The 50,288-nt window shown below is 70.6% G+C and carries 73 protein-coding genes (2 of these 73 cut by a window edge); 13 read left to right on the forward strand and 60 right to left on the reverse strand.

Annotated elements, in window-relative coordinates; all coding sequences use genetic code 11:
- Positions 1 to 21, reverse strand: the 5' end (the start) of a protein-coding gene (locus tag ACFV20_RS19040) for a DapH/DapD/GlmU-related protein (protein ID WP_385658032.1). The gene continues 777 nt to the left of window position 1, outside the view; 21 of the gene's 798 nt are visible here — the first part of the coding sequence; its start codon is at positions 19 to 21; its stop codon lies beyond the left edge, outside the window.
- Between the two features lie 112 nt (positions 22 to 133).
- Here ACFV20_RS19040 and ACFV20_RS19045 point away from each other — a divergent pair, with 112 nt between their 5' ends.
- The gene (locus ACFV20_RS19045; protein ID WP_385658293.1) at positions 134 to 661 is read left to right on the forward strand and encodes a gamma carbonic anhydrase family protein; all 528 of its coding nucleotides are present in this window, start codon (positions 134 to 136) and stop codon (positions 659 to 661) included.
- A gap of 110 nt (positions 662 to 771) precedes the next feature.
- Here ACFV20_RS19045 and ACFV20_RS19050 read toward each other — a convergent pair whose 3' ends face one another.
- From ACFV20_RS19050 to ACFV20_RS19065, 4 genes are all read right to left on the reverse strand, one after another.
- Positions 772 to 1,395 (reverse strand): DedA family protein, encoded by a 624-nt coding sequence (locus ACFV20_RS19050; protein ID WP_385658034.1) that lies wholly within the window; start codon positions 1,393 to 1,395, stop codon positions 772 to 774.
- 71 nt (positions 1,396 to 1,466) lie between these two features.
- Positions 1,467 to 3,851, reverse strand: a complete 2,385-nt coding sequence (locus ACFV20_RS19055; RefSeq protein ID WP_385658036.1) for a phosphoketolase — start codon at positions 3,849 to 3,851, stop codon at positions 1,467 to 1,469.
- A gap of 383 nt (positions 3,852 to 4,234) precedes the next feature.
- Positions 4,235 to 6,139, reverse strand: a complete 1,905-nt coding sequence (locus ACFV20_RS19060) for a ricin-type beta-trefoil lectin domain protein (RefSeq protein WP_385658038.1) — start codon at positions 6,137 to 6,139, stop codon at positions 4,235 to 4,237.
- A gap of 472 nt (positions 6,140 to 6,611) precedes the next feature.
- Complete coding sequence (locus ACFV20_RS19065) at positions 6,612 to 7,049, reverse strand: DUF4442 domain-containing protein (RefSeq protein ID WP_385658295.1); 438 nt, start codon at positions 7,047 to 7,049, stop codon at positions 6,612 to 6,614.
- Positions 7,050 to 7,250: 201 nt separating this feature from the next.
- Here ACFV20_RS19065 and ACFV20_RS19070 point away from each other — a divergent pair, with 201 nt between their 5' ends.
- Entirely contained in the window at positions 7,251 to 8,264 is a 1,014-nt protein-coding gene (locus ACFV20_RS19070) for a hypothetical protein (RefSeq protein ID WP_385658040.1), read from the forward strand.
- A gap of 176 nt (positions 8,265 to 8,440) precedes the next feature.
- Here the strand turns inward: ACFV20_RS19070 and ACFV20_RS19075 are convergent, their stop codons facing one another.
- The 3 genes from ACFV20_RS19075 to ACFV20_RS19085 form a co-directional block, all read right to left on the reverse strand.
- Positions 8,441 to 9,286, reverse strand: coding sequence for a spermidine synthase (locus tag ACFV20_RS19075; RefSeq protein ID WP_385658042.1), 846 nt, complete (start codon positions 9,284 to 9,286; stop codon positions 8,441 to 8,443).
- 87 nt (positions 9,287 to 9,373) lie between these two features.
- Complete coding sequence (tuf, locus tag ACFV20_RS19080; protein WP_385658044.1) at positions 9,374 to 10,543, reverse strand: elongation factor Tu; 1,170 nt, start codon at positions 10,541 to 10,543, stop codon at positions 9,374 to 9,376.
- Between the two features lie 100 nt (positions 10,544 to 10,643).
- The gene (locus tag ACFV20_RS19085; protein ID WP_385658046.1) at positions 10,644 to 10,865 is read right to left on the reverse strand and encodes a hypothetical protein; all 222 of its coding nucleotides are present in this window, start codon (positions 10,863 to 10,865) and stop codon (positions 10,644 to 10,646) included.
- Between the two features lie 20 nt (positions 10,866 to 10,885).
- Here ACFV20_RS19085 and ACFV20_RS19090 point away from each other — a divergent pair, with 20 nt between their 5' ends.
- Positions 10,886 to 11,677: a TVP38/TMEM64 family protein gene (locus ACFV20_RS19090; protein WP_385658048.1), complete on the forward strand. Its 792-nt coding sequence runs from the start codon at positions 10,886 to 10,888 to the stop codon at positions 11,675 to 11,677.
- An 18-nt stretch (positions 11,678 to 11,695) separates the two neighbouring features.
- Here ACFV20_RS19090 and ACFV20_RS19095 read toward each other — a convergent pair whose 3' ends face one another.
- Positions 11,696 to 12,865: a thiolase family protein gene (locus ACFV20_RS19095; RefSeq protein WP_385658050.1), complete on the reverse strand. Its 1,170-nt coding sequence runs from the start codon at positions 12,863 to 12,865 to the stop codon at positions 11,696 to 11,698.
- 94 nt (positions 12,866 to 12,959) lie between these two features.
- Here ACFV20_RS19095 and ACFV20_RS19100 point away from each other — a divergent pair, with 94 nt between their 5' ends.
- From ACFV20_RS19100 to ACFV20_RS19110, 3 genes are all read left to right on the forward strand, one after another.
- A complete protein-coding gene (locus ACFV20_RS19100) occupies positions 12,960 to 13,430 on the forward strand; it encodes a winged helix-turn-helix transcriptional regulator (RefSeq protein ID WP_385658052.1) in 471 nt (156 codons plus the stop codon).
- 158 nt (positions 13,431 to 13,588) lie between these two features.
- Positions 13,589 to 14,464: an undecaprenyl-diphosphate phosphatase gene (locus tag ACFV20_RS19105; RefSeq protein ID WP_385658053.1), complete on the forward strand. Its 876-nt coding sequence runs from the start codon at positions 13,589 to 13,591 to the stop codon at positions 14,462 to 14,464.
- A gap of 451 nt (positions 14,465 to 14,915) precedes the next feature.
- Positions 14,916 to 15,266 (forward strand): helix-turn-helix domain-containing protein, encoded by a 351-nt coding sequence (locus ACFV20_RS19110; RefSeq protein ID WP_385658054.1) that lies wholly within the window; start codon positions 14,916 to 14,918, stop codon positions 15,264 to 15,266.
- Between the two features lie 35 nt (positions 15,267 to 15,301).
- Here ACFV20_RS19110 and ACFV20_RS19115 read toward each other — a convergent pair whose 3' ends face one another.
- From ACFV20_RS19115 to ACFV20_RS19135, 5 genes are all read right to left on the reverse strand, one after another.
- Positions 15,302 to 15,427 carry a hypothetical protein gene (locus ACFV20_RS19115; RefSeq protein WP_385658056.1) on the reverse strand — a complete coding sequence of 42 codons (126 nt, stop codon included), beginning with the start codon at positions 15,425 to 15,427 and terminating at the stop codon, positions 15,302 to 15,304.
- A gap of 22 nt (positions 15,428 to 15,449) precedes the next feature.
- Positions 15,450 to 15,941, reverse strand: coding sequence for a glycine-rich domain-containing protein (locus ACFV20_RS19120; protein ID WP_385658296.1), 492 nt, complete (start codon positions 15,939 to 15,941; stop codon positions 15,450 to 15,452).
- Between the two features lie 115 nt (positions 15,942 to 16,056).
- A complete protein-coding gene (locus ACFV20_RS19125; RefSeq protein ID WP_385658058.1) occupies positions 16,057 to 16,218 on the reverse strand; it encodes a hypothetical protein in 162 nt (53 codons plus the stop codon).
- On the reverse strand, positions 16,215 to 16,586 hold the full coding sequence (locus ACFV20_RS19130) for a hypothetical protein (RefSeq protein ID WP_385658060.1): 372 nt from the start codon (positions 16,584 to 16,586) through the stop codon (positions 16,215 to 16,217). The genes ACFV20_RS19125 and ACFV20_RS19130 overlap by 4 nt, the downstream gene beginning before the upstream one ends.
- 56 nt (positions 16,587 to 16,642) lie before the next feature.
- Positions 16,643 to 17,893: a helix-turn-helix transcriptional regulator gene (locus ACFV20_RS19135; protein ID WP_385658062.1), complete on the reverse strand. Its 1,251-nt coding sequence runs from the start codon at positions 17,891 to 17,893 to the stop codon at positions 16,643 to 16,645.
- A 102-nt stretch (positions 17,894 to 17,995) separates the two neighbouring features.
- On the opposite strand from ACFV20_RS19135, the gene ACFV20_RS19140 reads away from it, so the two are divergent.
- Positions 17,996 to 18,187: a hypothetical protein gene (locus ACFV20_RS19140; protein WP_385658064.1), complete on the forward strand. Its 192-nt coding sequence runs from the start codon at positions 17,996 to 17,998 to the stop codon at positions 18,185 to 18,187.
- Positions 18,188 to 18,190: 3 nt separating this feature from the next.
- Here ACFV20_RS19140 and ACFV20_RS19145 read toward each other — a convergent pair whose 3' ends face one another.
- From ACFV20_RS19145 to ACFV20_RS19290, 30 genes are all read right to left on the reverse strand, one after another.
- Positions 18,191 to 18,361: a hypothetical protein gene (locus tag ACFV20_RS19145; protein WP_385658066.1), complete on the reverse strand. Its 171-nt coding sequence runs from the start codon at positions 18,359 to 18,361 to the stop codon at positions 18,191 to 18,193.
- A gap of 58 nt (positions 18,362 to 18,419) precedes the next feature.
- Positions 18,420 to 18,626, reverse strand: coding sequence for a hypothetical protein (locus ACFV20_RS19150; protein ID WP_385658068.1), 207 nt, complete (start codon positions 18,624 to 18,626; stop codon positions 18,420 to 18,422).
- Complete coding sequence (locus ACFV20_RS19155; protein WP_385658069.1) at positions 18,623 to 18,943, reverse strand: hypothetical protein; 321 nt, start codon at positions 18,941 to 18,943, stop codon at positions 18,623 to 18,625. The genes ACFV20_RS19150 and ACFV20_RS19155 overlap by 4 nt, the downstream gene beginning before the upstream one ends.
- Positions 18,940 to 19,221: a hypothetical protein gene (locus tag ACFV20_RS19160; RefSeq protein WP_385658070.1), complete on the reverse strand. Its 282-nt coding sequence runs from the start codon at positions 19,219 to 19,221 to the stop codon at positions 18,940 to 18,942. The genes ACFV20_RS19155 and ACFV20_RS19160 overlap by 4 nt, the downstream gene beginning before the upstream one ends.
- A gap of 24 nt (positions 19,222 to 19,245) precedes the next feature.
- Positions 19,246 to 20,190, reverse strand: a complete 945-nt coding sequence (locus ACFV20_RS19165) for an N-acetylmuramoyl-L-alanine amidase (protein ID WP_385658071.1) — start codon at positions 20,188 to 20,190, stop codon at positions 19,246 to 19,248.
- 1 nt (position 20,191) lies between these two features.
- On the reverse strand, positions 20,192 to 20,449 hold the full coding sequence (locus ACFV20_RS19170; RefSeq protein WP_385658073.1) for a hypothetical protein: 258 nt from the start codon (positions 20,447 to 20,449) through the stop codon (positions 20,192 to 20,194).
- 10 nt (positions 20,450 to 20,459) lie between these two features.
- Complete coding sequence (locus ACFV20_RS19175) at positions 20,460 to 20,978, reverse strand: hypothetical protein (protein WP_385658075.1); 519 nt, start codon at positions 20,976 to 20,978, stop codon at positions 20,460 to 20,462.
- A gap of 11 nt (positions 20,979 to 20,989) precedes the next feature.
- Positions 20,990 to 23,845 carry a hypothetical protein gene (locus ACFV20_RS19180; RefSeq protein WP_385658077.1) on the reverse strand — a complete coding sequence of 952 codons (2,856 nt, stop codon included), beginning with the start codon at positions 23,843 to 23,845 and terminating at the stop codon, positions 20,990 to 20,992.
- A 3-nt stretch (positions 23,846 to 23,848) separates the two neighbouring features.
- Positions 23,849 to 24,358: a hypothetical protein gene (locus tag ACFV20_RS19185; RefSeq protein ID WP_385658078.1), complete on the reverse strand. Its 510-nt coding sequence runs from the start codon at positions 24,356 to 24,358 to the stop codon at positions 23,849 to 23,851.
- A gap of 17 nt (positions 24,359 to 24,375) precedes the next feature.
- Positions 24,376 to 27,555 carry a hypothetical protein gene (locus ACFV20_RS19190; protein WP_385658080.1) on the reverse strand — a complete coding sequence of 1,060 codons (3,180 nt, stop codon included), beginning with the start codon at positions 27,553 to 27,555 and terminating at the stop codon, positions 24,376 to 24,378.
- 126 nt (positions 27,556 to 27,681) lie between these two features.
- Positions 27,682 to 28,080, reverse strand: coding sequence for a hypothetical protein (locus ACFV20_RS19195; protein ID WP_385658081.1), 399 nt, complete (start codon positions 28,078 to 28,080; stop codon positions 27,682 to 27,684).
- Positions 28,081 to 28,092: 12 nt separating this feature from the next.
- Entirely contained in the window at positions 28,093 to 28,500 is a 408-nt protein-coding gene (locus ACFV20_RS19200) for a hypothetical protein (protein WP_385658082.1), read from the reverse strand.
- Between the two features lie 24 nt (positions 28,501 to 28,524).
- The gene (locus tag ACFV20_RS19205) at positions 28,525 to 28,902 is read right to left on the reverse strand and encodes a hypothetical protein (protein WP_385658084.1); all 378 of its coding nucleotides are present in this window, start codon (positions 28,900 to 28,902) and stop codon (positions 28,525 to 28,527) included.
- Between the two features lie 3 nt (positions 28,903 to 28,905).
- Positions 28,906 to 29,343, reverse strand: a complete 438-nt coding sequence (locus ACFV20_RS19210) for a hypothetical protein (RefSeq protein WP_385658085.1) — start codon at positions 29,341 to 29,343, stop codon at positions 28,906 to 28,908.
- Positions 29,343 to 30,095 (reverse strand): hypothetical protein, encoded by a 753-nt coding sequence (locus tag ACFV20_RS19215; RefSeq protein WP_385658087.1) that lies wholly within the window; start codon positions 30,093 to 30,095, stop codon positions 29,343 to 29,345. The genes ACFV20_RS19210 and ACFV20_RS19215 overlap by 1 nt, the downstream gene beginning before the upstream one ends.
- Positions 30,095 to 30,553 (reverse strand): hypothetical protein, encoded by a 459-nt coding sequence (locus ACFV20_RS19220; protein WP_385658088.1) that lies wholly within the window; start codon positions 30,551 to 30,553, stop codon positions 30,095 to 30,097. The genes ACFV20_RS19215 and ACFV20_RS19220 overlap by 1 nt, the downstream gene beginning before the upstream one ends.
- A 1-nt stretch (position 30,554) precedes the next feature.
- Positions 30,555 to 30,956 carry a hypothetical protein gene (locus ACFV20_RS19225; protein ID WP_385658090.1) on the reverse strand — a complete coding sequence of 134 codons (402 nt, stop codon included), beginning with the start codon at positions 30,954 to 30,956 and terminating at the stop codon, positions 30,555 to 30,557.
- 3 nt (positions 30,957 to 30,959) lie between these two features.
- Positions 30,960 to 32,021 carry a hypothetical protein gene (locus ACFV20_RS19230; RefSeq protein ID WP_385658092.1) on the reverse strand — a complete coding sequence of 354 codons (1,062 nt, stop codon included), beginning with the start codon at positions 32,019 to 32,021 and terminating at the stop codon, positions 30,960 to 30,962.
- 38 nt (positions 32,022 to 32,059) lie between these two features.
- Positions 32,060 to 32,335, reverse strand: coding sequence for a hypothetical protein (locus ACFV20_RS19235; protein WP_385658093.1), 276 nt, complete (start codon positions 32,333 to 32,335; stop codon positions 32,060 to 32,062).
- 143 nt (positions 32,336 to 32,478) lie between these two features.
- On the reverse strand, positions 32,479 to 32,994 hold the full coding sequence (locus ACFV20_RS19240) for a hypothetical protein (protein WP_385658094.1): 516 nt from the start codon (positions 32,992 to 32,994) through the stop codon (positions 32,479 to 32,481).
- Between the two features lie 27 nt (positions 32,995 to 33,021).
- Positions 33,022 to 34,377: a phage major capsid protein gene (locus ACFV20_RS19245; protein WP_385658096.1), complete on the reverse strand. Its 1,356-nt coding sequence runs from the start codon at positions 34,375 to 34,377 to the stop codon at positions 33,022 to 33,024.
- A gap of 9 nt (positions 34,378 to 34,386) precedes the next feature.
- Positions 34,387 to 35,463 carry a head maturation protease, ClpP-related gene (locus tag ACFV20_RS19250; protein ID WP_385658098.1) on the reverse strand — a complete coding sequence of 359 codons (1,077 nt, stop codon included), beginning with the start codon at positions 35,461 to 35,463 and terminating at the stop codon, positions 34,387 to 34,389.
- On the reverse strand, positions 35,460 to 36,929 hold the full coding sequence (locus ACFV20_RS19255; protein WP_385658099.1) for a phage portal protein: 1,470 nt from the start codon (positions 36,927 to 36,929) through the stop codon (positions 35,460 to 35,462). Before ACFV20_RS19255 ends, ACFV20_RS19250 begins: the two co-directional genes overlap by 4 nt.
- A gap of 14 nt (positions 36,930 to 36,943) precedes the next feature.
- Complete coding sequence (locus ACFV20_RS19260) at positions 36,944 to 37,072, reverse strand: hypothetical protein (RefSeq protein WP_385658101.1); 129 nt, start codon at positions 37,070 to 37,072, stop codon at positions 36,944 to 36,946.
- 129 nt (positions 37,073 to 37,201) lie between these two features.
- A complete protein-coding gene (locus tag ACFV20_RS19265) occupies positions 37,202 to 38,605 on the reverse strand; it encodes a phage terminase large subunit (protein WP_385658102.1) in 1,404 nt (467 codons plus the stop codon).
- Positions 38,602 to 39,132, reverse strand: coding sequence for a hypothetical protein (locus ACFV20_RS19270; RefSeq protein WP_385658103.1), 531 nt, complete (start codon positions 39,130 to 39,132; stop codon positions 38,602 to 38,604). Before ACFV20_RS19270 ends, ACFV20_RS19265 begins: the two co-directional genes overlap by 4 nt.
- 187 nt (positions 39,133 to 39,319) lie before the next feature.
- On the reverse strand, positions 39,320 to 39,547 hold the full coding sequence (locus ACFV20_RS19275; protein WP_385658104.1) for a hypothetical protein: 228 nt from the start codon (positions 39,545 to 39,547) through the stop codon (positions 39,320 to 39,322).
- Positions 39,548 to 39,594: 47 nt separating this feature from the next.
- Positions 39,595 to 39,723: a hypothetical protein gene (locus tag ACFV20_RS19280; RefSeq protein WP_385658105.1), complete on the reverse strand. Its 129-nt coding sequence runs from the start codon at positions 39,721 to 39,723 to the stop codon at positions 39,595 to 39,597.
- On the reverse strand, positions 39,713 to 39,991 hold the full coding sequence (locus ACFV20_RS19285; RefSeq protein WP_385658106.1) for a hypothetical protein: 279 nt from the start codon (positions 39,989 to 39,991) through the stop codon (positions 39,713 to 39,715). The genes ACFV20_RS19280 and ACFV20_RS19285 overlap by 11 nt, the downstream gene beginning before the upstream one ends.
- An 8-nt stretch (positions 39,992 to 39,999) precedes the next feature.
- Positions 40,000 to 40,389, reverse strand: a complete 390-nt coding sequence (locus ACFV20_RS19290; RefSeq protein WP_385658107.1) for a WYL domain-containing protein — start codon at positions 40,387 to 40,389, stop codon at positions 40,000 to 40,002.
- Positions 40,390 to 40,494: 105 nt separating this feature from the next.
- Here ACFV20_RS19290 and ACFV20_RS19295 point away from each other — a divergent pair, with 105 nt between their 5' ends.
- Positions 40,495 to 40,704: a hypothetical protein gene (locus ACFV20_RS19295; RefSeq protein ID WP_385658109.1), complete on the forward strand. Its 210-nt coding sequence runs from the start codon at positions 40,495 to 40,497 to the stop codon at positions 40,702 to 40,704.
- Complete coding sequence (locus ACFV20_RS19300) at positions 40,701 to 41,051, forward strand: hypothetical protein (RefSeq protein ID WP_385658111.1); 351 nt, start codon at positions 40,701 to 40,703, stop codon at positions 41,049 to 41,051. The genes ACFV20_RS19295 and ACFV20_RS19300 overlap by 4 nt, the downstream gene beginning before the upstream one ends.
- 169 nt (positions 41,052 to 41,220) lie before the next feature.
- On the opposite strand, the gene ACFV20_RS19305 is transcribed toward ACFV20_RS19300, so the two are convergent.
- On the reverse strand, positions 41,221 to 41,514 hold the full coding sequence (locus tag ACFV20_RS19305) for a hypothetical protein (RefSeq protein WP_385658112.1): 294 nt from the start codon (positions 41,512 to 41,514) through the stop codon (positions 41,221 to 41,223).
- A 222-nt stretch (positions 41,515 to 41,736) separates the two neighbouring features.
- On the opposite strand from ACFV20_RS19305, the gene ACFV20_RS19310 reads away from it, so the two are divergent.
- Positions 41,737 to 41,916: a hypothetical protein gene (locus ACFV20_RS19310; RefSeq protein WP_385658113.1), complete on the forward strand. Its 180-nt coding sequence runs from the start codon at positions 41,737 to 41,739 to the stop codon at positions 41,914 to 41,916.
- A gap of 240 nt (positions 41,917 to 42,156) precedes the next feature.
- Here the strand turns inward: ACFV20_RS19310 and ACFV20_RS19315 are convergent, their stop codons facing one another.
- From ACFV20_RS19315 to ACFV20_RS19340, 6 genes are all read right to left on the reverse strand, one after another.
- Positions 42,157 to 43,914, reverse strand: a complete 1,758-nt coding sequence (locus ACFV20_RS19315; protein ID WP_385658115.1) for an FtsK/SpoIIIE domain-containing protein — start codon at positions 43,912 to 43,914, stop codon at positions 42,157 to 42,159.
- A 59-nt stretch (positions 43,915 to 43,973) separates the two neighbouring features.
- Positions 43,974 to 44,912, reverse strand: a complete 939-nt coding sequence (locus ACFV20_RS19320; protein WP_385658116.1) for a hypothetical protein — start codon at positions 44,910 to 44,912, stop codon at positions 43,974 to 43,976.
- A 14-nt stretch (positions 44,913 to 44,926) separates the two neighbouring features.
- A complete protein-coding gene (locus ACFV20_RS19325) occupies positions 44,927 to 45,166 on the reverse strand; it encodes a hypothetical protein (RefSeq protein WP_385658117.1) in 240 nt (79 codons plus the stop codon).
- A gap of 19 nt (positions 45,167 to 45,185) precedes the next feature.
- Complete coding sequence (locus ACFV20_RS19330; RefSeq protein WP_385658119.1) at positions 45,186 to 45,434, reverse strand: hypothetical protein; 249 nt, start codon at positions 45,432 to 45,434, stop codon at positions 45,186 to 45,188.
- Positions 45,435 to 45,516: 82 nt separating this feature from the next.
- A complete protein-coding gene (locus ACFV20_RS19335) occupies positions 45,517 to 45,690 on the reverse strand; it encodes a hypothetical protein (protein ID WP_385658121.1) in 174 nt (57 codons plus the stop codon).
- Between the two features lie 76 nt (positions 45,691 to 45,766).
- Positions 45,767 to 45,910: a hypothetical protein gene (locus ACFV20_RS19340; RefSeq protein WP_385658122.1), complete on the reverse strand. Its 144-nt coding sequence runs from the start codon at positions 45,908 to 45,910 to the stop codon at positions 45,767 to 45,769.
- A gap of 325 nt (positions 45,911 to 46,235) precedes the next feature.
- Between ACFV20_RS19340 and ACFV20_RS19345 the strand changes: the two genes are divergently transcribed.
- The 3 genes from ACFV20_RS19345 (at position 46,236) to ACFV20_RS19355 (ending at position 47,322) form a co-directional block, all read left to right on the forward strand.
- Positions 46,236 to 46,535, forward strand: a complete 300-nt coding sequence (locus ACFV20_RS19345) for a helix-turn-helix domain-containing protein (protein WP_385658124.1) — start codon at positions 46,236 to 46,238, stop codon at positions 46,533 to 46,535.
- Complete coding sequence (locus ACFV20_RS19350; RefSeq protein WP_385658125.1) at positions 46,528 to 47,022, forward strand: DUF6221 family protein; 495 nt, start codon at positions 46,528 to 46,530, stop codon at positions 47,020 to 47,022. Before ACFV20_RS19345 ends, ACFV20_RS19350 begins: the two co-directional genes overlap by 8 nt.
- A gap of 171 nt (positions 47,023 to 47,193) precedes the next feature.
- Positions 47,194 to 47,322, forward strand: coding sequence for a hypothetical protein (locus ACFV20_RS19355; protein WP_385658127.1), 129 nt, complete (start codon positions 47,194 to 47,196; stop codon positions 47,320 to 47,322).
- Positions 47,323 to 47,325: 3 nt separating this feature from the next.
- Here the strand turns inward: ACFV20_RS19355 and ACFV20_RS19360 are convergent, their stop codons facing one another.
- From ACFV20_RS19360 to ACFV20_RS19400, 9 genes are all read right to left on the reverse strand, one after another.
- A complete protein-coding gene (locus ACFV20_RS19360) occupies positions 47,326 to 47,511 on the reverse strand; it encodes a hypothetical protein (RefSeq protein ID WP_385658129.1) in 186 nt (61 codons plus the stop codon).
- Positions 47,512 to 47,514: 3 nt separating this feature from the next.
- Positions 47,515 to 47,682, reverse strand: coding sequence for a hypothetical protein (locus ACFV20_RS19365; RefSeq protein ID WP_385658130.1), 168 nt, complete (start codon positions 47,680 to 47,682; stop codon positions 47,515 to 47,517).
- 501 nt (positions 47,683 to 48,183) lie between these two features.
- Complete coding sequence (locus ACFV20_RS19370; RefSeq protein WP_385658131.1) at positions 48,184 to 48,504, reverse strand: hypothetical protein; 321 nt, start codon at positions 48,502 to 48,504, stop codon at positions 48,184 to 48,186.
- A gap of 3 nt (positions 48,505 to 48,507) precedes the next feature.
- On the reverse strand, positions 48,508 to 48,795 hold the full coding sequence (locus ACFV20_RS19375) for a hypothetical protein (RefSeq protein ID WP_385658133.1): 288 nt from the start codon (positions 48,793 to 48,795) through the stop codon (positions 48,508 to 48,510).
- Complete coding sequence (locus ACFV20_RS19380) at positions 48,792 to 48,914, reverse strand: hypothetical protein (protein WP_385658135.1); 123 nt, start codon at positions 48,912 to 48,914, stop codon at positions 48,792 to 48,794. Before ACFV20_RS19380 ends, ACFV20_RS19375 begins: the two co-directional genes overlap by 4 nt.
- Entirely contained in the window at positions 48,911 to 49,222 is a 312-nt protein-coding gene (locus ACFV20_RS19385; protein ID WP_385658136.1) for a hypothetical protein, read from the reverse strand. The genes ACFV20_RS19380 and ACFV20_RS19385 overlap by 4 nt, the downstream gene beginning before the upstream one ends.
- Complete coding sequence (locus ACFV20_RS19390; RefSeq protein ID WP_385658138.1) at positions 49,219 to 49,440, reverse strand: hypothetical protein; 222 nt, start codon at positions 49,438 to 49,440, stop codon at positions 49,219 to 49,221. The genes ACFV20_RS19385 and ACFV20_RS19390 overlap by 4 nt, the downstream gene beginning before the upstream one ends.
- Positions 49,441 to 49,552: 112 nt before the next feature.
- Complete coding sequence (locus ACFV20_RS19395) at positions 49,553 to 49,765, reverse strand: hypothetical protein (RefSeq protein ID WP_385658139.1); 213 nt, start codon at positions 49,763 to 49,765, stop codon at positions 49,553 to 49,555.
- Positions 49,766 to 49,994: 229 nt separating this feature from the next.
- A protein-coding gene (locus ACFV20_RS19400; RefSeq protein ID WP_385658141.1) for a hypothetical protein crosses the window boundary here: on the reverse strand, positions 49,995 to 50,288 show its 3' end. The gene runs 507 nt beyond the window's last position; 294 of the gene's 801 nt are visible here — the last part of the coding sequence; its start codon lies beyond the right edge, outside the window — the gene reads right to left on this strand; the stop codon is at positions 49,995 to 49,997.

Below are 50,288 nucleotides of genomic sequence, written 5' to 3' on the forward strand. Positions count from 1 at the left end.
CGTGTTCTTGCGCTTCGGCACGAGCTCACGGTACTCAGCGGTAGCCCCGGCCGTGGCCCCGGAGGCCTGTGATCTTCACCCCACCGTGTGGCGTACGGTGTGCGCGTTGTCTACGACGTTCCTGGAGGCGGACATGGCGCAGCGGGCGATGATCACGGGGATCGGCGGCAGGGAGCCGGAGATCGACGCGTCGGCGTTCGTGGCGCCGACGGCGTCGGTGATCGGGGGCGTGACGCTGGGCCCGGGCGCGAGCGTCTGGTACGGGGCCGTGGTGCGCGGCGACGTCGAGGCGATCTCCGTCGGGGCGAGCAGCAACGTCCAGGACAACTGCACGCTCCATGCCGACCCCGGGTTCCCCGTGAGTGTCGGTGAGCGGGTGAGCATCGGGCACAACGCGGTGGTGCACGGGGCGACGGTCGAGGACGACTGTCTGATCGGTATGGGGGCGACGGTCCTGAACGGGGCTGTGATCGGGGCCGGTTCGCTGGTCGCCGCGCAGGCGCTGGTGCCGCAGGGCATGGTCGTGCCGCCCGGGTCACTGGTGGCGGGGGTTCCCGCGAAGGTCCGGCGGGAGCTGTCGGAGGAGGAGCGGCAGGGCGTCACCCTCAACGGCACGATGTACGCCGAGTTGGCGAAGGCGCATCGCGAGGTGCATGCGTAGGCGGTTCGGCGGGTGCGGGTGGATGGTGGCTGGTCGCGCAGGTCCCCGCGCCCCTTCGGGGTGAGGGGATGGTGGCTGGTCGCGCAGTCCCCGCGCCCCTTCGGGGCGAGCTACTCCGCCGCCGCCGCAGGTACTGCCTTCTTCGCCTTGCGCTTGATCACCAGCATGGACGTGAGGCCCACCAGGACCGCCGCCACCAGGCCCAGCCACGAGAAGCGCTTCAGCCAGGACTCCGCGACGATGCCGACGTAGTAGATGACCGCGGTCGTGCCGCCCGCCCAGACGATGCCGCCGAGGACGTTGGCGATGAGGAACTTCCAGTAGGGCATGCGCAGCACACCGGCGAGCGGGCCCGCGAAGATGCGGAGCAGGGCGACGAAGCGGCCGAAGAAGACGGCCCACATGCCCCACTTCTCGAAGGAGCGCTCGGCGGTGGCGATGTGGCCCTCGCTGAAGTGCTTGGGGAACTTGCCGCCCAGCCAGGCCAGCAGGGGCCGTCCGCCCTTGCGGCCGATGGCGTAGCCGATCGAGTCGCCGATGATCGCACCGGCCGTGGCGCTGGCGCCGAGGACGACGGGGTCGATCTCGCCGTGCTGGGAGGCGAGCAGCGCCGAGGAGACGAGGATGATCTCTCCCGGCAGCGGGATGCCCAGGCTTTCCAGGCCGATGACCAGCCCGACCAGCCCGTAGACGGCGACCGCGGGTACGGTTTCGAGCCACTCCTGGACGTGCAACGCCGGTTCCTTTCGCTGAGCTTCCCTGCGACCCCGGGAAGCCTACCGGCTTCTAGGACGCCCCCCGGGGCTCAGGCGTTCCAGCTCCATTCGGCGACCTCGGGCAGATCGGTGCCGTGCTCGCGGATCCAGGCGTGGTGGCGGGTGCGGGCGTCGGCCATCCGCTGGCGTACGGCGGTGGCGCGCACGGCGAGGCCGGGGACGCGGTCGATGACGTCCATGACCAGGCGGTAGCGGTCGAGGTCGTTGCGGACGACCATGTCGAAGGGCGTGGTGGTGGTGCCGGCCTCCTTGTAGCCGCGCACGTGCAGATTGCCGTGGCCGGTGCGGCGGTAGGCCAGGCGGTGGATCAGCCAGGGGTAGCCGTGGTAGGCGAAGATCACCGGCTTGTCGGTGGTGAAGAGGCCGTCGTACTCGAAGTCGCTCATGCCGTGCGGGTGTTCCCCCTGAGGCAGCAGCCGGGCCAGGTCGACGACGTTGACGACCCGGACGGACAGCTCGGGCAGGTACCGGCGGAGCAGATGGGCGGCGGCCAGGGTCTCCTGGGTGGGGACGTCGCCGGCGCAGGCCAGCACGACGTCGGGCTCGGTGCCCTCCTCGGTGCCCGCCCACTCCCAGATGCCGGCGCCGCGCGCGCAGTGCACCCGGGCCTCGTCCATCGACAGCCAGTCGAAGCAGGGCTGCTTGCCGGCCACGATCACATTGACGTAGTCGCGGCTGCGCAGGGCGTGGTCCGCGACCGACAGGAGGGTGTTCGCGTCCGGCGGGAGGTAGACCCGGACGACCTCCGGGCTCTTGTTGAGGACGTGGTCGACGAAGCCGGGGTCCTGGTGGGAGAAGCCGTTGTGGTCCTGCCGCCACACGTGCGAGGTCAGCAGGTAGTTGAGGGAGGCGATGGGGGCCCGCCAGGGCAGCCTGCGCGAGGTGCGCAGCCACTTGATGTGCTGGTTGACCATCGAGTCGACGATGTGCACGAACGCCTCGTAGCAGGAGAACAGCCCGTGCCGCCCGGTGAGGAGGTAGCCCTCCAGCCAGCCCTGGCAGAGGTGTTCGGAGAGGACCTCCATCACCCGGCCGTGCCGCTCCAGGTGCTCGTCCACGGGCAAGGTCTCGGCCTGCCAGGCCTTGCCGCTGGCGGTGTAGACGGCCTGGAGCCGGTTGGAGGCGGTCTCGTCCGGGCCGACCAGGCGGAAGTCGCGCCGGTCGGCGGTGTCGCGCATGACCCGGGCGAGGAGGTCGCCGAGGACCCGGGTCGGCTCGTGCAGCGTCGCGCCGGGTTTGTCGACGGGCACGGCGAAGTCGTCCAGGGACGGCACGGGCAGGTCGCGGAGGAGCAGACCGCCGTTGGCGTGCGGGGTGGCGCCCAGGCGCCTGGTCCCCTCGGGCACGCAGGCGAGGACGTCCGCGACCGGGCGGCCCGCCGCGTCGAACAGCTCCTCGGGCCGGTACGAGCGCAGCCAGGACTCCAGCTGCTTCAGGTGCTCGGGGTTGTCGCGGACGCCGGACAGCGGCACCTGGTGGGCGCGCCACGTGCCCTCGACGGGTTCGCCGTCGACCTCGGCCGGGCCGGTCCAGCCCTTGGGGGTGCGCAGCACGATCACCGGCCAGCGCGGGCGCTCGGTCACGCCCTCCTCGCGTGCGGCGTGCTGTGCGGCGGCGATGCGGTCCAGCGCCGTGTCCATGGCGTCGGCCATGGCGCGGTGGACGGTGGCCGGGTCGTCACCGGCGACGTGGAGCGGCTCGTGGCCGTAGCCGCGCAGCAGCGCGTCGAGTTCCTCCCGGGGAAGGCGGGACAGCACGGTCGGGTTGGCGATCTTGTAGCCGTTGAGGTGCAGGATCGGCAGGACGGCGCCGTCGTGGACGGGGTCGAGGAACTTGTCGGCGTGCCAGGACCCGGCGAGCGGGCCGGTCTCCGCCTCGCCGTCGCCGATCACGCAGGCCACCAGCAGGCCCGGGTTGTCCAGGGCGGCGCCGTAGGCGTGGGCGAGGGAGTAGCCGAGTTCTCCGCCCTCGTGGATCGAGCCGGGCACCTCCGGGGCGACGTGGCTGGGCACGCCGCCGGGGAAGGAGAACTGCCGCATCAGCAGCTCCATGCCCCGAGCGTCCCGGGACGCGTCGGGGTACTTCTCGCTGTAGCTGCCCTCCAGCCAGGAGTTGGCGAGGACCGAGGGGCCTCCGTGGCCCGGGCCCCAGACGCACAGGGCATCCAGCCCACGGTTCTTGATCACCCGGTTGAGGTGGGTGTGGACGAGGTTCAGCCCGGGTGAGGTGCCCCAGTGGCCCAGCAGCCGCGGCTTGATGTGCTCGGGCTGCAACGGCTCGGTCAGCAGGGGGTTCGCCATGAGGTAGATCTGACCGGCCGCGAGGTAGTTGGCGGCCCGCCAGTGGGCGTCCAGCGTGCGCAGTTCCTCGTCGGACGGTGCGGTCCTGCTGTCCCGGCGCGGGGCCTCGGGCATGGGTGACTCCCTGGGTTTGCGGGCGGACTCAGGAGGAGTACCAGTCTGTTCCGGTTCGATGCCAGGCGCCTGTCGGCCACGCCTCGCCCCCGGACGGCCCTTGCGGTGCGCGGGGCTCCGTGCGTGCGGTGGCCTCCCGGGCGCGCGGCCCGGACCCGTGCACGCGGGACCTCCCGGGCGGGCGGCCCGGACCCATGCACGCGGGACCTCCTGGGCGGGCGGCCCGGATCTGTGCGTGCGGGACCTCCTGCGGCGCGCGCGGGGATCCGTGCGTGCGGGGCCTGCTGGACGGGCGGACCCGATCCGTGCGTGCGGAGCCTCCTGGACGGGCGGCCCCGATCCGCGCGTGCGGGACCTCCCTCGTGGGCGGCCCCGCAGCGCTCCTACGGCACCCGCACGGTGGAGTGCAGCGTCGCCACGGTGCCGGCCACGGCGTCATTCGTGTGAGCGAGGGCGCCCGTGTGAGCGAGGGCGCCGGGGCCCCACCGCGGGACGGTCCCACCGCCCCCGGGGGCTGCCTCGGCCCCGCCCCGTGGTGCGGTCTCCTCGCAGCAGCCCACCTGGGCGAACCGCGTCTCGTACCGCTGGTGCGGCAGTTGCCCGGGCTCGATGCGGGGCGGCCGGGGCCGCTGGGAGGGGGCGTCGTCGTACGGCCGCCGCTCCGGCTCCCGGTACGGTCGCTGCTCCGGCTCCCTTCGGCTCTCCCGCGGCGTGTCCTCGGCCTGCCCCTCCCGGGGCTTCGCGGGCGTTCCCGGGGCGACGTCCGGTTCCAGGGCCCAGCGCTGGGCCCTGGAACCGTCGCGGTCGGTGACGATCACGGTCCGGCTCTTTCCGGGGGCGAGGGCCAGTCCCTTGCCGCCGCGCGGCAGGAGCTCGCCGCGCACGGTCAGGTCGTAGCGGACGACCCCCGCGTGCACCAGGCAGTCGGCTGCCGTGACGGAGCCCTCGGCGGGGTCGGAGCCGAGGCACAGGGACGGGTCGGCGGCGCTGCGCAGGGCCCCGTCGTCCCGGTACGACCACTGCTGGGACTCGCCCGCGGAACAGGCGGTCAGCACGATGCGGGCGTCGGTCCGGGTCCGGCCGCCCAGGACGTCCAGGCACAGGCTCTCGTCGAGGTTGCGCAGCCGCCCCCGGGCCACTTCGGCGGCGCCGCCGGCGGAGGCGGCCGTGGGGGCGCCGGCGGCCGGGGACGCGGCGGAGTCGGGACTGAGGGACGAGGGGCCCGCGCGGTCCGGGTCGACGGAGTGGCCGCTGACCTCGCCCCAGGTGGCCGACTGCGCGTCGGCGCCACCCTCCTCCGTCCAGCCCCGGGCGGCGAACAGGGTCGCGAGCAGGACGAGGGAGGTCACCCCGACGGCGGCGGCCAGTGCCTTCGTGTGCCTTCTCGGCGCCCCGGCCCGACCGGGCGACGGCAGGGCACGGGGCCGGAGGCGATGGCGTCCGCCGGCGGACACGGTGCCCCGCGCCTCGACGCGGCCCGGCCGCGATTCCAGGTAACGGCGGGCGCCCCAGCCGAGCACCGTCTCGGCGAGCAGATCCTCCAGACCGCCCTCGAAATGGCTGAGTTGTTCGGCGGCGTGCCGGCAGTACCGGCACGCCAGGAGATGCCGCTGCACATCCGGCAGCAGCGCCCCACCGCGGCGCATGGGAACGTCCAGCAGACGGTTGTAGTAACGGCATTCCCGCGTCGGGGCGAGTTCCCGGTGGGCGCGTACGCATCCGGCCCTGAATTGCTCGCGCGCCTGATCCAGGGCGGCCGACGCGGTCGCGGCGTCCACGCCCAGCAGACCGGCCGGCACGGATAGGGGCTCGGCTTCGACAGCGCTGTGCCAGAGCAGGCATTGGGAGGCTCCCGGAAGGCCACGGAAAGCGCGCTCCGCGAGGCGCCGCCTTTCCGGAGTGCCGGACCGGGCGGCGCGCAGGCCGCGGGCTCCGACGGTTTTGCGGAGTTCCGGCAGGACCGCGCTGATGCCGTCGTCGGCGGCCCATTCCCCGACCGTTTCCCGGACGGCCGTGAGCAGCCGCGGACGCAGGGCGCCGCCTCCCGGCCAGGCGAGTTCCCTGCGGAAGGCGGCGGCCGCGGCCATCGACGCGGAATCCTCGGAGGACGCCAGGCAGATCACGGCGTATTCGTGGACCGCGCGCCAGTGCCGGGCCAGCAACAGTGCGACGGCGCGCGGCCCTTCGGCGGGTTCGCCCACCCGGGCGAGGAGATTGCGGTCGGACTCCGCGGGTCCGGCTCCGGGCCGTGGCGCGTACGGCGGGCGTGGGGGTGTGGGGGATTGCACGGAACCATTTCCTTCCACCGCAGAACGGCATACGAATGGCGCGTCCGTCGGAAAGCAGGTGCGTGATTGGTGCATACCGGAGCCACGTCAGCTGTGGACTCGGCTGTGAGGCGGCTCACTTTCGCACACGCGACTCACGGGTAACAAGGCGTGCGGATGCCGCAACTTCAAAAGGCCGGGAATACGGATATGTTACCGACGGTATCCGTACCGGCTTTCGAAAAGGGGGCCTCCGGCGGCGGCAAGTTGTGCGCCGGGAAAGGAGGTTGTTCCACACAATCTCCCACTCCACGGCCATCACGCCGTCGAACGGGAGGGGGCCCTCACGGCCGAGGGCGACGCGGCGCGGGTGGACGCCGTGCGTGATCCCGCGCGGCCGGCGGGCATCCACCCCGTCCGCCGGGCCCGGATACGGCCGCCGGCATGCGAAAACCCCGGCACCCGGCCGGGGTTCGCAGGTCTGGCCCCTTGGTCAGCCGTTGGGCCGCAGGGTCCAGGTGACGGTCATCTCACCGGTGACGGCACCGTCGGCCCGCTGGATGGCGATGGCGACCGGGAACTCGGGGCGCTCCCCGGCGTCCAGCTGCGCGACGACCTCGGCGGCCGGGCGGCCCAGCGTCGCCGTGGCGGTGACGGCGCCCATCGCCAGCTTCTTGTAGGAGATCTCGGCACTGACGGCGAGCGGTACGGCGCGCGAGAGCTGGTCCCCGAACGCGGCCAGCACGATCGCCCCGCTCGCGGACTCCCCGAGCGTGAACATCGCGCCGGCGTGCGGACCGCCCACGTGGTTGTGGTACTCGCCCTGGTCCGGCAACGACACCACCGCCCGCTCCGGCGAGGTCTCCAGGAACTCGAGGTTCAGGGTCCGGGCCATGGGCACCGTGGCGGCGAGCATCTCGCCGATGGACATCTGGTCTGCGCTCATGCCCGAATGTTACTCACGAGTAGAGACGGCTGACCAGGCCGGTGTGACGACCGCCGCATCGGTGCGCCCCCAGACCGTCGGCAGCGCGCCCCCACACCGTCGGCAGCGCGCCGTCTCCGGGTTGCTACGTCTCCGTCCACGGGCGGTGACCGAATCGTGTCCGGGGCGCGGCTAGGGTGACTGCCCATGTGGCCAGGACAGCAGCAGCCCGGGGGCGAGCAGAACCCGCAGGCGAACAACCCGTACCAGCAGCCGGGGTACCAGCAGCCGAATCCCTACCAGCAGCCGGGATACCAGCAGCAGCCCAACCCCTATGCACAGCAACCGCAGTGGGGAGCCCCGGGGCCGGCCGGTGCGCCGCAACCCCCGCAGGGCGGTGGCGGTGGCAACCGGACCAAGCTGGTCGCGATCATCGCCGCCACGGCGGTGGTCGTGGCGGCCGGTGTCACCGGCTTCCTGGTGCTGGGCGGCGACAAGGACGACACGGCCGACGGTGGCAAGGGCGGCAAGAACGACAAGCCGGCGTCGAGCGCGCCGGCCGAGGAGCCGAGCGCCCCCGCCACCGGCGACAACCCGCGCGGCGGCGAGGAGGCCAAGCCGACGGTCAAGGGCTGGAAGGTCGTCATCAACCCCAAGTGGGGCACGGCCTTCGACGTCCCCGCCGACTGGGAAGTGGCCTCCCCGGGCACGTCCGTCTTCTTCGAGGACGAGAAGTCCGACGACGGCAAGCCGCTCATCACCATGTCGGCACCGGCGTTCTACAAGTCGAAGTGGTGCACGAGCGACGAGGACAAGGACGGCAGGTCGGAGACCGAGTCCCTGGCCGGGGCGGGCACCAAGGGAGCCGACGGCGCCAAGGACACGGACGAGGTCGCCGTGAACCAGGTGGCCTGGTGGGTGTACGGCGGTTACACGCAGCCGGACAAGAAGAGCGTCAAGACCGACGACAAGGCCGAGCCCTACACCACCGCCTCGGGCGTGAAGGGCAGCATCGCCCGGGCCCACTCGGAGAACACACCCGACAAGGGCAAGTGCGCGAGCGACGGCAAGGCGATCACGTTCGGCTTCAAGAACTCCGCCGGTGACTTCGTCGCGTGGAGCCTCTACGGCGCCAAGGGCGTCAAGGGCGAGGTGCCCGAGAAGACCATCATGAAGATCCTCAGCACGGTCCGCCTCCACGGCGAGCCGACGGGCGGCTGACCCCCCGCCGACCCGGCCAACGGAACGGGCCCGCCCCTGCGACAGGTGCGGGCCCGACTCACCGGAGCATCGCGTCACGGGAGCTCGGTCACCGGTGCTGCCAGGGATGCTTCGCAGGCATCAAGTGCCGCGTCATCGGCTGTTGTTCGCGGAGGGCGGCGAGCACGCGGCCCGCGTCAGCCGATGCCGAACGCCCCGTCGGGCGGCTCGGGTGACGGGACGGCGTCCTCGTCGCGCACCGCCCGGGCGCCGCCGATGAACCTCCGCAGGGCGGGCCCGTGTTCGACCCGGGCGGGGAAGGCGTCGGCGGCGGTGAGGCGGGTCAGGGCGGCGACGTCGACCGGCCGGTGCCCGGCGACGAGCACCGCGTTCCCGAACCGGCGCCCCCGCAGCACCCCCGGTTCGGCGATCAGCACCAGTTCCTCGAAAGCGGTGGCCAGGGTGGCGAGTTGCGACCGCAGGAAGGCGAAGGGCGCGGCGTCGGGGAGGTTGGCGAGGTAGAAGCCGCTCCCCCGCAGCACCCGCGCGACCTCACGGACGTACGCGACGGAGGTGAGGTGGGCCGGCACCCGCGACCCGCTGAAGACGTCCGCGAGGAGAACGTCCGCCGAGTCCGCCGGGGCCCTCTCCAGCCAGGCCCGGGCGTCCGCCGTGTGGAGGGCGACGGCCGCGCCCTCCGGCAACGGCAGATGCTCCGCCACCAGTTCCAGCAGCCCCCCGTCGGCCTCGACGACGTCCTGCCGCGAGCCCGGCCGGGTCACGGCGAGGTACCGCGGCAGGGTGAGCGCCCCTCCCCCGAGATGCACCACGTCCAGCGCCCGCCCCGGCTCGGCCACGACATCCAGGACGTGCCCGAGCCGCCGGGTGTACTCGAACTCCAGATGCCCGGGTTCGTCCAGGTCGACGTAGGACTGCGGCGCCCCGTCCACGGTCAGCAACCAGGCCCGGGCCCGGTCGACGTCGGGCATCAGCTTGGCAAACCCGTGGTCGACGGACCGGGCGACGGGTACAGGCTCGTTCACCTTCTCATTGTGCCCGCGCCGCGATGCCCCTCCGGGACACGGGGGACTGCGCGACCAGCCACAACGGCCCCGCAGTCCCCCACGGCCTCAACCGACCGCGGTCACCGTCCCCGCACCGACGGTCCGCCCGCCTTCGCGGATGGCGAATCCCAGCCCCGCCTCCAGCGGCACGTCCCGCCCCAGCTCCACGGTCATCACGACCGTGTCACCGGGCCGAGCCACAGCCACGTCACCCAGGTCGACGTCCCCCACCACATCCGCCGTACGGAGGTAGAACTGCGGCCGGTACCCGCTGGAGACGGCCGTCGTACGCCCGCCTTCACGCGCGGACAGCACATACACCCGGGCCGTGAAGCGCCGGCTCGGCACCACACTCCCCGGCGCCGCGACCACGTGTCCCCGCCGCACGGCGTCCCGGGGAACCCCCCGCAGCAGCAACGCCACGTTGTCCCCGGCCTGCGCCTCCTCCATCGGCTTGCCGAAGGTCTCCAGCCCCGTGACCACCGTCTCGACACCGGCCCCGAGCACCTCGACGCGGTCGCCGACGCGCACCACGCCCCGCTCGACCGCCCCGGTCACGACGGTCCCGCGCCCGGTGATGGTCAGCACGTTCTCCACCGGCAGCAGGAACGGCGCGTCCAGGTACCGCTCCGGCATCGGCACATACGTGTCCACCGCGTCGAGCAGCGCCTCGACGGAGGCGGTCCAGCGCGGGTCCCCCTCCAGGGCCTTCAGGCCGGAGACCCGTACGACCGGCACGGAGTCACCGCCGTAGCCGTGGGCCGTGAGCAGGTCGCGGACCTCCAGCTCGACCAGGTCGGTCAGTTCCTCGTCCCCGGCGTCGGCCTTGTTGAGGGCGACGACGATGTGGTCGACACCCACCTGGCGGGCGAGCAGGACGTGTTCGGCCGTCTGCGGCATGATCCCGTCGAGCGCGGAGACGACCAGGATCGCCCCGTCGAGCTGCGCGGCGCCGGTGACCATGTTCTTGACGTAGTCGGCGTGGCCCGGCATGTCGACGTGCGCGTAGTGCCGGGTGTCGGTCTCGTACTCCACGTGCGCGATGTTGATGGTGATGCCGCGCGCCGCCTCCTCGGGCGCCCGGTCGATCCGGTCGAACGGCACGAAGGCGCCGCTGCCGCGGTCGGCGAGGACCTTGGTGATGGCGGCCGTCAACGTGGTCTTGCCGTGGTCGACATGACCCATCGTGCCGATGTTGAGATGCGGTTTCGTGCGGACATAAGCCGTTTTGGACATGGACGTACCTCGAAGCGTCTGATGGGCGAAGAAGAGAGTGGGACCCCGAGGACCTGCCCGACCCTCCCCTTGCGGGGTCCGCCGGACGAACCGGAGAGGGTCAGCTTCGGGCGCCGTCCATGACGGCCGTGAGATCGACGACGGCAGCCTTCGGGGCATCCGTGACCACGGATGCTGCGAGGGCGAAGGCGTGCCGGAACATGCCCTCGATCATTGCCGACGCTTCACCGCACGTCGAACGGTTTTCATCGGCCCGGCGCACAGGCGCGCGGGCCGCGTCCTGTGACGCCGGTGAGACGAACCATACGGCGATCACACACATTTGTCGGTTAGTGTCACCGGATGCTCGATGCCACCACCCGCTCTGGGGGCACCGCCACGGCCTCTCCCCGGGCCACCGCCGCGGAGCTCGCCGTCGCCGTTCCCCCGGCAACGACCGTCCCGCCCGCCGTACCGACCCGTTTCGCCGCTCGCTGCACCAGAGTTCTGCTCTCCCCCTGGTCCCGCCTGTCCCTGCTCGTCGTCCTGCTGGCCGCGGGCGCGTGCGGGGTGCTCCTGTTCGAGCCGCAGCGGCTGCTGACGGAGGGCTGGCCACCACAGCTCGGCGGTGCGGCGGCGGCCTTGGTGTTCACGGCCGCGTACGGCGTGTGCACCGTGGCGTTCGTGCCGAGGCCGCTGCTGAACCTCGCTGCGGGCGCCCTGTTCGGTTCGCAGCTCGGCCTCGGCGTGGCACTGACGGGCACGGTGCTCGGCGCCGGGATCGCCTTCTGCCTGGGCCGGGCGCTGGGCCAGGACGCCCTGCGGCCGCTGCTGCGGGGGCGCTGGCTGAAGGCCGCGGACGGCCAGCTCAGCCGGCACGGCTTCCGCTCGATGCTGATGGTGCGCTTGTTCCCGGGCGTGCCCTTCTGGGCCGCGAACTACTGCGCCTCGGTCTCCCGCATGGGCCTGCTGCCGTTCCTGCTGGCCACGGGCCTCGGCTCGATCCCGAACACCGCCGCCTACGCCGTCGCGGGCGCCCGCGCCTCCACCCCGACCTCACCGGCGTTCCTGATCGCGATGGCGTGCATCGCCCTGCCCGCCCTGGGGGGCGTGGTGGTGGCCTGGCGCAAGCGGCACCAGCTGCGCAGCCTCTGACGCCTTGTCACACCCGGCTCACACCCGCTCCAGCACCATGGCGTTGGCGAGTCCGCCCGCCTCGCACATGGTCTGGAGCGCGTAGCGGGCACCTCGTTGCCGCATCGCGTGCACCAGTGTCGTCGTCAGCCGGGTGCCGCTCGCACCGAGGGGGTGCCCGAGCGCGATGGCCCCGCCGTGCACGTTGACCCGGGCGAGGTCGGCGCCGGTCTCCTGCTGCCAGGCCAGTACGACACTGGAGAACGCCTCGTTGACCTCGAACAGGTCGATGTCGTCGAGGGTGAGTGAGGCCCGGCGCAGCACCTTCTCGGTCGCCGGGATGACGCCCGTGAGCATCAGCAGCGGGTCGGAGCCGGTGACGGCGAAGCTGTGCAGCCGGGCGAGCGGACGCAGGCCGAGCCGGGCCGCCGTCTCGCTCGACGTGATGAGGACCGCCGAGGCCCCGTCGTTGATCGGGCTGGCGTTGCCCGCCGTGACGTTCCACTCGATCTGCGGGAAGCGCTCGGCGAAGCCGGGGTCGTGGTAGGCGGGCTTGAGGCCGGCGAGGATCCCGGGGGTGCTGCCCGGGCGTACGCACTCGTCGCGCGCGACGCCCTCCAGGGGCGCGACCTCGGCGTCGAAGAGGCCGTTCTCCCAGGCCTCGGCGGCCTTGTGGTGCGAGGAGACGGCGAAGGCGTCCATCCGCTCACGGCCGATCGACCACTTGGCGGCGATCAGTTCGGCGCTGATCCCCTGCGGGACGAGCCCCTCCGGGTAGCGCCGGGCGACCCCGGGGCCGAAGGGGTCCGCTCCCTCGGGGACGTTCGACCACATCGGCACCCGGCTCATCGACTCCACACCGCAGGCCACGACCATGTCGTACGCGCCCGAGAGCACGCCCTGCGCCGCGAAGTGCACGGCCTGCTGGGAGGAGCCGCACTGGCGGTCCACGGTGGTCGCGGGCACCGACTCGGGGAACCCGGCGGACAGCACGGCGTAGCGGGTGGTGTTCATGGCCTGCTCGCCGACCTGGTCGACGGTGCCCCCGATGACGTCGTCGATCAGCGCCGGGTCGACCCCGGACCGTTCGACGAGGGCGCGCAGGGTGTGGGCGAGGAGCTCCACGGGATGCACGTGTGCCAGGGCGCCGTTCGGCTTGCCCTTGCCGATCGGGGTGCGTACGGCTTCGACGATCACTGCGTCACGCATGTGCGGGCCTCCACGGGCTACCAGTGAGTAGGAAATCCGAACTCACCGTAGCCCCACGAGTTGGAAATTCCAACCCTCTCCTACACTGGGCCTCATGGCCGCCCCCAAGGACCCGCGCCCCTGCTCCATCGCCGACACCCTCGCGCTCGTCGGCGAGAAGTACTCCCTGCTCGTGCTGCGGGAGGTGTGCCTGGGCAACGGACGGTTCGACCAGCTGGTGCGCAACATCGGCGCGCCACGCGACGTCCTGGCCACCCGGCTGCGCCGGCTCGTCGACGCCGGGATCCTGGCCAAGCACCTCTACAGCGAGCGCCCGCAGCGCTTCGAGTACCGGCCGACGCCGGCGGGACTGGAGCTGGAGCCGGTGCTGATGACCCTCATGGCGTGGGGCGACCGCCATCTGCGGCCCGACGGCGACCGCCCGATGGTCCTGGAGCACTCCTGCGGCCGGCCCCTCGCCCCGGCCGTCACCTGCCGCGCCTGTGGCGACGAGGTGCGGCACGAGGACCTCACGGCTCGCCCCCAGGCGCCCGGCTGGACGGTGACCGGACCGGCCACGGCCTGATCCCCGCAGGTGGCGAGCGCTTCCAAGCCCCTGTGTCCGGGCGGCCTTCCGGGGACGCTACGCTTCCCCCTCGGCACACATGATCCCCCGTTCATCGCAACGGCGGCCCGGTGTGCCCGTCGTCCGTCCCACGATCGGCACTTGGACTCCGCTACCTCATGTCTTGGTTCGAATCACTCATCCTCGGACTCGTCCAGGGGCTGACCGAGTTCCTCCCCGTCTCCTCCAGCGCCCACCTGCGGCTGACGGCGGCCTTCGCGGACTGGAAGGACCCGGGCGCCGCCTTCACGGCGATCACGCAGATCGGCACCGAGGCGGCCGTGCTGATCTACTTCCGCAAGGACATCGGGCGGATCATCTCGGCCTGGGCGCGCTCCCTCACCGACAAGTCGCTGCGCAGCGACCCCGACGCCCGGATGGGCTGGCTGGTGATCGTCGGCTCGATCCCGATCGGTGTGCTCGGCGTGACGCTGAAGGACCAGATCGAGGGGCCGTTCCGCGATCTGCGGATCACCGCGACGATGCTGATCGTCATGGGCATCGTCCTGGGTGTCGCCGACCGGCTCGCGGCCCGCGACGAGAGCGGCGGCAAGCATCGCGCGCCCAAGCAGCGCAAGGCCCTTGAGGACCTGGGTGTGCGGGACGGCCTGATCTACGGCGCCTGCCAGGCCATGGCGCTCGTCCCGGGCGTCTCCCGCTCCGGCGCCACCATCAGCGGTGGTCTGTTCATGGGCTACAAGCGCGAGGCCGCGGCCCGCTACTCGTTCCTGCTCGCCATCCCCGCGGTGCTCGCCTCGGGCCTGTTCGAGCTGAAGGACGCGACGGAGGGCGGCCACGTCTCCTGGGGCCCGACGATCTTCGCGACGATCATCGCCTTCGTCGTCGGGTACGCGGTGATCGCCTGGTTCATGAAGTTCATCTCGACCAAGAGCTTCATGCCGTTCGTCTACTACCGCATCGCGCTCGGCATCCTCATCATCGCCCTGGTCAGCATGGGTGCCCTGAGCCCGCACGCGGCCGAGTCGGCGGGCTGATCCCGGGGGCTGAGATCCATTTCTCGCTAGATGCACTTAGAGGGAACTAGATGAGACTAGTGGGGATTCGATCGCTCTCGACGTGATCATCTCCCAGTCGTCTCCCACTCTCCCAGTCCGAGTACGACGAAGGCCCCCGCAGATGAATCCGCGGGGGCCGTCTTCTCGATCCCTTTGAGACCAGGGCGGGGGGTCCACCTGGGGGGTGGGACCATCCCCCGCCCTGGCTGTCCTGTTGTAACGCGTGCAGCGTACAAAGGTCACGAGGCAATCGTTCACTCGTTCGAGTGAGTTTGCTTTTTCTTGACCTGGGGACCGCCCACCCATCGCCGAGGGGGTGCTCGCGACGGGTGGACGGCCCATCCGGCACGGGCCGCGCCGGCGCGCCCATGCCGGGTCTGTGGGGTGACGCTGCCTCGGTAAGCGCATTCTGTTACGCGCGTGTTACAGGATGTTCACTTGTCAACTAACGCATCGCGCTGACCTGCCACTCAGCTACCCGCCCGAGATCGAAAAATGTACGGTCCGCGATACTGACTCAAGATCACTTAGGGGCAAGCGTGGGCGAGTGCCATCCGCCCCACCCCCCGACTGGATCCTCCAACGCCGCCGTCAAGTCGGCGACCGGATCCGCGACGCCCGCTTACACGCCAACCTCACCCAGGAGAAGCTCGCCGAACTCGCGGGCATGGACCGGCAGACCATCAACCGCATCGAGCAGGCCCACGCATCCCCGATGCTGGACAACCTCTTCCGCATCGCCGACGCCCTCGGCGTGCCGCTCGCCGACCTCGTGCGGTGAAGCCCCGACCGGGTTCGGCCGGGGCTCCTGGAGCATCAGCCCTTGGGCGGGATGACGAACCCCCGCACCGGCCGCTCCTGCGGGTCACGCGATTCGGGCTGCTGAGTGCGCCTCCACGCCGCGACCATCTCCGCGTACCGCGGATCGATCCACTCGGACATCGGGCCTCCCTTCCCGGGCAGGCTAACCCGGCTTCGGCTTGGGCTTTGGCTGGACGACGATTGTGCAGTCCGGGGCGTGCTGGCATTTCGCGGCTACCGAGACGAGGGTGTCGTCGGACGGCGGGCCCCACAGCTCCGGGTCCGCTACCCAGCCGAGCGCGGCGATGGTCTCGCGGGTCCGGTCCAGGATGGGCGGGTCGTAGTTGGTGGGGTCGTAGCCCGGGTAGTGGTGAACGAAGCCGCCCAGGGCCTGGCACAGGTCGGCGTACATGGCGGTGTGGAGGATGAGAGCGTGCCAGCCCTCATCCACGACCCGCGACGGAGCCAGACCTAAGCCGGGGCTGGTTGCGCAGGCAGCCACGAACTTCAGGCCCTCGTCGACGATCCGGCCGGCCATCTCCTCGCTCATGTCCGGGTTGGCGTCCATCACGGTGCTGCGGACGCTGGCGAACTGCTCGTCGGTGATGAGCATTCGCGCGAGAGCGGGCACGGCCGGGTTGTCGGGCGGGTCCATGGGGCCCGGAGGTATCGTCACGGTCATCTCCTTCGGTTGTGCCGGATGGGGATGGCCCGCCCGGGCCGGGGCGCCTTGCCAGGTCAACTCGGCTCGGGCGGGAGTCTGGGGCCGATCAGGTGCTGCGGCGCGCCTGCCGATACTCCGCAGTGAGGCGGACGGCGGTCTCGCAGGGGAGGTTGAGGTTCACGCCCTGGGCGTCGATAGCCCGGCAAGTCGGGCACGCCAGGCAGTGGTCCCACAGGGCGGCCTGCTCGGGCGTCTCGGCGAGGATCATCCGTGCACCTCCAGCGCGAGACGGCGCAGAGCGCGACGCGTGTCGCACACGATGGGGTTGTCGACGCACTGCTCGCAGGCGCCGGAGTGCACGCCATACGTGCGGAGCGCCGCAGCGCGTACGCAGTCAGGGCAGCCGCGGGGGAAGAGAGTCACCCCGCCCGGCGCGGGCCGCTCGCCGAGGTCGACAGCGGTCTCGATCGTGAGGAGGGTTTGGCACCAGACGCAGGCCGCGCCGCGGGCCTGTAACGCGGTCAGCGTGGACGTTCGGGGGATCGGTAGCAGGGCCAGGGCGCCAACGTCAGCGCTGCTGCTGGTGCGTGTCTCCCCTGCCACGAAGGCCTCCACGGTCGTGGTGATCCGTCTCACACCAACGACCGTAGAGGCCCCTCAGACGTATCGCCGACCGGAATCCGGTCGGTACCTCACGCTGTCAAAATGCCCACCTTCACCGCCAGTTCGGACGCACGCCGCCGGCGCGGCGCCTGGGTCGACTCCACCTGCTCCAGCAGGATGGCCCGCGCGTAGCCGTTGTAGCGGATCGTCTCCGGCGCGGACTCGTACGCCTTCTCCAGCGACGCGATAGCGACGTCCGGTTGGTTGTCGAGCTGGTAGCCGCGGGCTTCCTCGATGCGGTGGCGGGCGCGGCGGGGGCGGGACTGGATGGTGCTCTCGTCGGCCTGCGCGGCCTGCCGGACGGACTCGCCGCCCTGGTGCAGCTCCACCGCCACCGTCACGGCGTGGGCGCCCATGATGGCCCTGCCGAAGCTGGTGACAGGGTGGAAGTAGTCGGCGGGCAGCCGCTTCGCCATCTTGCGGGCCTTGTCCCAGTGTCTCCACGCGGTGCCGGTGTCGCGGCGCCGGGCCGCCGTGTAGCCGAGCTCGAATTCCAAGGCGCCCGCGATGGCCAGGACGTCGTCGGAGGCGTCCGGGAGCAGGGGGGCGAGGTAGCCCACGGCTTCACTGTTGATGGCGTCGGCGGCGTCGAAGTGCCGTGCGCCGGAGTCCCGGTGTGCTTGAGCGAGGAGCCAAGCGGCGACGCCGATGGCGTGGGGGTCTCCGGAGTCTTGGGCGGCGACCATGCCTCGCTCGGCGACCCGCCACAGCAGACTGCTGTCGGGCTGGTAGGCGATGAAGAACTGGCTGAGGCTGTAGGTCTGGGCGAGGAGCGACTGGGCTGCGCGCCGGTCCGCTGCGGAGTCTGCGTGCCGGACGAGGGCTTGAGCGTCGCGGAGCAGGTCGGGCAGCAGCCGGCCAATGACCTCGCGGTGGTTCGGCGCCTCGTGCCTGGCTTTCCATGCCGCATGGAGCCGGGCCTCTAGGTGCGCCACGGGCGGCGGCTCCGTGTCTGCCGTAAGAGAGAAGTTGTCGATGGCGGCTTTGACTGCGGCGAGGCGGGGGTGTCCGGGGCCGATGAAGAGGTCCACGTGGGTCTCCGGGTGACCGGTGAGGTCGGCGAGGTCGCGTACCCGGAGGGCTTCGGCGATGCGCATCACCATGTCGAGGGCGGGGGCTTTCTGCTGCCCGTTCTCGATCTTGCGGAGGGTGTGCGGTGACAGGCCGACGAGGTCGGCGAGTTGCGCTTGGGTCATGCCTCGGCGCTCGCGGAGGATCTGCACCCGCTGGCCGAACTTCAGCGGGTCGGCGTAGGGGTCCGGGGTAGCATCGGATGGCATGGTCTCGCCCTTCTCCTGGTACGGGTCGCACTGTCCAGGGTAGGGGCGGGGCCGTTCTCGTGTGGGGGGTCTGTGACGGAAGGGGCCGCGTACGCTGGTGGCATGTCCCCCGATCTTGTGACCGCTGATGGCGTGCGTTCGGCTGCCGAGTTGAACCAGGCGATCCGCGAATTGTGGCTCGGGCCAGGTGGACACCCGGCGGTGCAGCTGGACGACGAGCAGCGGGCCACGTACTGGCGGCTCCTCGCCGAGCTGCAGCAGGTCGAGCGCAGGGACGTCGTCGAAGCTGCGTAGCGGCTACTGCGGATCGCCGAGCTCGAAGGCGAAGCGCAGACCAGCAGCGCGCAGGTCCTCGGGGAGCAGCGCTTCGGTCAGTTCAGCAGCCACCTCGTCGGCGCTGGCGAGGATGCGCTGCTTGGCATCCTCGAACGCGAGGTTCTTGGCGATCACAGCGTCTGCGAAGTCCATGCCCTCAGCATGGCAGAGGGCCCCGCCCGCAGTAGCGGACGAGGCCCCGAGCGGCCGGTCAGCCGACTATGTGATCAAGGAACCACACGCTGAACCCGACCCACCCGACGACGAACAACACCTTGCCCGCCTTCGTGTGGACCCGGAACCAGCGGCGGGTCGACTCGCTGAGCGTGTCGCCCTCCCTGGCGTTGCGCAGCGCGTACACCTCGAACGCCGCGCCGGCCAGGATCAGGCCGCCCCAGACCGCGTCGCCCGGATTCACCGGCCGACCGCCGTCCAGATACCCAGCCCGATCGCAGTCACGGACGCCAGACCGGCGATCGATTGAAGCGGCCACTGGCGGCCCTTCACCGCGTCCAGGTCGGCCTTCAGCGGCTTCAGCTCGTCCTCGCGGAGTCTCTTGACCTCGTCCTCCAACTCGCGCCGGAGGTCACGCACGTCCTGCTCTGTGCGGGCAGAACGTTCGACGAGGACAGCGCAGGACGTCTTGATCTCGCCGAGGTCTCGGCCGAAGCTGCCGATATCGCTCCTCAGGTTGGCCAGCTCGACGGCGACAGAAGTCGTCTCAGGCGGCGTCACTCCCTCACCGCCGCGCCAGTCGGTGGCGCGTACGCCGGCGGCCGGGCCCAGCCCAGCAGCAGCCCCGCCGCGACCCGCACGGGCTCCCACTCCAGACGCGCCGCGACCTGCTCCAGCGCCCGAAACACCAGGTAGTAGACGCCGGTCACCAGCACGGTGACCCCGGAAGCGACGGCCACCGAGTCGGCCTCGATACCCAGTGCGCCCGTGACCGACAGGACCCAGCCGACCAGCAGCGGCACCACGGTGCGCATCACGGACGGGAAGAGACTGTTCATGGTCGATCTCCTGTTCTGTGAGGACTAGTTGGCGAGGCGGGCTGCGAGCTTGACGGCGACCTTCTCCGCGATTCGATCCGCCAGTGCCGAGTCGGCGGCGATCGCAGCAGCCAGTGCTGTCACCTGTGCGTCCGACACCGTCGGAGCGCCCAGGCCGATGACCTTGGCCTCAACCCGGCGCACGATGGTCTCGATGTTGCGCGCCGAGCTGGCGAGAGCGATGTGCGTGTTGTTCGGATCGTTGACCGCATTGACGATGACGCCGTCCAGCGTCAGCACCTTCCGGGCGATCTTCTCGATGTCCGCGTCCGTGAGAGCCACGTCGTCCTCCTCACCCGGGTTCCAGCCCGGCTCGTGTGCCAGCCGCTCGGCAACCGCCGCGCGGAAGTCCTTCATGGCGAAGCCGCGCGGGTCGGGCTTCCAGTCCGACCACTCCAGATGGCCGATACCGGACTTGGGGCCCCAGCCGTGCGCGCGGCAGATCGCCGCGGTCGCCCGGACAATGGCGTCGTACTGGACGCGGGGCCACGGGTCCCGGCCGTCGCCCTCGTTCTCGCACTCCCAGCCGTAGAAGCGGGCGTTGCCGTCGACCGCGCCTGGAGAGCCGTCGTGCTTCTGCGGCGCTGGCGGGCGGTCACCGTAGGACTCGTCGATCACCGCCTGGAGCACGGCCCCGTCGCCGCCACCGGCGTGGTTGGCGCGGCCGTTGGCGGTGAGGTGGACGACGCCGTCCTTGGTGATGCAGCCGGTCGCGAGCGGGCCAGGCAGCACGCTGTGCCCGTTGTAGATCAGGCCGACGACGTCCGTGCCGGGTCCGGTGACGGTGTGGTGGACCATCACGCCGTGCACTGGCCCCCAGGCGCCGCGGTGGTTGCGGTTGTGGTCGCGCCATCCGGGAACCTCGTGGACGGTGCAACCCTCCGCGCGGAGCGCCGAGACCAGCCGGTCCGCACTCAGTGGTATGGCCACCTCAGCCGCCCCCAACAGCGGTCCACTGGACGGCGTATGCGGCGGCCGTGCCGTACCAGACCAGTTCGTGTGACGCGTCCCGCACCATCCAGCCCCCCGCCGGGATGACCTTCCGCGAACCCTCCGAGCTGAGCAGCATCAACTGGACGCCCGTGTCGCTAGAGATGGTGTAGGCGCCGTCCAGCCACTCCGCAACCGCGGTGCCGTTCGTGCCGTCGTACTGCATCGACTCATACCTGCGAGTCACAACAGTGGCCATGGGTGCCTCCTTAGGCGATGCGCTGCATACGCAGCCACGAGTCGGTGTAAAGGACCACGGCGATAGCCGACGATGCGGCCTGCGCCCAGTCCAGAGAGAACGTGCCGGCCGTGGAGCCGACGCGGAGAGTGCCGTGGAGGATGGCGCCCATGTCCGCGTCCGTCGTGCCGTAGGCGTTGCGGGACTGGGAGACGTCGTTGGACTCCATGCGGAGGCTGTAGCCCGTCGTACCGGACGCCGCGGTGCCGGAGCCCGGGGCGGCCATGTGCCACTCGCCGAGCGACCCAGACGGCACAGTGAAGTCGATCAGCAGGTCCGCGGCGGGGTCAGCGAAATATTTGACCCACCCGTCCCACACGTAGACCGCGTTCGCCTCCACCTCGAACGTGAGGTGCGGATCCGCCGTAGCAGTGGTCGTCGCAGACCGCGACGTGTCCGCCGTCTTCCGCGCCACCTGCGGCAGCATGCTCCGCAGCAGGGCGGCAGTCGCGCGCTGTCCAGCCGCCGGCTGGGGGTAGTACTCGGCCATGCTGCCTCTCCTTACAGGGCGAGGATGGTGGGGTTGGCGAGACGCACGTCAGCGCCCGCGCTGTGCGCCTTGACGACGCCGTTGACGCTGCGGGTCACGGTGAACGTCTGGGGGCTGATCACGCGGAAGTTGTCGTACTGGATCGCCACGCTCGCCGCGTTGGTGCTGCCGGTGGTGCGGATCGAGCGGGTGCCGATCGAGTACGCCGCGCTGAACGAAGAGTCCGTCGCCGCGACGTGCCACTCCGGCGGCTCCAACCCAGTCGCCAGCCACGCCTTACCCTTCACCGCGCTGCCGATCACCCGGAACCGGACCCGGACGAACTGGCCGGCGGCGTGCGTGACCGGGACCGTGTATGAGCCCAGGGAGGTCTGCACGTCGGCGACGATGCGCCGCACGTCCAGCAGGACCGCGTTGCCCGTGGTGAACTCCAGGCGGGCGGTGTACATGTTCCCGGAGTCCTGCATGCGGCCCGTGACCGCGCCGTACAGGCTGCTGCCCGTCGCCAGCGCCGAGGTGGTGATGTCGCAGTACAGGTCAAAGTCCGGACTGACAGCGGTCACCGCGGTGCGTCGGGACGTGTCGAGCGTCGCCAGCGTGTGCACGCCAACCGAGCCGTTGACGGAGTAGTCCGACGCCGAGCCGCCGCCGACCGTGCTCCAGGTACTGCCGGTGTCCGGGGTGCCCCAGCTGCCGGAGACGGAACGGGTGAACGTGTCCGAGAGCCAGTCGGATACGCCGGTCACGCGCATCACCTCGCCGCCCACCCGCACATCGAACGGCCAGTCCGCGCTGCTCGTCGTCCACAGCGTCACCTCGCCCGCCGACGGCACCACCGTCAGCGACGTAGCCGCCGACGACACCGCGGCCACCAGCTCCGAGCCGTCCGTGTCGATCCGCGTCTCCGCCGCGTCGAGGACACCGATCGACGAGTACGGCGATGCCGGCGCGCAGGCGAAGGTGAGCCGGTGCTCGAAGTGGGTGATGGTCTCCTCGATGCCGAGGACGAGTTGGTCGATGGTGTCCGGGGCGAGCCACGAGGGTGGGCTGGTCACCTGGATGCGGTCGCCGAGACGCAGGGCGAGGATCGCCCGCTTCATCGCGGGTGTGATGCTGCTGTGGGCGAGGTTGACGCTGATGCGGGGGAAGCGCTCCTCGTCGACGGTGCCAAGGTGGACGCGCCATGCGGCGTGATCACGGATGGTGGCCCGGTCGGTGGTGGCGAGGTTGAGGGTGAGCCCGGACGTCTCGCCGTACTTGCCGACAGTCTCGGTGCCGAGCGCGCCGTCCGTCTCCTCATACGTGGCGCTGACGCCGCCCACGGTGACCGTGAGGACGTTCTGAACGTACCGGTCGTCCTCCACCGGGACCGGCACCTGGGCGAGGTTGTAGCCCGTGTACGACAGCGTCAGCGCCGGGTCCTGGTTGTACAGCGAGGCGCGGGTGCGGTAGCCGAGACCGAGCACAGAGCGCGTCTCGTACAGCAGCCCGCCGTCGGCCAGACACGCCTCCTGCATCAGCGACAGCGGGTTCTGCCGCGGCTGCCCGCCCAGCGCAACCGTGTCATCGAGGTCGCCGACCCACTCGAAGGGGATGCCCTCCTCGCCACACAGCCGCTCAATGCGGCGGCCCGCGGTCTCACCGATGGTGTTCAGCCTGGTGCCCAGGTCATCGATCGCAGTCACTTCGTTCTGGACGGTGATGTGCCCGATGACGCCGCCGGTCAGGCCGGTGGAGTTGTTCGGGCCGACAACAGAGATCGACGGCACGAACGGCGAGATCTTGGTGACGCGGGTGAGACCCTCGCTGGTCCTGGTGCCCGTCCCGCTGCTCTGCGCACCCGACACCAGGTCCAGGAGCCGCAGCGTGTAGTTCGTGTTCGAGCCGACCTCTTGCGCCTCGATCGACACCCGCAGGAGCCGGCCGGGGACGGGCAGCGTGTCGGCGATGTCGTTGAAGTTTGCGCCGTCGCCGTCCATGAGCTGGAGGCTGAGGTTGCGGCCCGTCGTGTTGTAGACGAGTTCCCACTCCATCGCCTGTGTGACGGTGATGTCGTCGAAGTTGGAGACGCGGAGGATGACCTTGCGGTCGCTGGTTCCCTCGGGCGGGATGTACAGCAGGAAGCGGACCTGGGTGGCGGTGGTGTTGCTGTACTTGGCGACGCCGCCGGACATCGCCGCGCCGGTGAACACGGGCAGCGGATCGCTGGCCTCGAAGCGCGTCGATGCGGCGAGCTGCGGAGCGACGGTGAACGTCATCGGGCTGCCGTTGGCGAGCGCCGATGCGATCTGAACTGCGTCGCTTGCGTCCTCACACGGCCAGTACGCCACCAGGTTCGACGGCGTCGGGTCCGTGACCGCGTAGTAGATCACCGACCGCTCCGGCCCGGGCCCCTGCGCCAGGCGCTGCATGATGCCCTTGTCGGTGACGTCGACCCACACGTCGTTGCCGGTGGGGTCCCAGTTGGGGGCCCACTCTGTGACCTCGCCCCACATCCGGTAGGACTTGCCGCCGTTGCCGTCGGGCACGCTGATCCGGAGCGGGGTGTTCCGGCCGATCAGGCCGTAGTAGGGGCCGGAGGGGTTGCGCGGGGAGAAGCGGCCGTCGCCGTTCTTCAACTGGAGGGTTGCCTGCGCTGAGTCCGTTTGCGAACCCTCGCCGCCTTGGATCCCGTAGGTGATGCGGATCTGGCCGCTGTCGTCGCGGACCATGACGTATCCGCCGTTGGTGATGTCGACCCACTCGCCCGCGATGAACAGCTCGACCTGTACCGGCTCGTCGTTCGACGCCTCCCCGCTGCCCCTGAGCGGGCCGGGGAGGTTGGTGAGGCGGCGCCGGACTGCGGCGACGAGCGGGGCGATCGGCATCGGTCAGCCCACCTCCTGGAAGATCACCCAGCAGCGCATGTCGGTGGCGGTGGTTGGGGTGGTCGCGCGGACCCGGAGGAACCGGCTCACGGCGATGATGGGCCGGGTGTCGGGCATCCACTGCCGCACGTACTGCAGGCCCGATTCGCCGGACACCGACGACAGCGACACGGTGTCGAAGACGCGGGACGCCGTGGTGGTGCCCTCCGCGGTCGCCGTGTAGCCGGTCGCCGAAGTGCCCAGCGTGAGCAGCGTGTTCGCGCCGTTGGGGTCGAGGTTCTGCACGCCGGCGTTGACGTGCGCGGTCACGGTGGCCGCCACGTCTGTCTGCAGCAGCTCGATGACACCGTCCGCGCCGGGCGGGTCGTCCAGGGAGAAGCCCCACTCCAGCAGCTGAATCTGCCTCGTCGACGGCGTGGCGAGTTGGAGCATCGTCTTGATGCTCGTCCCCGTCGTGACGCTCGCCTGGGCCGCCGTAGTCGGCGCCGCCCCATTCCACACGATGTACGGCACTCTTTGTCCTCTCCTAGTTACCTGCCGCGCGGCGGCTTGAGCGTGGCCTCGATCGACCCCCGGGCACGCACGGCCTTACGGCCGGCATCCACCCAGATCTCGCCGAAGTCGCGGTCTGCGATCCGTACCTGGATCACCAGTGGCTGACCGTCGGCTGCCGCAGCTGGAGTCGGCGCGTACCGGGCGCCGCCGCCGCGAGGGGTGTTGAGCATCGACGCCCATGCCTGCTGCTGCATGCGGCGGGTGTCCGGCCCGGAGTACACGCGCGACCCGAAGGGGAGCCTCACGAGCTCGGGCTCGTGTTCGCCGACCATCGTCCACGAGCCGCGGGCCCCGCCGGACGCGGCGCCGATGATGCCGCCGCTGGCCTTCTTCCCGAAGGCCTTCTCGATCTGCTTCTCCATCGCGCGGGCCAGCTTGTCCATCGACCGGGCCAGCTTCTCCTGCGAGTCGGTCAGCTTCTTCACCTGCAACTGCTGCGCCTTGATCGCCGCCCCGAACACCGCATCCGCCGTGGTCTTCCCCGCCGAGCCAGCCGCCGAGTTGATCTGCGACTGCAACGAATTGAGAGAGCCGATCTCCGACGAAGACGCCTGCAGCAGAGCACCCGCCGTGTCCAGCCCGCTGTCAGGGCCAGCCTCCGCGATCTGCTGCAGCAGGCTGCTGGACAGGCCCTTGCTCTTGAGGTCCTTCAACGCCTTCGCGAACGCGGTCGCCTTGTCTCGGCTGGCGGTGAGACCGCCCATGATGGACGCCACGGTGACCGGGGCGTCGCCGGAACCGCCACGGGTGATACTCGCCGAGTTCAGCACCCCAGACTTCACCGAGTCCGACAGGGACGCGGCGGCCTGCTTCAAGCTGTCGAGCTTCGCCTTGGCCTTCTCCAGCGACGCGGACACCTTGCCGAGTTGCTTCTCCCAGCTGAGGAGCTTCTTCCCGGTGGAGTCGAGCGCGCGCAGCAGGGAGCGCTCCTGCCCGCCGTGAGTGGCCTTCATGATGATCCCGCGCCACTGGTTCAAGGCGTTCACGAGACTGCTGACCGAGGCCGGGTTGGCGAGCGCCGAGCCAAACTCGCTACGCCGGTAGCCGGCCATCTGCCCGAAGTGGCTGATGGTCAGATCCCCGCGCGCGTCCCGGCGGGCCTCGGCTTCGGCCTTCGCCTGCTTTGAGACCTTGCCGCCCTTCGCGAACGCGGCGACCTTGAGCGTGCCGCGGTTGACGGCGTCCATGAATCCCTCGCCGTACCGGCGCACGCTCGCTGCACGGATCACGTACTCGCCGGCCGAGAGCATTGCCGGGATCGAGTCGGACGTCTCGCTGCCGGGGCCGACCACGCGGCCGCCGTCGGGTGAGCCGCCGCCCGCGAGGCGGATGGGGCCGCCCATTGCCCGGAACCTGGGCTGGTTCTGTGACTCGACGCGGCGTTGGTAGACGTTGATGTAGGCGGTGCCGACGACGCTGCCGCTGATCGCGCGGACCGCGGCGTTGAAGAAGCCGGTGTTGGCGCCGACCGGCACCTTCTTGCCCGGGAAGCGTGTGCCGTTGACCCTCGATGCGGTGCCGAAGAAGGACCGCGCGTCGGCCGTGATGCTGGCCTCGGCCTTCTTCCGGTCGTAGGCGTCGAGCTTGCCACGGGCGTCCCGCAGCGCGGCCTCCGCCTGGCTCTTGTCGGCGGACAGCTTCGCCTTCCGCTCGGCGGTAAGCGACTTGTCCTGCAGCTTCTCCTTGATGCTGTTGAGATTCGCCTCGGCCTGCTTCACGTCCAACTTCAGCTTCGCCCGGCCGAGCTTCTCGTTGGCGGTCGTGGCGAACTCGCCGATCTTGCCGTTGACCCCGTCCAGGGTCTCCTTCGCCCCCGTGGCCCACTCGTCGAACCGCTCGTTCGACGCTTTCAGCGCCTCGCCGATACCCGGGATGTTCCCGAACGCCATCGCCAGACCACTGATCACCAGGTCGGCGGAGTCGATCGCGGTCTTCGCCATCAGGGTGAAGCCCGCGCTGAGCAGCGGCAGCCACTGGATGCCAGTGTTGACCATGTCGATGATCACTTGGCCGACCTGGACGAACGCGCCTCGGATGGCCGTCTCGTTCTCCTTCACCCAGTTCGACAGGCCACGGAATCCCTCGCCGAGGGTGGACACGTCAACGCCCGCGACTTCGAGCAGGGACTCGACCAGCGCGCCACCGAGGACACTCGCGAGATCCCCCGCCACAGAGAACGCGATCTGCCCGATCTCATTGAATGCCCGGAAGACGTCGGCGGCCACGTGCATGGCGGGCTCGATGCCCTCCAACACGCCCTCGAAGACCGCCGCGAAGCCCTCGATGCTCAGACCTAGGCCGCGGAACATCTCGCCCATCAGCGGGCCGAAAGTCTCAGCGAACGCGCCGGAGATCTTCCCCAGCGACGGCAGCAGCGAGTCGTTCAGGAGCGACGCGAAACCGCCGAGCATCTCCGACGAACCAGAGATCCCCTGCTCCAGGCCCTCGAACATCCCCGGCAGGCCCGTGTCCAACAGGCCGCCGAGCAAGCTGTCCCAGGCGTCGAGCGCCGGCTGCGACTTGGAGCCGAAGTCGAGGAAGCTCTGGGTGAAGGTGCCGACGCTCCCGGCGAACTCCTCGACCCACTTCGAGCCCATCTCGGCGTTCTTCGCCAGTGCCCCCTTGAACGCGGGGCTGTCCGCGAACTTCGCGGCCTTCTCCGTGATCCGGCCGAAGGTGTCCGCCCCGGTCTCGATGACCGGAGTGAGGTCCGCCATCGCGCCCTTCAGGGACTTGACGGCCTTCTCCGTGTGCGGGGCGACGGTCTTCTCCGCCGCCTTCTTCCAGTCCTCGAACGCCGGCTTGAGCTCCTTCGCCTTCTTCTTCAGGTCGTCCATCGCCAGCGCCGCGCCACCACCCACCGCGGCGACACCCGTCAGCATCGGCGCCAACGCCCCCAGCGTCGGGAGCAACGACGCCCCCACCGCAGCAGCGACCCCGATCAACTGGCCCTTCAGCCCAGCCCCGCCGCCCATCGAGGAGCCGGCGTTCGAGGCTGCGCTGGCGACGTCGTCGAGCTGGCCACCGACGATCCGCAGCGAGCCGCCCATGCTGTTGGCCTGGCGCTGCAGCTGGTTGAGGTTGCGGTTGACGGAGTTGAAGCCAGGCCCGGTGAGGTCCCGGACGTGCACGGTGATCGTTACGTCGTCAGCCATCGAGGTCCCCTCCCTCCGGGGTATCGGGCGAGCCGAGCTCCTCGATCATGAGGAGGCGCAGCAACTCGGCCGGCTCGTCGAGGAGCTGGCTGGGCAGGCAGTGGAAGCGGTCGCAGAGGCGGAGGATCAGGCGGGCACGGCGGAGCTCTCCGGGTTCGGTGACCTTGGTTCCATCGGGATGGACGCCGCCGGGGACGGCTCGCCAGAGGGCGAGCTCTGCGGCAAAGGGTCAGGGACCCCGCTGTTCACCTGTCGCAGCGCGTTGAGGATGGCGAGGACCATGCCGCCGTCCTGCGTGCACACGCCCTCGTACGAGGTCGGTACCGGCTGCCCCTGCTCGTCCTCGACGTTCCACGAGACGAGGCGCTGCACGAGCGCCTTGACCACCTGGTCGGGGGTGAACTCCATCTCGTTGAGTTCGAGTTCCTCTCCGACGGTGAGAGCGCGCACGCTGGCCTCAAGGCCCTCGTACTCGGTGCTGGTGAAGTCGAGCGTGTAGATCTTCCGCTTCGGTCGGTATCCCATGCGTGCCTCCCCTCAGGCCCAGGTCGGGACGGTGCCGTCGCTGAGGACGCCGGGCGCGGAGAAGGTGAGCGCGCCGTCGTCGCCGCGGGTCAGCGGGTAGTCGGTGAAGAGGCACTCGTTCGCGAGGGTCTGGCCCGACACGGTGAGGGTGACGGTGCGCGCCACGCTCGTGCTGGGCACGGTCTTGAACACGTCGTGCGCCTGGCCCGTTGCGTCGTTGAAGACGCCGTTCAGCGTGATCGAGAAGTCGGCGAGCAGCAGGAGCCGCTCGTACGCGCTCTTGTCGATGCCCGTCACGTCCTGCACGCCGCGCGGGGTGGCGAACTGGAGGTTGGTGATGTCGTTCTTGATGGCTCGGGCGGTGCCGCTCGCGTCGTCGACGGAGCAGGTCGTCCATCCGAGGCCGGACTCTTTGGCCATGGCCGTGTTCCCTTCTGTTCGGAGCTACGCCTGCGCGAGCTGCGGTTCGTCGACCCACTGGGCGTCACGGTCGCGGTCCCAGGCGAGGGAGCCGAAGACCTTGCGTGTGCCGTCCGTCGTGGTCCATTCCTTGTGGAATCGCGTGCGGTGCGTGATGGAGTGGCCCGCCGCCGTGATCTTCACGGTGCGCGTGGTGCGCCCGTCGTCCACCAGGGCGCGCGCCCGGTCAGTCGGGTTGATCAGGGTGAGCTGGAAGCCAGCGGGGCCCACGAAGAGCACGCGGTTGCAACCGTCGTTCTCCTCGTAGACGACCCGCGGGGTGCCGAACTCGACCTCCTCGCACTCAGACGAGAAGTCCTCGCCGTCGATCGTCAGGCGAACGTGATGGCGGATGTCGCGCATCGCTCATCCCTTCCGCTGGTTCTCGACGAGCCGGAGCTGGTTCTCCGCCATGTCCTCAACCCAGTCCGCGGCCCGGGTGTGCTGCCGCTTCCGGCCGGTCGGGTTGCCGCGCCAGTCGCCGTCGCGGACGAGGTAGATCTCGGGCCGCGTCCGGTGTTCCGCGAAGCAGCGCTGCCCGGACTCGAAGCGGAACACCGTGAGGCCGGCCTCGGTCTTCAGCTCGCGGAACGTGCGCCGTGCCTGGGTCCGGATGTACTGGGCCTGCGTGGCGCCGAGTTCCGTGCGCTCGTCGATGACGGAGTCCCAGCCGTGCCGCCACTGCGGGCAGCCGACCTGCTCGCACGCCGCCACGACGCTCGTGTCGCGCGGGCTGGTGATCTGGTACGTCTGGTACGCCTGCACCGGCAGGGCCGGGTCGATGCGGTTCACGGGTCGCTGCATCAGAACGTCACCGCCACGTCGTTACGGATCACCGACACGGCGAACACCGCGTTGGTGAAGGTGCCGGTGGTGACCACCCGGAGGTAGCGCTCGACGGTCTGGCCGCGCGCGGTCTCGATGCGCTGCGACGTCACACCGGTGGCCGCGGTGAAGGCGCCGCCCGTGACGTCCGCCCACGCGTCCCCTGCCCCGTTGTCCGAGGACTCCTGGAGCTTCACCGTGACGCTGGTGCCGGTAAACGCGAACACGTGCAGGTACGCCTGAAGCCCGAACGTCGTCGGCCCGGTGCCGAAGTCGACGCTGCTGCCGTTGGTGGCCGTGGTGTCCGTGCGCTTGCCCGCGGTCAGCGACCGGCCCCACTCCAGCGTGTAGCTGTTCGACTGGGCCTCGACAGAGAACGTGAACTGCCCGTCGTCCCCGCGGCTGCCGTCGTAGCCGATCTGCTTCGCGACGATGTTCGCCGACGGGCCGCCCAGCGTCGTGCCCCGGAAGTACGAGGCGATCACGTCCGTGCGCGGCAGAGCCTTCAAGATCCCGTGCGCCGCGTCCGCCTCCACGCCCGGGTTGAAGTAGGTCGTCATCTGCAGCCGGCCGTCGAGACGCCCGCCCTTGCGTTCGTGGGCGGACTTGTTGATGCCGGTGAACTCCAAGGCGGCGGGGCCGCCGCCGATGTTGCCGACGGCTTGGATATCGCCGGAGAGGTCATAGCCGGACAGGTAGAGGTTGTCACCAAGCCCGCTTTGCTTTGCCACTACGGGGCCTCCGTCCAGAGATCGTTCACGATGAGCGGGAGGGTGATCGTCATAACCCGGTACTCCGCACCGCCCTCGGCGAGGTAGCCGGCGCGCGCCGACAGCGGGTCGCCATGCTGGCCGCGAACGTCGACGTTGCGGACCAGGCCGCCGAGGGTGAAGTCGTTCGTGTAGGCGCCCATGAGGGCGTCCAGGGCTGTCATCAGGTCCGGGTCGATAGCGTCGACCGGCTGTTGCACCAGCGCGGAGTACAGGCGCACGTACAGCGCGAGCCTGGCGGTGGTGGAGTCGAGGCCCGACGCGCCGCGGGCGGGTCCGATGTGCTCCACCCACACGGCGCAGGTGATGCCGCTGGTGGGCGGAGACTTCGGCTCGTGGCCATTGATCGCTGAGAAGTAGCCGCTGCGGGAGGCGTGGTCTTCGACTGCGTCGAGGATGGTCTGGATGTCGAGGGCCATGTCAGATCAGCCCCCTAGACCGGTAGCGGGCTAGCAGTTCACGGGCGATCTGCGGGGCCTTGCGGTCCAGCAGCGGCTTCGTCCGGCGGAACGTGAAGTAGCCCGGGAAGCGCGTGACGGGGCTGTTCCTGCTCCCCGTTCCTTCCAACCACGGCCCGTAGACGATGCGCTGGTCGTGCACCATGTACCGGCCGCCGCTGGTGCGGTCCACGCTGATCTTCGACTGGTAGTAGCCCGTCGGGTGCCGCAGCACCTGCCGCAGCCGCTGATGCACCAACCGCTCGCCCTCACGCGCCACCTGGTACTCGACGTCGTCTGCGTAGTCGTGCAGCGCACGGCCCGCCCTACCGGACGCCCAGGGCCCGGAGGCGTGGGAGTTGACGCGCACATCGAAGCCAGGCATCGCTCACACTCCCCGATGGCGGGCCTTACGGCCGTGCGCGTTGTAGACCTGCTCCCGTAGCGCGGGAAGGTCGCGGGCGGTGAGGGCCTGGTCGGTGCTGGCCCCGCCGCCGCTGGTGCGGCGGGTGCGGGCGTATCCGGCCTGCTCGTTGGTGACCCGGTTGAGGGCCTCGGCGATGGTGAGATCGCGGACGAGACCGGGCGGGTTCCAACGGCGCACGGACGCCGCACTGTCGTGGGTGGTGGCGGTAGTGCCGAGGGCGCCCCGGACGACGGTAAGCGCGCGGGGTGCGTAGATCGCGGAGTCCGTGTGCGCGGCGAGGACGCTGCCGTCCCACGCGCGCTCCACGGTGAGGGTGTTGCCGGCGATGTCGACGATGAGCATCCGCTCCGAGTCGCGGAGGATGACCTCGTCGACGGCGTAGGCGGTGCCGTCGGCGGCGCCGATGGAGACGTCGTTCTTGGCTGCGGTCATGGAGTCACCGAAGCCCTGGCCGGTGTCGACCATGCTGCGCCCGGTGACGATCATCCGCTCGTCGTCGATGCGGAGAATGCTGCCGACGCCGAGTTCGGCGGAGGCCGGGCCGTTCACGGTGATCGTGGTGGCGGTGGTCGAGGCGACGTCTGCGGCGAGCGCGCCGACCGTGGTTTCGTCGAGGCGGTAGCCCCACAGGCCGGTGATGGTGACGTCGGCCTGGTGGGTGTCGCCGCCGCCCCACGCGGCCGAGGTGCCGAGGTTGGTCTCGACACGGCTGTAGGGCGCCCCCGACAGCGGGTACAGGACCACGTCGTCGGGGCTGATGGCCGTGCCGCCGGACGTGATGGAGGTGAGGGAGATGAGTTCCTGGTCGTCGAGCCACAGCCGCCATGACGGCCGGTACTGCGACCCGGGCCAGTCGAAGCTGCGCGTCGCCGTCTCGGGGTAGAAGCGGCGGTGACACAGGCTGTCGATGTCGCGGCTCGCGGACTGCAGCGCCCGGTCGATCTGCCGCGTGCTGCGCGCCGTGAGCTTCACGTCTAGGGCGCGCATCACGTCCTCACGCGTCGCGTACCAGGGCTCGGTCATCTCTCCTCACCTCCTCTCGTGGTGTTGGTGCGGGTTGGTCAGGCGTCAGCAGAGTCGTCGGTCGCCGACTCGTCGTCCGCCTGGCCGCCATCCGTCGAACGGGCAGTAGAGCCCGCCGTCCGGGCCTGCGCGGAGCGGCTCCCCGTCTTCCGGGCACGCTTCCGGGGGCCGGTCTCGCTCGTCTCGGGCGGAGTCGACGGCTTCTCGAACGATGTCTCGCCACTGCTCCCAGCTGATGGCTCCTCACCGCCTTCCACCGGCACGGGCTCCTCGCCCGCGACGCTCGCCCCGCCCAGGCGGGTGATCTTCGGCATGTGGTTCTCCTCCTCGATGGGCCTGCCAGCGTGGATGCCGAGCGCCGCCGCCGACCCTTCGTCGGCGCCGCGCTCTGACCCGCAGTGGGGGCACCGGGGCGCCCCCACCGCGTATGCGGCCGTGCAGTCCAGGCAGACCCTCGTCACAGCGACGCCGCCAGCGAGGCCGGGGCCCGCTCGACCAGCAGGTCACGACGGAGGTAGAGGATCGCGCCGAGCTGCGCGTTCGTCCCCACGTCCGCCACGTCGAGCGACACGTGCGTGTAGCCGTCCGACAGCTGCGCCGCATCGACCTCGATGACGATGACCTGCTGCGACTCCGCCGACGTACCGGCCCCGCCCGGGTCCGCGATCGTCGCCGCCGCGGACTGCGTCACCTTCGACCATGCCTCCGTACCGGCCAGCGTGGTGGCCGACTTGAGGTAGTAGTGGTCGATCACCGCGAGGTTCGACGTGGTGCCGCCGGTGTTCGCGGTGTGCTGCTTCAGCGTCAGCGTCGGGTCGTCACCGGCGGTGCCGGCGCCCTTGAAGACGACGATCGTCAGACCGCCGCAGCCCTTCAGGGCGACGCGCTTGCCGGTGACGGCGGCGCTGGACATGTCGACGGGGACCGCGCCGACGCAGACGTCGACGAGCCGCCCGAGTGCTTCCATGGCCATGGCTGTGATTCCTTTCCGGCGCCCGGGTCAGGCGGCGAGCTTGACGATCGGGGACAGGGTGGATCCGCCGTTGGCGGGGGTGATCGCGGACTGCAGCCAGGGGCGGCCGTCGACGCGCTCGATGATGCGGAACGCGATCTCGTCGGTCTCGAAGTACCTGTCCTCGGACTGGCGGGCCTGCATGGCCTGCCGGTCACCGATCAGGTAGAACCCGAAGTCCACGAGGGACAGGTCGCCCGCGGAGCCGAGCGCCGGGACCTTCTCGGTGATCACGACCGGGCGGCCGAGGATGCTCATGGGCAGGTTGTCGATGGCCTGGCCGCCGGACAGCCACAGGGGCGGGGCGGAGATGCCGTCGGTGCCGCGGGTCATGGCGAGCTGCGCGAGCTGCGGGATCGCCGACGGCGAGGCCAGCCACACGGCGCGGGACAGGGACTGCGGGAGCATCCGCGCGTACATGCCGACGACGTCGGCGAACTGGATCTGCGAGGACGTGGTGCGGGTGACGGAGATGGCGGCGTTGCCGTTGAGGACGCCGAGGGGCTTGCCGACGCCGTCGCCGGTGAGGAACGCGGTGTCCTCGAAGAACGACAGCGCCTCGGGGAACATCTGCCCGATGAACGCGTCGAAGGAGACGAGGCTGTCCTGCATCAGCTCGGACGGCACCTTCGCGAAGCCGGTGAGCTTGCGGGCCTCCAGGACGATGCGGGAGAACTTCGCCTGCGACTCGGTGAGCTGCCCGGACTCCTCGGTCCAGTAGCCGACGATGCCGCCGTACACCGAGTTGACGTTGGTGGTGGAGTCGATCGCCGGGAACGGGACCCGCAGCGTCTCCATGGGGATGACGCGGGCACGGGGCCGGACCACGGAGGTCTCCAGCGAGACCCGCAGCAGCTCGGAGCGCAGCGTCTCCGGGATGAGGTAGCCGCCGTCCGAGGGGATGTCGCTGCTGTAGTTCTTCAGCGAGGCGAGCTTGCCCGCGTCCTCGGCGTTCAGCTCGTTGCGGCGGGCGATGTTGCGGAACAGCTCACCGGTGCTCGCGTACAGGCCGTCGAGCTTCGAGCCCTCCGCTGCCTTGTTGAACAGGCCGCGGCCCTGGAGCGTGGCGTCGACGGCCGCGTAGGGGTCGGCCGTCTTGGCGCTCATGTCGGGGCGCTTGATGTCCTGGCCGTTCTCCCGGAGGAAGTCGGCCATGCCCTTCTGGACCTGCTCGTCGACGATGCGCTTCAGGTCGGTGCCGTCGCCCTGCTGGCCCTGCGCGTAGGAGTCGATGAACTCGGTGAGGGAGTCCTGCGACGCGAGGACTTCCTTGCGCTTGGCCGGGTCGGCGAGCATCTCCGCCAGTTCGGCGCTGTTGCGCGGGACGGTCGTAGTGGGTGCCACTGTGCCTCCTTAGGCGTCCGCCGCCGCGCGGGACGACGTGTCGGGCTCGAACAGGTTGGAGACGAGCGCCGACCAGGTGTCTGCGTCGTCCTGGGTGAGGTGAGCGGTGAGTGCCGCCCACTCGTCTACGGGTTCGGCGGCGGGCGCCTCCGGCTCCGGCACGGCGGCCGGCTCCTCGGGGGCGGGTTCAACGGGCGTGGTCTCGGCGACCGGCTCGGCGACGGGCGCGGCCTCGACGGGCGGGGCCGTGTCGCGGAGCTCGGCGTCCTTGCGGAGAGCGGCGAGGAGCTGCTCGCCGACGGCGTCGCCGACGTTGAACGTCAGCGTCACCGACGTGGGCTGCTCCGTCTCGTCCTTCGGCTCGTGGCGGCGCGGGCCCTGGTAGCCGTAGGCGGCGAGGTCCCAGGCGCGGGCCATGTCCGGCTCGGGCTCCTCGGCGGGCTCGGTCGGCGTGCCGGCCTTCGGGGCCTGGACGGCTTCGTCGGCGAGGCCGTTGTCGACCGCGTCCTCGGGGAGGTACCAGGTCTCGGCGCGCATGCGCTCGCGCCACTGCTCGCGGGTGCCGCCCGCCCTGCTGGCGTAGGCGTCGGCGATGTTGTCGCTGATGAGGTCGAGGAGTTCACCCATCTCCTCCATGTCGGAGGCGTTGCCGTAGCAGAGGCCGGACGCGTCGTGGATCATCATCATCGAGTTGGGGGCCATCTCGATGCGGTCTCCGGCCATGGCGATGACGGAGGCGATCGACGCGGCGACGCTGTCCACCTGGACCGTCACCGATGCGGGGTGTGCCCTCAACGCGTTGGCGATGGCGATGCCCTCGAACACCGACCCGCCCGGCGAGTTGATCCGGACCCGCATGCGGGGCGCGGTGATCTGCTTCAGCTCGGCGATCATGTCGTCGGCGGTGCAGCCGAACCAGCCACCGACCTCGTCATAGATCATGACCTCGGCCTCGTCCGGGTCGGCCGCGTTGCTGATGCGGTACCAGGAGCGGGCCTCCAGGCCGAGCTTGGCGCGCTGCTTCTCCGCCTGCTCGCGCTGGCTGGCCATGAGGGTGGCCGCCTTGCCGGGCAGCGTGATGTTCATGAGCCCTCTCCCTTGCGTCCCCGCTTCACCACGCGGCAGCGGCATTCGTTGCCGTGCTCAGCGCCCACGCACTTCACGTAGCCCGAGCCGCCCGGGTAGTCCTTGTAGGCCTGGGCGCGGTTCTTGTACGTCCGGCCGTCCTGTTCGGCGCACGGCCCACACCGGTCGTCGTCGTCTTCCGTGACCACAACCCACCGCTGCGCGTTCTCGAAGTCGTCGCCCAGCAGCCCGGCGACCGTCTCGCCCCACGACGTCGGCGCGGCAGCCGGAGCACCGGTGTACGGGATCTCGGGCAGGCCGACCGCGGAGAGGATCCCGGCCGGCTCCCAGCCCGCGGTGCGCAGTGCGGCTGCGGCCTCGGCGCGGGCGGTGAGCGTCTGCGCTTCGGTCTCCGGGTCCGGGGGGACGGGGTCGCAGTAGTCGAACTCCAGGCCCTGCGCGGTCGCGCCGAACATCGGCAGGAGCTCGTGGTTGAGCGCGGCCTTGATGCGCTCCAGGCGCGGGATGGTCTGCTGCTCCGCGAACCACGACTTCGCCGCGAGGGCGCTCGCGCGGTTGATGTCTTCGAAGTCACCGATCGCCGACTTGGAAATGCCGTACGCCTCGCGCACCCGGTCGGCGGTCGCGCCGCGCAGCTCGACGAACTGCATGTCCCTCTGCGAGATCGTCCGGTCGACCCACTTCGCGCCGTGCTCGACGATGGCGACCTTGTGCGCGTTGTTGACGCCCTTGTGCTGCTCCGCCCACCGCTCCCGCATCTCGTCCCACTCGGTGTCACCGAGGTGCACGGGCACCTCGATGATCCCGCCCGGCTGGGCGCTGTTGATGAAGAACGCCCGCGACCACTCGGCCGCGTACCGGCTCGTGTCCAGGTCCGGGAGGATCGACAGCACCGGCGACAGCCCGCGGTACGGGTCGAGCGGGTTCGGCCGGCGCAGCTGGATGACCTCGTCGAGCTCCAGCGGGATCTGCTCCCCGTCGGGCGACGTGTAGACGTAGCCCTTGAGGAACGTCTCGGGGTCGGGGACGGGGGTGATGCGGTCGGGGCGGACGGGCCACATCTCCAGCGGCAGGTTGAAGCCTGGGGCGCGGGCGATGACCCACCAGGTCTCGCCGGTGAGGTCGTAGTGCTGCGTGGAGGACTCGACGAACTCCTGCCGCGGCATGAAGGGGTTGGGCTTGTTCCACAGGTCGAGGGCGGCGTGGGAGGTGACCTCGACACGGTCCTCGACCTTGCCGCTCTTGGACTTCCGGTACAGCTTCCAGTCCACCAGGGCGGTGGCGTTCGACGTGCGGTCGACGATCGCGAAGAGCGTGGAGACGGCGGACATGGCGCGCATCTGGCCCTCGGCAGACCGGTTGCTGCCGAAGAAGCGGCCGTGGGACTGGGCGCGGGAGGCGAAGGGGACGGGCGGGGTGGCCGTGCGCGCCGCGTTCGACAGTGCGCCGAGGAGGGTTCTGGCCAACACCCCTCCTCATGTCAGTCGCCGAAGTGCACCCGGTTGATCGCCAGTACGCCGAAGCCAAGGACCCATCCGCCGACGACGACACTCCACGCCGCTACGGCCTGGGCCATGGTGAACCCCGACAGGAGAATGATCCCAGTCATGTCAAGCAGGATCGGCATACTCCTATTCAGGCTCTGCATCCACCTGCGCACACTGGCCCTGATCTGGCCCTTCACGTTCTTCACGGCAACCTTGTCCCCTCGGTGGCGGCTTGTAGGGTCACGACAGTCTCACAGCCAGCCACGCACCCGCGGGCGGCCACCGAGGTCCCGCGCGGCGACCATGTAGCGCAGGGCGTCACAGCCGTGGTCGTCCTTTTTCACCGGCTCCTCCTTGAGACCGCCGGCGTTGCCGGGCTTCACGGCCCAGACGTAGCCGCCGATCTCGTCCGTCGTGGACATCGGGAGCGACGCTTCTTCGAGGAGCGGGTCTCGTTCAACCAGCGCGCCGCGCACGACGAACAGCCTGGGCTTGCCGTCCCCCTGCACCTTGAGGCGGGACTGCACGGCTTGGATGCCGTCCGACACGGTCTTCGTTGCGGCCGCCGTCCCCATGCCGAGGTGCTTCTCCAGGGTGGCCCGGTCTTCGGCGTCGTGGTCGCAGATCACCGAGCGCGGCCGGGGCTCGGTCCACTCCAGGGTGCAGTGTTTGCAGTCGTGGCAGTCGTGGTCGCTGCCCTTGGAGTCGCAGCACTCAACGCAGCGGCGCAGCAGGCGCAGGATGTGCTTCGCGTGGTCCTCGACGAGCCGCTTGGTGCGGTAGATCTCCCGGTACAGGTAGAGCCGGCCGTCGTCGTCCTCGGCCCAGCACTGGAGGACGAACGGGTTGGTGAAGCCGAAGTCCACCGTCCACCAGCGTGTCCAACTGTCGGGGATGGTGAACGGATCGATGAGGTGTACAGCGTCGTCCCACGTCTCGTAGATCTGCCCTTCGGCTGCGGCCCACTGGCCTTGCAGCAGGCGCGACTTGCGGACGCCGGTGAGCTTGTTGAGCTTCGCGAAGTAGTCCCGGCCCTTGGGCGTGTAGGTGCCGTCGGCGTTCACGTAGGCGGGGTTGTCGCGGTGGCGGGAGGTGAGCATCGTGGCTTCGCCCTGGTCGCAGCGCTGCTTAAGCCAGTGCGCGGGGTGGGCGGGGTTGCAGGCGGCGATCTGCTGCTGCCACGAGAGGACGCCGTTGCGGAGGCGGGTGGCGATGGCTTCCCAGTCGTCGATGGTGAGCTCAGTGGCCTCGTCCGCGAACACGAGGTCGTACTCGGCAGACATGATCTTCTCGGGCTTGTCCATGCCGCCGACGACGATCACGCTGCCGTTGGAGTAGCGGTAGCACGCGGCTTCGCGGGAGCTGCCACCGAACCAGGTGACGATGCCACGAGCGAGCGCGTCCGCCGCGACCTTCTTCTCGAACGTGACCAGCGTTGTAGAGGTGAGCGACACTGCGGTCTTGCGGACGACGAGACAGCGGATGTTCGGGTTGTGTAGCGCCGCCAAATGCACACGGAACAGCGAAGCTAGGCTCTTCCCGGTCCCGGCCGGCCCGGCCATCACGACCTCGGAGTCCCGAGTCTTGAAGAGCTGCCGGGCTGCGCCGCGGGGCTCGTAGCGGACGATGACGTCGTCGTCGACCGCGGTGGTCATGTGAGGTCTTCGGCGTCGACTCCGACGACTTCGTACCGCACGCCACCTGAGTGCTCGACCTTGGCGGGCTGCTTGAGGCCGTGCAGGTTCTGGTACTGGTCGCGGATGCGGAGCGCGGTCTGGATGGCCTGGAGGCGCGGGCCGTCGTCCGGGAGCGGCTGGCCGTCGTCGCCGCAGACGACTCGCCCGTGGGAGACCATGACGTGGTTCCGCTCGATGATCTCCATGGCCATGAGGTAGAGGGCGTCGAGCTGTTCGGACTCGGTCTGCCGCAGCTTGGTCACGGCCGGCAGGGCGACGTCGCGCTTGGCGGATTGGATGCCGCGCCACGCCTGGGAGCGGTCGTAGTAGCCGAACATGTCGGCGATCTGCTGGTAGGTGGTGCCGGGGTTGTCGGCCCAGTATTCGGCGGCTGCGGCGTCGCGGCGGACGCTGTCCATGGACCGGGCGAACTTGCCGTTCCCGTCGCGGGGGCGTTCGAGGTACTCGTGGGAGCTTCCTGGTTCGGGCTGTTCGTCGGCGGCCACGGCGCTCCCCCTTCTGCTGGTCGTCTGGCGGCGTTGGCTGGCGTTGGTTACTGGTTGGCGTGGTTTGATGGTAACGATGCGTGCAACCGGGGTGGCGGCTCTGCGGTGGGCGCGCATGACGGAGGCCCGTCTCCCCGCTGGCGTAGCGGGTTGAGACGGGCCTTCGTGTTGTCCAGATCGGGCGCGGTCAGAACTGCTCGGTGCGGAAGGTGTAGCCCGCGTGCGTAACCGTCTCGCCGAGTGCGGCGTCTCGGAGCTGACGCCCGAAGACCAGTCCGGCCCGGCCGAAGGCGATGTCCTGAGCGGCGAGCACCTTCAGCGCCGACAGGGCGACGGCGTGACGGGTCGGCAGTGGCTCAGTGCTGGAGTGGGCCTGCGTGCCGTTGGGGCGGGTGACGATCAGGCGGTACGCCATGAGGGCGGGTTCCTTTCGGTGGCGGTGGGTTGAGGGTACGGCGGGGGTCAGTAGTCGGTGCCGGGGATCGCCTCGTCCGGCCGCTCATCCACGGCGGTGCACACCGGGCACTCGTGGTCGAACTCCGTCGCCTCGTGGCACAGGCGGATCTCTTCGGCGGTGAACTCAGCGGTCATCGGTCTCTCCTCCAACCTCGGGGCAGTCGGGCAGGTGGTACTCGGCGTCGTCGGGACAGGTGCACTGCGGGGTGTCGGGCTTCGAGCAGCCGGGCTCGTGGGGTGCGGCCGCACAGCAGCGGGAGCAGTCGCAGTCCCGGGTACGCGCGAGGAACGGCGGTCGGCACGGACCGGGGTGGTCGATGGGCGCCCAGACGGGGGACGGGTTGGCGGCCTCTTGGGCGGCGAGAGCGTCGAGGCGGGCGCGGATCTGGTCGGCTTCGGGCATGGGTTCTCCTAGGCGGCGAGGGCGTCAGCCAGCAGCTGAACTCGGGCGACGGCGGGGCAGTCGACGGGGTACAGCACTGTGACGGTGGCGAGGCCGTGCGCGGGGCGGGCCGGCTTGTCGTCGGCGGCCGGGCGGGCGACGGTGTACTCGCTGCGGTGGACGGTGTAGGCGACGAGCCGGTCCAGGCGGAAGGAGCGGGACTCCCCGGTCTCGCGGTCCATGGCCTTGAGGACGATGTCGCCGGCGGCACTGACCACCACGTCGTACACCTCGATCGTGCGGACCGTGGTGCTGCCGTCGGCCTTGACGTAGGTGATGGTGACGGGGTGCTTGGCGTCGAGGGCCTTGATGAGGCGGGTGAGGGTGGTGGTGCTGGTCTCGCGGTTGGTGTGCCTCATCGGGTCCCCCTCGGTTGCGGTGTAGCCACACCCTAGCCGGAGGTGTAGCCACACCGCAAGGGGTTGGGGGTGTCCGAGTGTGGCTACACCCGATAGGCTGACGGCATGCCCAACCAGCCGAAGACACCCATCAGCCGCTTCCGCATCGACGCCGACGAGTGGCAGGCGTTCGGAGAGGCTGTGCCGCAGGACACCGACCGCTCCGCCGTGCTGCGGGACTTCGTGGCCTGGTACCTACGACGTCCCGGGGCGCGGATGCCCAAGCGGCCCGACACGAGCGAGCGCGCGGCGAGCAGCGAGGAGAAGACCGCATGAGCGCGGCGGGCCCGCTCGGCCCGGCTGGGAACAACGTGCGGCGCAACGTCCGCCGCCTCCGCGAGGAACGCCGCTGGGGGTACCGGCACGTCGAGGAGCGCCTCGCGCAGCTCGGCCGGCCCATCCCTGCGCTCGGGCTGAGTGCGATCGACGCCGGGGAGCGGCACGTCGATGTCGACGACCTCGTCGCCCTGGCAGCCGTCTTCGGCCTGGGCGTGGAGGAGTTGCTCCAGCCACCCGCCGACTGCCGCACCTGCCACGGCGCGCCGCCGGCCGGCTTCATGTGCCTGGAGTGCGAGACGAGCAGCCTGCCCGCGCGCACTGCGATGGCGCGGCGCAACGCCTGAGCCGCGGCATGACGAAGGCCCCGCCCGGAACTCCGGTGCGGGGCCTCTCGCTGTACGGGCGCGGCGGTTGCACGGATCGAAGCTCGCAGCTCACTCCCCGCACAACCGCCGCTCCCCGCGACGCTACGCCCCACCGGGCGCGCATGTCACTACCCCCGAACGGGTGACGTCACGGCGAGGCCGCGGCGCTCTCCATCGCCCGGCGCATCGCATCCTCGACCGCCTTGTCCGCCTCCGGACTCTTCCAGTAGTCGGCGATCACCTCACCCGTGATCCGCTCCAGAGTCACCTGGTCCACCCCCACACACTCCGGCGGCGCGGGGAGGGTTGGCCCGCCCGGGCCGGCCTCGGTGGCTGTGCGGAGGTTCTCGGTGAGCGCGGCCTTGCATGAGCTGGGGTTCGCGGTGGTGGTGTCGTCGTCGAGCCACACGCCGAGGGCGCCGCCGATCGCGAACGCAGCCACGACGGCCGCGCCAGTCCATGCGGCGAAGCGGCCCCAGCGCGGCGGGCCAGGCGGCGGAGGCGGTGGGTACGGCTGTTGGTGCATCGGTCCCCCAGGTGGTGTGTGTGCTGGGGTGCATGATGCGCTCGTGTGGAGGTGGCGTGGAGGCGCTGTCGCCGTTCTGTGACCCGAATCCACCCGAACCGGTAGCCGGGCCCAGCGGGTAACGGCGACACTGCGGGCATGGACGACGTGGTGTACATGGTGCGCGGCGGCACGCGAGAGGCCTGCCAGCGGGAGCTCGACCGGCTCTGCGAACTCCTCGGCGCCCGCCCGACGATGCGCCCCTCCGACAGCACCGGCCGCGGCTGGGTCGCCCGCGCCGTACCCGCAGCCCGCACTCCGGAGCCGGCGGACCGGTAGCCCGGGCATGCGCCGGCCCCACCGCCCTGGGGGGAATGCGGTGGGGCCGGGTGCGCGGTGCCTGACGCGATTCTCAGTGTCGCAGCGCTGTCAACTCGCCTTCTGGGGGCGTGGCAGCGGGTCCCCTGGCCGGTCCCCTACCGCCTGGACCCCTCTCCCCCAGGGGGCGCCGTGAGGCCACGTAAGGGAACGGGGCAGGGGACCCATCGAGACGCGCTCTGACCTGCTGATTCCCTCGGTTCAGGGGACGGATACCGCCTGCGCTTCCCACGCCTCCGCGGGCACCAGACGCCACGTGCCAGCGTCCGTCCGCTCGACCTCCGGCTTGAGCCCTTCGATGGCCTTCAGCACCTGCCGCTCCTCCAGGTCCGTCGCCTGCTCCAGCTCGCGGCGGGTGGCGTTGCCGTACTTCGCGAGCGCGGCCTTCACCTTCTCCTGGTTGGACGCCCCGCCCACCGGCAGGATCAGCCGCTTCCCCACCGGCGCCCGCACCGTCGTCGCCCCGATCCGCGCCACCTCCGCCTTGAACTCATCCCCCGTCAGCCACATGCCCTTGTACGGGGCCGCCACCTGGTGGACCGGGGACTGGAGCAAAAACTTGCCGGGCTGGTCCAGCTTGCCGGGCTCCCAACCTGGGGTGTTGCCGAAAATGAACCTCCTGTGGTCCGCGTCGTTCATGCGGGTGGACAGCCGGTTCGCGTAGTTGCCGCGGGCGTCCGTGGTGCCGCCGAAGACCTTCCGGGACGGCTGCTGGGTCGCGGAGAGGAAGTGCATGCCGGCGAACCGCATCAGCGCGAGCAGGCCTTCCTGCTTCTTCGACGCGGGGTCCTTCTTCCACGGGCCGACGTCGCCTTGGCGGACCAACTCGGCGAGCTCGTCCTCGATGACCCAGATCGCGGGGCGGCCGTGCTTGGCGGGGTCCCACTCCTGGTCACCGGCGGCGGCGAGGATCTCGCCGCGTTCGTCGAGTTCCTGCCGCAGCCAGTCGAGGAGAGCGTGCGCCTGCTCCGGTGTGGCGGCGAGGTCCTGGAGGAGCGGCAGCATGGGGGTGAGCTCGGGTGCGCCGGGCTTGAGGTCGATGCCGTAGAGGACGGTGTCGGGCCGGTCGGCGAGCTGGACCGCGATGGACCGGACCAGGGTGGACTTGCCGAACTTGCTGGACCCGGCGACCAGCGTGTGGTTGTAGGCCAGGTCCAGCCAGACCGGGTTCAGGAACCGGTCCACGCCCAACAGGACTGGGTCGGTGAACCGGGCGCCTGTGGTCCGCTCGTAGGGGATCACGGCGGAGAGGGGGTCGCCGTCGATGAACCGGGCGATGAGCTGGTTCGTGAGCGCCCCGTCTTCCAGCATGAACTCCCCGGCCACGCCCATGCCGGAGGCGACGCGGTCCCACGCGGAACGGAGCTTGGCCCGGTCCAGGTTCACGGGTAGGTCGAGGACGGCGGTCCATCCGGTCTTGGTCCGTTCCACGGTGCAGCCCGGCAGTTCGGTCTGGAACAGTTCGTGGACCACGGTCCGCAGCCTGGTCTCTTCCACGGTCCGCCCGGTGAGGTTCGGTCCGGCCTGGATCGGTTCGGGGGTGGTCCGCTGGACGAGGGCGTGGTGGGCCATCTGCTGCCGGATCAGCGCGGTGTTGAGCCGGGTCTGGTCCATGTTCAGCTTCATGTCGTCGTGCCGGGTGTGGTGCTTGTACACCAGCCGGGCGGCGACCGCGGCCGCGCTGGCGACGAGCCACGCATAGGCGGTGGGGCCTATCCCGCCGACGGTGGTGACGCCAGCCTGAGTGAACGCCCCGGTCATGGCGAGGGCGCCCCAGGACAGGGCGGGTGACCACTTCTTCGCGAACGACGTCCAGGCGAGATTGCCGGTGGCGACCGCGGTAGCGAACTCGACGACGGCCGCATCGGTGCCGTACTGCAGCTCGGCGATGAGGGCGGCGCCGGTGACGATGCTCGGCGCGGTCAGGCTGGCGGCGATGTCGGCGCGGCTGATCTTCACTGGTGCTCCGTGGCGAGACGAGGCGGCCCCCGTGGTGGCGGGGGCCGGCGGCGGGGCGGTCAGTTGTACTGGCGGAGCTGGTCCTTCGCGGCGGTCAGTCGCCGGTATGCGGTGGACGGGGGTACGCCGAGGATGTCGGCGGCGTCCTGCTTGGTGATGGTGTCGCCGCGGCGCAGCTTGGCGAGGAGCGTGGCGACCTGGTCCTCGGGCTGGACCGGCCGGTCCACGGCGCGGCCCGGAGCTTGGGCCACGGCCGGGGCGGGGGTGGGTTCGAGCTGCTCAACGGGCTGGTCCACGGTCTGGACCGGGCGCGGTTCGGGCCGGTCGGCGGGCCGGTTCACCGGTTCGACGACGGGCGGGGCGGTGGGGCGGCGGGCCTCCAGCGCGAGCCGGACACCGACGGTGCGTTCCTCGGACAGGAGCCGGTCCCGCTCCCCCAGGGCGAGGGCCATCTCGGTGCCGGCCTGCTGCTGCAGGGCGCGGAGGTAGGCCTCGTACTTGGGGTCGAGCTTGATGCGGATGGTATGCATGCCGATCGCCCACACGCCTTTCGCGGCGACGGAGACGAGGGCGCCGACGATGCCGACGAGGAGCGCGTCGTCGCGGTGGCCGTGAAGGATGATCGCGGCGACGGACACGGCGAGCATGGCGAGTCCGGCGTTGCGCGGGAGTGCGGCGCGCTTGGTGTCGTAGCGGAGGAGCCATTCGGCGACGAGGCAGGCGGCCCATCCGGCGTCGAACACTCCGGCGACGAGGTAGGCGGCCCAGCTCGGGGCGAGGATGCCGAGCATGCTGCCGATGGCGACGGTGCCCCAGACGATGGCGCCGATGGTCATGAGGATGGCGGCGGTGAACAGGGCCTTGCGGAGGAGGCTGTCGAGGTTGAACGGCAGCCGGGGCGCGGGCGGGGTGGTGTCGGGGATGTCGTAGTCGACGGGGATGCCGTTGACGGTTTCGGTGATGGTGCGGGTCGGGTGGCGGCGGAACAGGCTGGGCATCGGGGGTCTCCGGGTCAGGCGTAGGGCTGGTCGGGGGTGGGTTCGCCGCGGGCGATGCGCGCGGCGTCGAGGAACCGCTGCGCCTCCTCGTGGTCGAGTTCGATGCGGTACTGGCCGAAGGTGTAGGCGGCCAGGTGCGCGGCGGTGACGTGGGCGGGTTCGCGGTTGGCGCTGATGAAGGCCTCGCGGAGGAGGTGGTGGGCGGCGCGCATGAGCTTGTTGTGGCGCTGGCGGGCCTTGAATGCGGCGAACATGGGATCGAATTCCTTCCGGTCAGGCGTGCGCGCGGGCTCGGGCGGGGCGGTGGGTGCGGATCTGATAGGCGATGTAGAGGGCGCCGGCGGTGAGGAGCGCGGCTTCGGGCTGCTGCTGGGCGGCTTGGGCGATGCCGGTGACGATGCCGAGGAGCAGCGCGGTACCGAGCTGCGCCAGGTGGGCGGTGGCCTCGGGGTGCATGCCGGCGAGGATGATCAGGCTGGCGATGAACAGGTTGCGGATCAGGTGGTCGGGGCGGCGTCGCATGGCTGCTCCTGGGTGGCGGTCGGGGCGGGCTGGCCGGTTCTCCTTGCCGCCCGGCGCGGGTCCGGGCGACGCGGGCAGCCGGTCAGTCTTCGTAGAGCACGCGGGCGCGGCGCCACACAGGCTGCTCGCGGAGCTTGCGGTCGAGCTCGGCGTTGACGGCGCGGGATTCCTGCGAGTCGCAGTCGTTCCTGCCGTTCGGGTCGGGACGCGCAGCCATCAGCCGCTTGATCTCGGCGCGGTCCTGCTTCCAGCCCATCTCGGGCTCCTCTCACGTTGGGGTGGCTGGTGCCGGGCGCGGGACGGGGGACGGCCGCGCCCGGTGGTCTGGGGTGTCAGCGGTGGTGCCGGTCCTGCTGGTCCATGCGGTCGCGGATGTCGGCGCCTTGGGCGTAGTCGGCGGCGCAGTTCTCCGGCGTGGCGGGCTCGGCGAGGATCCGGTTCGGCTGCGGCGTGAGGTCCTGCTGCTCGCTGCTCATCGGCCGGTCCCCTGCTGCGGGAAGGGGTGCTCGGCGAGATGGGCGGTGAGGGCCCGGCCTTGGGCGGCTTGCGCGGGGTGGCGGAGGCTGGAGCACAGGTTGCAGCCGCGTGCCGTGTGGGGGGTGGGCTGGCCTTGGGGTTGATCGGTACGCTCGGGCATGCCTGCCTCTTCGTGGTGTTGTAGGTGGGCGCCCCCGGCCCATATGGCGTTCGCAGCGCCGGGCCGGGGGCTTTGTGCATCAGCAGCGTTGGGCTGCTTCCGCCACTGTATGGCATGCCATACGCTGAGGGGAAGCAACCCGCCCGAACGAGATGAGGCCGGGTGTGATCGAGGAGGTTCAGAGGGTGGTCGACGCCATGAACGCAGTGCGCGCTATCGAGGACCCAGTGCGGAGGGCGCGGGCCATCAGCGAGCTTCTGAAGGCGCAGACGGAGAAGGAGCCTGAGCTCCGGGAGGAGCGGCGGGAGATCGTGCTCAAGATGCGCGAGGAGAACGTATCGTTCCGGAAGATCGCTGCTGCGTTGGACGTCTCACTCGGAACGGTGCAGGACATCGTGCGTGGGCACTCCGGACCGTGGGGAACGCGGTCGAAGAAGGGGCAGGAGGAGGCGCAGGATGGATGAGTTGGTGCGGTGGCTGGGCGAGCAACTCGACGAGGACGAGCGGATCGCACGCGCGGCCACGCCCGGCCCGTGGCGTCAGCACGACACCCACCTCGGGCAGTACGGGCACACCGCGACCGTTCTGTCCGGGGAGCGCAACGACACCGAACTTCGGGCGTGGCTGCCGTCCATGAGTCAGGAGTCGTGGGACGAGACGCGGAACGTGTGGAACGACGCCGTGCACATCGCCACCCATGATCCGGCGCGGGTGTTGCGCGAGATCGACGCCAAGCGGCAGGTGCTCACGGGGTACACCAAGACCGTCGAGAGGGTGGAGGAACTCGAAGCCCTCCGTGAGCGGTTGAAGGCCCGCGGCCAAGACGTGTTCATGACCGAGATGGACCGGGCGTCCGCCATTCATAAGCGCGACGTACTGCACGGCGTGCTTCAGATCCTCGCCCTGCCCTACGTGGACCGGCCCGGCTACTGCGAGGAGTGGCGGCCGTAGCCTCACCGCGTAGCTGCGCCCCCGGCCGTCGTGACTCGGTCCGGGGGCGCTGTGCTGAGTAGCACCGCCCGGTCGGCAGAGCAGGACGACCCGGGCGGCAGGATCAGCGTCGCACGCCCGTCAAGCCGCTCCCGGGATGCCGTGTGGCTGGTGCTGGGTGAGGCTGGCCTCATGCCCACGGTGATCGTGTACCCGCCCGACGAGCAGGGCGGCCGCAGGGTGCGTGTCGACGAGTTGGATGTGGCGCGGGCGGAGTGGATCGAGTGGCGGGGCGGCGGGCCGGACGTGTGGGAGCACTGAGCCTTACGGCTGCTCGTCGATGGGGTAGAAGGGCGAGTCGGGGCATTCGCGGTTCGTGCAGATGACCTTCTCGTTGTCCGGGTCGGTGGGTTCGGCGTAGCGGCGGAGGCCCCAGCAGCGACACGTAGGGCATGGTTCTTGCGGGCCGGGCTTGGTCTGGTGCAGGAACGTGTTGAACGAGAGGTCCATGCGTCACTGCCCGTCGTCGGCGGCCGGGCGCTGCTTGCGCTGCCACTCGTCGAAGCGAGCCACGATCTCGGCGTCGGTCTTCTGTTCGTTGTCCGGGGTGCGTTCGATGATGGCGGTGACGCGGCGGTCTTCGTCCTCGTGGGTGACCATGCGGTACTTGGGGTCGAGCACGGGTGCCTCCCTGGTGCGTGGGTGTCCAGGCTGCGCGTGCGACGGTTTCAGGTCAATGGTGCCGACATCTTTCGGTCAGGCGTGTCCGGGCGTATGGTCGTGGTCCCCGCGAAGGGGGCGCCCTCGGAGGCGCATCGGCCCGCTGTCCCGGGGGTACGGGGCGGCGGGCCGCCTTGCTGTCTGAACGCGCGAACGCCCCGCCTCGGGGTGGGGCGGGGCGCTCGGTGCGCGTGCCCCGAGAGACCTTGGCCGACTTGCGGCTCCGGCGTTCGCGTCATGCCGTGTGGCCCGCTCGGCTGTGCCGGCCTCGTCTCCGGTGCCCGGGTTTCCCACGGGCAGACGAGCGTTGCCGGGGTCCAGGATGCCACGCCGGTCAAGCTGGGGCGGGCTGCTCACCACATGCGGCAGGCGCGCCACAGCAGTTCGGCTGCGAGGGGGCAGCGGTGTCCGGCGAGCCAGCAACCAGCCGCGTCGATCTGCTGGGTGATCCAGCCGTGCAGGTCAGGCACCGGGGGTCTCCTCAGCCGCGGTCGGCTGGGGCTGGGTGAGGCGTCGGACGAGTTGCCACACGCCGACCGCGGCGAGGCTGAGGGGCCACACGACGGCGGCGCAGGCGCCCATCATCACGCCGCTGATGAGCTGCTCCTTGTTCGGCGGGGGCGGGGGTCCGTCGCCGCGGTGCTCGTCGGCTGCCTCGTACCGGGCGACGGCGACGGCGGCGATGATCCAGGCGATGAGGGCGAGGGTGATGTAGGCGATGACGTATTCGGTGGGTACGTCGCTGCTGCCGTGGCTGCGGCTGCGGACGGGGTGGACGGCCATGGGCTACTGCTCCTTGCTCGTGGCGGGCATGAGCGCCCGCATGTACTCGGTGATCTCCTCGACGCTCAGCGGCGGGGGCGCTCCGGGGGTGGGGCGGCAGTGGACGACGCCGGGCTCGATGGTGTGGTCGGAGACGAGGGGCCAGCCGGTGAGGCGGGCGGCTGCGAGCAGCTCGGGGTCAGCGCGGGGCTCGTGGTCCTTGGGCCGGAGGATGTCGCGGAGCAGGTCGAGAGTGCCGGGCTCGGCGGCGATCTCCTGGACGGGGTCGACGCGGACGAAGTACAGCTTCACCACTGCTCCTTGATCCAGTTGGCGGGGGTGAGGGTGAGGCGGCCGTCGGGGAGTCGGTCCCACCAGTAGGGGCGGCCGAACAGCCAGACGACGCGGAGGGCGTCGGGGTCGCGGATCACTTCCGAGCCTCGGTCGCTCGGGTCGCTGCCGTGGCCGGCGCGGGCTCGTCGAGGGCGCGGATGGTGGGGCAGGGCCAGGGCGCGGACAGGCGGCCGAAGTCCGTGGTGCAGATCGCGCAGTAGTCGCCGTCCTGGTAGTGCAGGGCGCGCACCCGGGCGACGGCGGCCTCGGCGAGTTCGGCGCGCCGTGTGAGGTCGATGGCGCGCTCGTTCATGTCGCCTTGGAGTTCCTCGTACCGGTCGAGGTCGGCGCACAGTTCGTCGTACTGGTCGCTGGTGAGGTGGTCCAGCGGGATGCGGTCGGTCACTGCTGCTCCTGGTCGGGGGTGTCGAGGTCGAGGCCGGCGACCATCTCGTCGAAGCGGCGGCGGGTGTGGGCGATGAACGCCTGGTGCGCGGCGTCGACGGCGGCGGCGTCTTGCTGCTCGGTGCCGCCGATGAACACGATGCGGACGCGGGCGGTGCGGTGGCCGGCGCACCATCCGGCGGAGGCGGCGAGGACCGCGGTGAGGACGTACGGGATCACGGTCTGCTCCTGCGGGTGAGTCGGGTGTGGAGGGCGCGCCATGCCCAGCCGAGTAGGAGCAGGGCGGCGGAGATGAACGGGGCACAGATGATGCCGAGGCCGAGGCCGCCCATCACGTGGTGCTGCCGTTGAGGGCGCGGGCCACGGCGAGGGCGTGGTTCGCGGCGGTGATGGCGGGGAGGGCTTCGACGAGATCGGCGGTCTGGTCGAGCCACTTCGCGAGCGGCGAGCGGACCTCCTCCTCGATGCAGACGGCAGGGCCGCCTCGGTGGAGTGGGTTGCGGAGAGCGAAGGCCGCGGCGCGGAGTTCGTCGGCGGGGTTCATGCGGTCTCCTCGTAGGTGAGTGGTTGGCTGCGCGTCCACAGGGGCGCGTGTGGCGCCCGTTGACGGGCGGGGTGGACGCGAGGGGCCCGGCGGGCGCGTGAGGCTGCGAGACGGCCACACAGCCACCGTGCTGCGCCTACGACGGCCAGAGCGGCGAGGCCGGCCCCGGCCGCCACCCATGCGGTGGCGGCCAGGACGACGGTGAACGCGGTGTCGACGAGGTCGGCGATCACGACCCGGCCCCGTCCTGCCGCGCCCCGTCGCCGGGAGCGAGGAGCGGCCGGGTGAGGATCGCGCGCGCCTCCTCCTGCGCCGCCCGATACCCCCGCCCGAAGTCACCGTTGCCGATGTCGGCGTGGGACCAGATGAGGACGCGGCCGATGCGCGCTCCGTCCGTCGTCCATGGCGCCTCGGTGCCGGGCTGCGCCCCGTCGGCCATGCGGCGCAGCTCGCCCCGGTTCACCCCAGTGCGGAATGTGCCGTCACCGAGCGGGTAGACGGCGACGGTGTCGGACCAGTGGAA

It is taken from the genome of Streptomyces sp. NPDC059696, assembly GCF_042733745.1.
GTDB lineage: Bacteria > Actinomycetota > Actinomycetes > Streptomycetales > Streptomycetaceae > Streptomyces.

Excerpts from the sequence above, each read along its gene's own strand:
- ACFV20_RS19115 (WP_385658056.1), bottom strand. The coding sequence starts at position 15,427 with ATGTCCGAGTGGATCGATCCGCGGTACGCGGAGATGGTCGCGGCGTGG.
- ACFV20_RS19175 (WP_385658075.1), bottom strand. The coding sequence starts at position 20,978 with ATGGCCGAGTACTACCCCCAGCCGGCGGCTGGACAGCGCGCGACTGCC.
- ACFV20_RS19140 (WP_385658064.1), top strand. The coding sequence starts at position 17,996 with ATGTCCCCCGATCTTGTGACCGCTGATGGCGTGCGTTCGGCTGCCGAG.
- ACFV20_RS19225 (WP_385658090.1), bottom strand. The coding sequence starts at position 30,956 with ATGCCTGGCTTCGATGTGCGCGTCAACTCCCACGCCTCCGGGCCCTGG.
- ACFV20_RS19350 (WP_385658125.1), top strand. The coding sequence starts at position 46,528 with ATGGATGAGTTGGTGCGGTGGCTGGGCGAGCAACTCGACGAGGACGAG.
- ACFV20_RS19160 (WP_385658070.1), bottom strand. The coding sequence starts at position 19,221 with ATGAACAGTCTCTTCCCGTCCGTGATGCGCACCGTGGTGCCGCTGCTG.
- ACFV20_RS19310 (WP_385658113.1), top strand. The coding sequence starts at position 41,737 with ATGGACGACGTGGTGTACATGGTGCGCGGCGGCACGCGAGAGGCCTGC.
- ACFV20_RS19090 (WP_385658048.1), top strand. The coding sequence starts at position 10,886 with ATGCTCGATGCCACCACCCGCTCTGGGGGCACCGCCACGGCCTCTCCC.
- ACFV20_RS19180 (WP_385658077.1), bottom strand. The coding sequence starts at position 23,845 with ATGCCGATCGCCCCGCTCGTCGCCGCAGTCCGGCGCCGCCTCACCAAC.
- ACFV20_RS19290 (WP_385658107.1), bottom strand. The coding sequence starts at position 40,389 with ATGAGGCACACCAACCGCGAGACCAGCACCACCACCCTCACCCGCCTC.
- ACFV20_RS19360 (WP_385658129.1), bottom strand. The coding sequence starts at position 47,511 with ATGGACCTCTCGTTCAACACGTTCCTGCACCAGACCAAGCCCGGCCCG.
- ACFV20_RS19125 (WP_385658058.1), bottom strand. The coding sequence starts at position 16,218 with ATGATCCTCGCCGAGACGCCCGAGCAGGCCGCCCTGTGGGACCACTGC.
- ACFV20_RS19120 (WP_385658296.1), bottom strand. The coding sequence starts at position 15,941 with ATGGACCCGCCCGACAACCCGGCCGTGCCCGCTCTCGCGCGAATGCTC.
- ACFV20_RS19265 (WP_385658102.1), bottom strand. The coding sequence starts at position 38,605 with ATGACCACCGCGGTCGACGACGACGTCATCGTCCGCTACGAGCCCCGC.
- ACFV20_RS19355 (WP_385658127.1), top strand. The coding sequence starts at position 47,194 with ATGCCCACGGTGATCGTGTACCCGCCCGACGAGCAGGGCGGCCGCAGG.
- ACFV20_RS19085 (WP_385658046.1), bottom strand. The coding sequence starts at position 10,865 with ATGTGTGTGATCGCCGTATGGTTCGTCTCACCGGCGTCACAGGACGCG.
- ACFV20_RS19230 (WP_385658092.1), bottom strand. The coding sequence starts at position 32,021 with ATGACCGAGCCCTGGTACGCGACGCGTGAGGACGTGATGCGCGCCCTA.
- ACFV20_RS19135 (WP_385658062.1), bottom strand. The coding sequence starts at position 17,893 with ATGCCATCCGATGCTACCCCGGACCCCTACGCCGACCCGCTGAAGTTC.
- ACFV20_RS19280 (WP_385658105.1), bottom strand. The coding sequence starts at position 39,723 with ATGACCGCTGAGTTCACCGCCGAAGAGATCCGCCTGTGCCACGAGGCG.
- ACFV20_RS19235 (WP_385658093.1), bottom strand. The coding sequence starts at position 32,335 with ATGCCGAAGATCACCCGCCTGGGCGGGGCGAGCGTCGCGGGCGAGGAG.
- ACFV20_RS19370 (WP_385658131.1), bottom strand. The coding sequence starts at position 48,504 with ATGGCCGTCCACCCCGTCCGCAGCCGCAGCCACGGCAGCAGCGACGTA.
- ACFV20_RS19335 (WP_385658121.1), bottom strand. The coding sequence starts at position 45,690 with ATGGGCTGGAAGCAGGACCGCGCCGAGATCAAGCGGCTGATGGCTGCG.
- ACFV20_RS19205 (WP_385658084.1), bottom strand. The coding sequence starts at position 28,902 with ATGCGCGACATCCGCCATCACGTTCGCCTGACGATCGACGGCGAGGAC.
- ACFV20_RS19145 (WP_385658066.1), bottom strand. The coding sequence starts at position 18,361 with ATGGACTTCGCAGACGCTGTGATCGCCAAGAACCTCGCGTTCGAGGAT.
- ACFV20_RS19200 (WP_385658082.1), bottom strand. The coding sequence starts at position 28,500 with ATGGCCAAAGAGTCCGGCCTCGGATGGACGACCTGCTCCGTCGACGAC.
- ACFV20_RS19300 (WP_385658111.1), top strand. The coding sequence starts at position 40,701 with ATGAGCGCGGCGGGCCCGCTCGGCCCGGCTGGGAACAACGTGCGGCGC.
- ACFV20_RS19330 (WP_385658119.1), bottom strand. The coding sequence starts at position 45,434 with ATGCGACGCCGCCCCGACCACCTGATCCGCAACCTGTTCATCGCCAGC.
- ACFV20_RS19045 (WP_385658293.1), top strand. The coding sequence starts at position 134 with ATGGCGCAGCGGGCGATGATCACGGGGATCGGCGGCAGGGAGCCGGAG.
- ACFV20_RS19190 (WP_385658080.1), bottom strand. The coding sequence starts at position 27,555 with ATGGCTGACGACGTAACGATCACCGTGCACGTCCGGGACCTCACCGGG.
- tuf (WP_385658044.1), bottom strand. The coding sequence starts at position 10,543 with ATGTCCAAAACGGCTTATGTCCGCACGAAACCGCATCTCAACATCGGC.
- ACFV20_RS19395 (WP_385658139.1), bottom strand. The coding sequence starts at position 49,765 with ATGAACCCCGCCGACGAACTCCGCGCCGCGGCCTTCGCTCTCCGCAAC.
- ACFV20_RS19275 (WP_385658104.1), bottom strand. The coding sequence starts at position 39,547 with ATGGCGTACCGCCTGATCGTCACCCGCCCCAACGGCACGCAGGCCCAC.
- ACFV20_RS19320 (WP_385658116.1), bottom strand. The coding sequence starts at position 44,912 with ATGCCCAGCCTGTTCCGCCGCCACCCGACCCGCACCATCACCGAAACC.
- ACFV20_RS19110 (WP_385658054.1), top strand. The coding sequence starts at position 14,916 with ATGTTCACTTGTCAACTAACGCATCGCGCTGACCTGCCACTCAGCTAC.
- ACFV20_RS19095 (WP_385658050.1), bottom strand. The coding sequence starts at position 12,865 with ATGCGTGACGCAGTGATCGTCGAAGCCGTACGCACCCCGATCGGCAAG.
- ACFV20_RS19325 (WP_385658117.1), bottom strand. The coding sequence starts at position 45,166 with ATGTTCGCCGCATTCAAGGCCCGCCAGCGCCACAACAAGCTCATGCGC.
- ACFV20_RS19295 (WP_385658109.1), top strand. The coding sequence starts at position 40,495 with ATGCCCAACCAGCCGAAGACACCCATCAGCCGCTTCCGCATCGACGCC.
- ACFV20_RS19340 (WP_385658122.1), bottom strand. The coding sequence starts at position 45,910 with ATGAGCAGCGAGCAGCAGGACCTCACGCCGCAGCCGAACCGGATCCTC.
- ACFV20_RS19285 (WP_385658106.1), bottom strand. The coding sequence starts at position 39,991 with ATGCCCGAAGCCGACCAGATCCGCGCCCGCCTCGACGCTCTCGCCGCC.
- ACFV20_RS19070 (WP_385658040.1), top strand. The coding sequence starts at position 7,251 with ATGTGGCCAGGACAGCAGCAGCCCGGGGGCGAGCAGAACCCGCAGGCG.
- ACFV20_RS19065 (WP_385658295.1), bottom strand. The coding sequence starts at position 7,049 with ATGTCCATCGGCGAGATGCTCGCCGCCACGGTGCCCATGGCCCGGACC.
- ACFV20_RS19250 (WP_385658098.1), bottom strand. The coding sequence starts at position 35,463 with ATGAACATCACGCTGCCCGGCAAGGCGGCCACCCTCATGGCCAGCCAG.
- ACFV20_RS19220 (WP_385658088.1), bottom strand. The coding sequence starts at position 30,553 with ATGGCCCTCGACATCCAGACCATCCTCGACGCAGTCGAAGACCACGCC.
- ACFV20_RS19210 (WP_385658085.1), bottom strand. The coding sequence starts at position 29,343 with ATGCAGCGACCCGTGAACCGCATCGACCCGGCCCTGCCGGTGCAGGCG.
- ACFV20_RS19195 (WP_385658081.1), bottom strand. The coding sequence starts at position 28,080 with ATGGGATACCGACCGAAGCGGAAGATCTACACGCTCGACTTCACCAGC.
- ACFV20_RS19260 (WP_385658101.1), bottom strand. The coding sequence starts at position 37,072 with ATGACTGGGATCATTCTCCTGTCGGGGTTCACCATGGCCCAGGCCGTA.
- ACFV20_RS19055 (WP_385658036.1), bottom strand. The coding sequence starts at position 3,851 with ATGCCCGAGGCCCCGCGCCGGGACAGCAGGACCGCACCGTCCGACGAG.
- ACFV20_RS19240 (WP_385658094.1), bottom strand. The coding sequence starts at position 32,994 with ATGGCCATGGAAGCACTCGGGCGGCTCGTCGACGTCTGCGTCGGCGCG.
- ACFV20_RS19105 (WP_385658053.1), top strand. The coding sequence starts at position 13,589 with ATGTCTTGGTTCGAATCACTCATCCTCGGACTCGTCCAGGGGCTGACC.
- ACFV20_RS19100 (WP_385658052.1), top strand. The coding sequence starts at position 12,960 with ATGGCCGCCCCCAAGGACCCGCGCCCCTGCTCCATCGCCGACACCCTC.
- ACFV20_RS19170 (WP_385658073.1), bottom strand. The coding sequence starts at position 20,449 with ATGGCCACTGTTGTGACTCGCAGGTATGAGTCGATGCAGTACGACGGC.